Origin of the sequence: Neobittarella massiliensis (ex Bilen et al. 2018) (genome assembly GCF_900289145.1) — a bacterium.
Taxonomy (GTDB): Bacteria; Bacillota; Clostridia; order Oscillospirales; family Ruminococcaceae; genus Neobittarella; species Neobittarella massiliensis.
Genome location: NZ_OKQO01000004.1, coordinates 57672 through 115156, shown reverse-complemented (window position 1 = coordinate 115156; position 57485 = coordinate 57672). Strand labels below are relative to the sequence as shown.

Annotated in this window: 51 protein-coding genes and 1 tRNA gene (2 of these 52 cut by a window edge); 33 read left to right on the top strand and 19 right to left on the bottom strand. The window is 58.8% G+C overall.

Annotated elements, in window-relative coordinates; genetic code table 11:
- The 8 genes in view from C6Y32_RS06510 to C6Y32_RS06475 are tightly spaced (at most 15 nt apart) and all read left to right on the top strand, a layout consistent with a single transcriptional unit that may run on beyond the window.
- On the top strand, positions 1-545 hold the 3' portion of the coding sequence (locus tag C6Y32_RS06510; RefSeq protein ID WP_105204538.1) for a hypothetical protein. The gene continues 148 nt to the left of window position 1, outside the view; only the last 545 of its 693 coding nucleotides appear in the window; the start codon falls outside the window, past its left edge; its stop codon occupies positions 543-545.
- A complete protein-coding gene (locus C6Y32_RS06505; protein ID WP_105204537.1) occupies positions 539-2509 on the top strand; it encodes a phage tail spike protein in 1971 nt (656 codons plus the stop codon). Before C6Y32_RS06510 ends, C6Y32_RS06505 begins: the two co-directional genes overlap by 7 nt.
- Positions 2510-2520: 11 nt before the next feature.
- Positions 2521-5229 (top strand): DUF859 family phage minor structural protein, encoded by a 2709-nt coding sequence (locus C6Y32_RS06500; protein ID WP_105204536.1) that lies wholly within the window; start codon positions 2521-2523, stop codon positions 5227-5229.
- 11 nt (positions 5230-5240) lie between these two features.
- Positions 5241-5639 (top strand): hypothetical protein, encoded by a 399-nt coding sequence (locus C6Y32_RS06495; protein WP_105204535.1) that lies wholly within the window; start codon positions 5241-5243, stop codon positions 5637-5639.
- Complete coding sequence (locus C6Y32_RS06490) at positions 5636-6097, top strand: hypothetical protein (protein ID WP_105204534.1); 462 nt, start codon at positions 5636-5638, stop codon at positions 6095-6097. The genes C6Y32_RS06495 and C6Y32_RS06490 overlap by 4 nt, the downstream gene beginning before the upstream one ends.
- Complete coding sequence (locus C6Y32_RS06485; RefSeq protein WP_105204533.1) at positions 6097-6396, top strand: hypothetical protein; 300 nt, start codon at positions 6097-6099, stop codon at positions 6394-6396. The genes C6Y32_RS06490 and C6Y32_RS06485 overlap by 1 nt, the downstream gene beginning before the upstream one ends.
- 15 nt (positions 6397-6411) lie before the next feature.
- Positions 6412-6690, top strand: coding sequence for a phage holin (locus tag C6Y32_RS06480; RefSeq protein WP_105204532.1), 279 nt, complete (start codon positions 6412-6414; stop codon positions 6688-6690).
- Between the two features lie 2 nt (positions 6691-6692).
- A complete protein-coding gene (locus C6Y32_RS06475; RefSeq protein WP_105204531.1) occupies positions 6693-7664 on the top strand; it encodes an N-acetylmuramoyl-L-alanine amidase in 972 nt (323 codons plus the stop codon).
- A gap of 58 nt (positions 7665-7722) precedes the next feature.
- Here C6Y32_RS06475 and C6Y32_RS06470 read toward each other — a convergent pair whose 3' ends face one another.
- Together C6Y32_RS06470 and C6Y32_RS06465 are read right to left on the bottom strand one after the other, a co-directional pair.
- Positions 7723-8016 (bottom strand): hypothetical protein, encoded by a 294-nt coding sequence (locus C6Y32_RS06470; protein ID WP_105204530.1) that lies wholly within the window; start codon positions 8014-8016, stop codon positions 7723-7725.
- Positions 8017-8272: 256 nt separating this feature from the next.
- Positions 8273-8346, bottom strand: a tRNA-Gly gene (locus C6Y32_RS06465).
- Between the two features lie 208 nt (positions 8347-8554).
- On the opposite strand from C6Y32_RS06465, the gene C6Y32_RS06460 reads away from it, so the two are divergent.
- The 8 genes from C6Y32_RS06460 to C6Y32_RS06425 all read left to right on the top strand — a co-directional run bounded on the left by C6Y32_RS06460 (position 8555) and on the right by C6Y32_RS06425 (position 19713).
- On the top strand, positions 8555-9661 hold the full coding sequence (locus C6Y32_RS06460) for a glycosyltransferase family 2 protein (RefSeq protein WP_243562589.1): 1107 nt from the start codon (positions 8555-8557) through the stop codon (positions 9659-9661).
- Between the two features lie 374 nt (positions 9662-10035).
- On the top strand, positions 10036-11295 hold the full coding sequence (locus C6Y32_RS06455; protein WP_105204529.1) for a Zn-dependent hydrolase: 1260 nt from the start codon (positions 10036-10038) through the stop codon (positions 11293-11295).
- Positions 11292-12617, top strand: coding sequence for an amidohydrolase family protein (locus C6Y32_RS06450; RefSeq protein ID WP_105204528.1), 1326 nt, complete (start codon positions 11292-11294; stop codon positions 12615-12617). Before C6Y32_RS06455 ends, C6Y32_RS06450 begins: the two co-directional genes overlap by 4 nt.
- Positions 12618-12633: 16 nt before the next feature.
- Complete coding sequence (hutI, locus tag C6Y32_RS06445) at positions 12634-13890, top strand: imidazolonepropionase (protein WP_207204815.1); 1257 nt, start codon at positions 12634-12636, stop codon at positions 13888-13890.
- Positions 13887-14495 (top strand): HutD/Ves family protein, encoded by a 609-nt coding sequence (locus tag C6Y32_RS06440; RefSeq protein ID WP_164998166.1) that lies wholly within the window; start codon positions 13887-13889, stop codon positions 14493-14495. Before hutI ends, C6Y32_RS06440 begins: the two co-directional genes overlap by 4 nt.
- Positions 14488-16035: a histidine ammonia-lyase gene (gene hutH, locus C6Y32_RS06435; RefSeq protein WP_207204814.1), complete on the top strand. Its 1548-nt coding sequence runs from the start codon at positions 14488-14490 to the stop codon at positions 16033-16035. Before C6Y32_RS06440 ends, hutH begins: the two co-directional genes overlap by 8 nt.
- A gap of 74 nt (positions 16036-16109) precedes the next feature.
- Positions 16110-18128, top strand: a complete 2019-nt coding sequence (locus C6Y32_RS06430) for a urocanate hydratase (RefSeq protein ID WP_105204525.1) — start codon at positions 16110-16112, stop codon at positions 18126-18128.
- Positions 18129-18228: 100 nt separating this feature from the next.
- Positions 18229-19713: an HAL/PAL/TAL family ammonia-lyase gene (locus C6Y32_RS06425; RefSeq protein ID WP_243562587.1), complete on the top strand. Its 1485-nt coding sequence runs from the start codon at positions 18229-18231 to the stop codon at positions 19711-19713.
- 217 nt (positions 19714-19930) lie between these two features.
- Here the strand turns inward: C6Y32_RS06425 and C6Y32_RS06420 are convergent, their stop codons facing one another.
- The 3 genes from C6Y32_RS06420 to C6Y32_RS06410 all read right to left on the bottom strand — a co-directional run bounded on the left by C6Y32_RS06420 (position 19931) and on the right by C6Y32_RS06410 (position 22916).
- Positions 19931-20500: an SLOG cluster 4 domain-containing protein gene (locus C6Y32_RS06420; protein ID WP_105204523.1), complete on the bottom strand. Its 570-nt coding sequence runs from the start codon at positions 20498-20500 to the stop codon at positions 19931-19933.
- 22 nt (positions 20501-20522) lie between these two features.
- Positions 20523-21431 carry an EamA family transporter gene (locus C6Y32_RS06415; protein WP_105204522.1) on the bottom strand — a complete coding sequence of 303 codons (909 nt, stop codon included), beginning with the start codon at positions 21429-21431 and terminating at the stop codon, positions 20523-20525.
- Between the two features lie 318 nt (positions 21432-21749).
- Positions 21750-22916 (bottom strand): FprA family A-type flavoprotein, encoded by a 1167-nt coding sequence (locus C6Y32_RS06410; protein WP_105204521.1) that lies wholly within the window; start codon positions 22914-22916, stop codon positions 21750-21752.
- A gap of 347 nt (positions 22917-23263) precedes the next feature.
- On the opposite strand from C6Y32_RS06410, the gene C6Y32_RS06405 reads away from it, so the two are divergent.
- The 6 genes from C6Y32_RS06405 (at position 23264) to C6Y32_RS06380 (ending at position 32620) form a co-directional block, all read left to right on the top strand.
- Positions 23264-23974 carry a response regulator transcription factor gene (locus tag C6Y32_RS06405; protein WP_105204520.1) on the top strand — a complete coding sequence of 237 codons (711 nt, stop codon included), beginning with the start codon at positions 23264-23266 and terminating at the stop codon, positions 23972-23974.
- Positions 23952-25553: a sensor histidine kinase gene (locus tag C6Y32_RS06400; protein ID WP_105204519.1), complete on the top strand. Its 1602-nt coding sequence runs from the start codon at positions 23952-23954 to the stop codon at positions 25551-25553. Before C6Y32_RS06405 ends, C6Y32_RS06400 begins: the two co-directional genes overlap by 23 nt.
- 395 nt (positions 25554-25948) lie before the next feature.
- On the top strand, positions 25949-27559 hold the full coding sequence (locus C6Y32_RS06395) for an HlyD family efflux transporter periplasmic adaptor subunit (protein ID WP_105204518.1): 1611 nt from the start codon (positions 25949-25951) through the stop codon (positions 27557-27559).
- Between the two features lie 11 nt (positions 27560-27570).
- Positions 27571-28284 carry an ABC transporter ATP-binding protein gene (locus C6Y32_RS06390; RefSeq protein ID WP_105204689.1) on the top strand — a complete coding sequence of 238 codons (714 nt, stop codon included), beginning with the start codon at positions 27571-27573 and terminating at the stop codon, positions 28282-28284.
- Complete coding sequence (locus C6Y32_RS06385; protein WP_105204517.1) at positions 28271-29587, top strand: ABC transporter permease; 1317 nt, start codon at positions 28271-28273, stop codon at positions 29585-29587. The genes C6Y32_RS06390 and C6Y32_RS06385 overlap by 14 nt, the downstream gene beginning before the upstream one ends.
- A 948-nt stretch (positions 29588-30535) precedes the next feature.
- Positions 30536-32620 (top strand): PTS sugar transporter subunit IIC/EAL domain-containing protein, encoded by a 2085-nt coding sequence (locus C6Y32_RS06380; protein ID WP_164998165.1) that lies wholly within the window; start codon positions 30536-30538, stop codon positions 32618-32620.
- Between the two features lie 174 nt (positions 32621-32794).
- On the opposite strand, the gene C6Y32_RS06375 is transcribed toward C6Y32_RS06380, so the two are convergent.
- On the bottom strand, positions 32795-34078 hold the full coding sequence (locus C6Y32_RS06375) for an O-acetylhomoserine aminocarboxypropyltransferase/cysteine synthase family protein (protein WP_105204515.1): 1284 nt from the start codon (positions 34076-34078) through the stop codon (positions 32795-32797).
- A gap of 362 nt (positions 34079-34440) precedes the next feature.
- Between C6Y32_RS06375 and C6Y32_RS06370 the strand changes: the two genes are divergently transcribed.
- Together C6Y32_RS06370 and C6Y32_RS06365 are read left to right on the top strand one after the other, a co-directional pair.
- On the top strand, positions 34441-34878 hold the full coding sequence (locus C6Y32_RS06370; protein ID WP_105204514.1) for an RrF2 family transcriptional regulator: 438 nt from the start codon (positions 34441-34443) through the stop codon (positions 34876-34878).
- A gap of 187 nt (positions 34879-35065) precedes the next feature.
- A complete protein-coding gene (locus C6Y32_RS06365) occupies positions 35066-36448 on the top strand; it encodes an alanine/glycine:cation symporter family protein (protein WP_105204513.1) in 1383 nt (460 codons plus the stop codon).
- A 257-nt stretch (positions 36449-36705) separates the two neighbouring features.
- Here the strand turns inward: C6Y32_RS06365 and C6Y32_RS06360 are convergent, their stop codons facing one another.
- The 5 genes from C6Y32_RS06360 to C6Y32_RS06340 form a co-directional block, all read right to left on the bottom strand.
- A complete protein-coding gene (locus C6Y32_RS06360; protein ID WP_105204512.1) occupies positions 36706-38382 on the bottom strand; it encodes an AMP-binding protein in 1677 nt (558 codons plus the stop codon).
- A gap of 2 nt (positions 38383-38384) precedes the next feature.
- Positions 38385-38984, bottom strand: a complete 600-nt coding sequence (locus tag C6Y32_RS06355; protein ID WP_186488681.1) for a helix-turn-helix domain-containing protein — start codon at positions 38982-38984, stop codon at positions 38385-38387.
- A gap of 470 nt (positions 38985-39454) precedes the next feature.
- The gene (locus C6Y32_RS06350) at positions 39455-40342 is read right to left on the bottom strand and encodes an SIR2 family NAD-dependent protein deacylase (protein ID WP_105204511.1); all 888 of its coding nucleotides are present in this window, start codon (positions 40340-40342) and stop codon (positions 39455-39457) included.
- On the bottom strand, positions 40266-41066 hold the full coding sequence (locus C6Y32_RS06345; RefSeq protein WP_105204510.1) for a protein-ADP-ribose hydrolase: 801 nt from the start codon (positions 41064-41066) through the stop codon (positions 40266-40268). Before C6Y32_RS06345 ends, C6Y32_RS06350 begins: the two co-directional genes overlap by 77 nt.
- The gene (locus C6Y32_RS06340) at positions 41063-41689 is read right to left on the bottom strand and encodes a 4Fe-4S binding protein (RefSeq protein WP_164998164.1); all 627 of its coding nucleotides are present in this window, start codon (positions 41687-41689) and stop codon (positions 41063-41065) included. Before C6Y32_RS06340 ends, C6Y32_RS06345 begins: the two co-directional genes overlap by 4 nt.
- Before the next feature lie 590 nt (positions 41690-42279).
- On the opposite strand from C6Y32_RS06340, the gene C6Y32_RS06335 reads away from it, so the two are divergent.
- The 4 genes from C6Y32_RS06335 (at position 42280) to C6Y32_RS06320 (ending at position 45723) form a co-directional block, all read left to right on the top strand.
- Entirely contained in the window at positions 42280-42528 is a 249-nt protein-coding gene (locus C6Y32_RS06335; protein WP_164998163.1) for a YdbC family protein, read from the top strand.
- Between the two features lie 139 nt (positions 42529-42667).
- A complete protein-coding gene (locus tag C6Y32_RS06330; RefSeq protein WP_105204509.1) occupies positions 42668-43606 on the top strand; it encodes an AEC family transporter in 939 nt (312 codons plus the stop codon).
- 365 nt (positions 43607-43971) lie between these two features.
- A complete protein-coding gene (locus C6Y32_RS06325; protein WP_105204508.1) occupies positions 43972-44967 on the top strand; it encodes a nucleoside hydrolase in 996 nt (331 codons plus the stop codon).
- Positions 44968-45099: 132 nt separating this feature from the next.
- Positions 45100-45723 carry a DUF4358 domain-containing protein gene (locus C6Y32_RS06320; RefSeq protein ID WP_164998162.1) on the top strand — a complete coding sequence of 208 codons (624 nt, stop codon included), beginning with the start codon at positions 45100-45102 and terminating at the stop codon, positions 45721-45723.
- 72 nt (positions 45724-45795) lie between these two features.
- On the opposite strand, the gene C6Y32_RS06315 is transcribed toward C6Y32_RS06320, so the two are convergent.
- The 6 genes from C6Y32_RS06315 to C6Y32_RS06290 form a co-directional block, all read right to left on the bottom strand.
- Positions 45796-46941, bottom strand: a complete 1146-nt coding sequence (locus C6Y32_RS06315) for a DUF2974 domain-containing protein (protein ID WP_164998161.1) — start codon at positions 46939-46941, stop codon at positions 45796-45798.
- Position 46942: 1 nt separating this feature from the next.
- Entirely contained in the window at positions 46943-47554 is a 612-nt protein-coding gene (locus C6Y32_RS06310) for a hypothetical protein (RefSeq protein ID WP_105204505.1), read from the bottom strand.
- Positions 47547-48026: an RNA polymerase sigma factor gene (locus tag C6Y32_RS06305; RefSeq protein WP_105204504.1), complete on the bottom strand. Its 480-nt coding sequence runs from the start codon at positions 48024-48026 to the stop codon at positions 47547-47549. Before C6Y32_RS06305 ends, C6Y32_RS06310 begins: the two co-directional genes overlap by 8 nt.
- A gap of 42 nt (positions 48027-48068) precedes the next feature.
- The gene (locus tag C6Y32_RS06300) at positions 48069-48401 is read right to left on the bottom strand and encodes a hypothetical protein (RefSeq protein WP_105204503.1); all 333 of its coding nucleotides are present in this window, start codon (positions 48399-48401) and stop codon (positions 48069-48071) included.
- Between the two features lie 177 nt (positions 48402-48578).
- Positions 48579-49262, bottom strand: a complete 684-nt coding sequence (locus tag C6Y32_RS06295; RefSeq protein WP_105204502.1) for a LiaF transmembrane domain-containing protein — start codon at positions 49260-49262, stop codon at positions 48579-48581.
- Positions 49263-49300: 38 nt separating this feature from the next.
- Entirely contained in the window at positions 49301-49624 is a 324-nt protein-coding gene (locus C6Y32_RS06290; RefSeq protein WP_105204501.1) for an NIPSNAP family protein, read from the bottom strand.
- A gap of 183 nt (positions 49625-49807) precedes the next feature.
- Here C6Y32_RS06290 and rbr point away from each other — a divergent pair, with 183 nt between their 5' ends.
- From rbr to C6Y32_RS06270, 4 genes are all read left to right on the top strand, one after another.
- Positions 49808-50350, top strand: a complete 543-nt coding sequence (gene rbr / locus C6Y32_RS06285) for a rubrerythrin (protein WP_105204500.1) — start codon at positions 49808-49810, stop codon at positions 50348-50350.
- Between the two features lie 515 nt (positions 50351-50865).
- Positions 50866-52536, top strand: coding sequence for a cobalamin B12-binding domain-containing protein (locus tag C6Y32_RS06280; RefSeq protein WP_105204499.1), 1671 nt, complete (start codon positions 50866-50868; stop codon positions 52534-52536).
- A 15-nt stretch (positions 52537-52551) separates the two neighbouring features.
- The gene (locus C6Y32_RS06275) at positions 52552-53610 is read left to right on the top strand and encodes an NAD/NADP-dependent octopine/nopaline dehydrogenase family protein (RefSeq protein ID WP_105204498.1); all 1059 of its coding nucleotides are present in this window, start codon (positions 52552-52554) and stop codon (positions 53608-53610) included.
- Between the two features lie 425 nt (positions 53611-54035).
- Positions 54036-54287, top strand: coding sequence for a kinase to dihydroxyacetone kinase (locus tag C6Y32_RS06270; protein WP_105204497.1), 252 nt, complete (start codon positions 54036-54038; stop codon positions 54285-54287).
- Between the two features lie 92 nt (positions 54288-54379).
- On the opposite strand, the gene C6Y32_RS15310 is transcribed toward C6Y32_RS06270, so the two are convergent.
- Complete coding sequence (locus C6Y32_RS15310) at positions 54380-54532, bottom strand: hypothetical protein (RefSeq protein WP_164998160.1); 153 nt, start codon at positions 54530-54532, stop codon at positions 54380-54382.
- 347 nt (positions 54533-54879) lie between these two features.
- Here C6Y32_RS15310 and C6Y32_RS06265 point away from each other — a divergent pair, with 347 nt between their 5' ends.
- On the top strand, positions 54880-55305 hold the full coding sequence (locus C6Y32_RS06265; protein WP_105204496.1) for an RrF2 family transcriptional regulator: 426 nt from the start codon (positions 54880-54882) through the stop codon (positions 55303-55305).
- Positions 55306-55495: 190 nt separating this feature from the next.
- Here C6Y32_RS06265 and C6Y32_RS06260 read toward each other — a convergent pair whose 3' ends face one another.
- Positions 55496-57485: the 3' portion of an ABC transporter ATP-binding protein gene (locus C6Y32_RS06260; RefSeq protein ID WP_105204495.1), read on the bottom strand. 26 nt of this gene lie beyond the right edge of the window; only the last 1990 of its 2016 coding nucleotides appear in the window; the start codon falls outside the window, past its right edge — the gene reads right to left on this strand; it ends in the stop codon at positions 55496-55498.

Here is a 57485-nt window from a genome sequence, read left to right as displayed (position 1 = left end):
AAGAGGGCTTATATAGCTTATCTATCGATCTGCTGATAGAAACCCCCGATGTGCAGGCAGCACGATCTCTAGCATTAGAACTCAAACAGCGGCTGCTTAAGTGTAACGTGATATTCGAGGATGACCGCCAAAAAGAGTACGATTGCATACTGCACAGCTACACCCTAACCGATCTGTTGCCAGGCATGATACTGCTTAACTGCGTGTTCGACGCGGTGATATGGGGGCCAGAAGTTAGTGTTGTGCTCTCCGAAAGCCCGCAAAATATAGCAATCAGCGGCCCGCAAAAAACTTACCTTACAATATCGGTAGAGGCGCTGGAAAATCTAGCCGAATACGCAGTGTGCGGTATGACCATACACAATTTGCCGCAGGGCAAGACGCTGATTGTAGATGGCGCAAGACGCACAGTCGAGATAGACAGCGCAAACGCCTTTGACACGGTGTCTATCATAGATTTTCCGGCCGCGCAGGGCGAGTTTACAGCAGTCGCCGATGACTTATCTCGAGCCACGGTGACCATCAGTTATAGAGGGAGGTGGTAATACTGGGCATCAGATATACAGGCCCGGGTGGACTGGTAGATATAGATGTAGATCATCATATAGACTACCAATCAAACGGATTACAGAAATTAAGTTTTTCCGTGCCGCTTGAACATCCGTCGTATCCCCATATCAAAGAGGAACTGCCGGTAGAGTGCCAAGGGCAGAGATACATCGTCAAGTCTATAGACGAGCAGCTGGTACACACAGATTTTGTGGCCGAGCTTGATTTGGACGTTTTACAGCAGAGGGTGTTTGCACCCGCGTTTGTGTCCACAACACTAACCCTTAGTGACACGCTTATGCTTTTGTTGGCAGATACCGGCTGGTACGCGGTCGGCGCCGACCTAGTATCTATTAAACGCAGCATTGAACTGTCTGACAGCACCCCATATGATGTGGTAATGCACTGCCAGTCGGTATACGGCGTCACCTATCGTTTTGACACTGCCGCCAAGTCCATCACCGTGCTGAAACCAGAAAACGAGCAGCCTAAAAATCTGTACATTACCGACCAGCTCAATCTGCGTCGGGTGGATATGAAAGGCGATACCTACGAAATGGTGACCCGTTTATACCCCTACGGCAAGCCAGACGAGAAGACGGGAGAAGCACTGAACATCGCCTCGGTCAACGACGGCGTACCTTATATAGAAGACCACACATATAGTAACAAGGTCATATCTGCCGTTTGGAGGGATGAGCGATACACCAATCCACAATCGCTTAAAGACGACGCGATATTAAGGTTGGCCAAGTTGGCTGTGCCGAACCGCAGCTATGAGTTGGATGTCGCAGACTTGGCAAAAATAGACCCGTCATACAGTGGACTCGCTATAGGGCTGCACGACAAGGTCAAGCTGATAGACCGGCGGCGGGGTACGATAGAGACACATCAAGTGGTGGCTTATCGAGAGTATCCCAACGCACCAGAAAGCAACGTAATCACCCTATCGACCGTCCCGCTCACCATCGAGGGAGAGATACGCGGGAGTATATCCGCGCTGGATGAGGTCAGCATACAGACCGCCGGCAAAGTTAATGAGATCAAACGTGATTTGGACACTACTGTCTCGAGAGTGGAGCAAACTTATACCCGAGGCGAGACTGACGAGCTCATCGGCAGCAAAGTGACCCAGTCAGCCGACGTGCTGCGCAGCGAGATTGCCCATACCTATATCACCGGTACAGAATTAAAAGAAGTAAAAAGCGAGCTAGAACAGAGTATCGAGCATATCCAGTTGTCCATGCAAAGGACTGGCGGCGACAACTTGGTATTCGGCAGTTCGGCTCGTCTGGGACTAGAGGACTGGACAACCGATGGTGCAGTAGTGTGCGATACTTCCACTGCGGTGTATAACGCCACATCCGCCGGTGGGGCCTTTATATTGGCTGACGAGGCGATACACACAGGTAGACTTTCACAAACCATCAAGACGGTACCCGGCGGGCAATATGCCTGGTATTTTCGGTACAAGCTCCAAGCCGGACTGCAGACAGAAGCAGAAGTGCATATTGGAGGCAGCCAACTAGAGTTGCCCCCGAACGATCAATGGGTAGAACGTACTGGCAACTTTACCGCCCAGGACATCACTGCCAAAGTGGAGTTTTGGGTGCGGGACGGCATTCTCACAGTGGCCGATATCACCGTGAAAGAGGGGCTGGTGTGCACTGCTTGGCAACAGGCGCAAAATGAGATACAGGCTGGTGGGGTCACCGTTACTCAACGGGGACTTCAGGTAGATGCAAACGGGGACCCATTCGCAGTCAAAATAGACAACCAACAATTTTTAGTGCGTAACAAGGATACTGGACAGGACGTAGTATATTTGACCAAAGACCAAGCTCTGATATCGCGCCTTACTGCTCAGGACGAGTTGACAGTGCGAAGATACGGGCAGTCCTCTAAGGCGCTGCGTATTATACCGGTAGATACCGGGGCATTTTTCGTGGTCAATGACTAGGAGGTGAGATATTGGCACGTATTAACGGATCAGTATCCAACTATGCAGGCAACTATGCCTATTACCTGGACGTATACGAGATACAGACCGATGTAACCAACAACCGCTCCATCGTGCGGGTAGACGTGTGGCTAACCTCCGGCACCCGCAGCTGGGACAGTATCAGCGCTGTGGGCGGCACGGTCACCATCAACGGCGGACAGCATAATTTTAGCAAGGTCGTGAGTATCGGAGCGGGCGGCAAGGTGGTACTGGCCACCTGCGACGCCTGGGTATATCATGACGCCGCTGGCGGTGGCAGTATCGGCATATCGTCTACATTTAGTCCCACGAGCTCCTACTCCCCCGGTTACTGCCAGGCCAGCGGTACTTATACACTGTCTACCATTCCCCGAGCCAGCACCCCCTCCATGGGGGCATTTAAGGCGGGCGACAACGTGACGGTGTCCATATCCCGCGCCAGCTCGTCTTTTACCCACTCGCTGACCCTCAAAGTGGGCAACACCACCATCAAGACGGCATCCGGCGTGGGTACCAGCCAGACATGGAGTTTTTCAGAGGCTGATGTAAAATCTATCTACACTGCCATGGGCAGCGCCACCAGCGCCACCGCTACGGTGACCTGCGTCACCTACTCGGGCAGCACCAATATAGGCACCAAGTCGGCCACCGCTACCTGTAGTCAGGTTGGAGGCAGTACTCTGACCACGACCCCCAACACGACGGTTGGGGACAGCCTGGCGCTGTCCATCACCAGAGACCGGGCGACGGTGACCCACACGCTGCGGTTTTACGCCGGCAGCACCCTGGTGCGTACCGCCTCCGGCGTGGGTGCTGCTTACACCTTTACCCCGACCACCGCCGAGATCGGCACCATTTATGGAGCCATGGGTGGTGCCAATAGCGTGACATTTAAGGTGACCTGTGCGGCAGTCCACTACACCCGGTCGCTGGGCACCTCCGAAAAATCCGGTACTGCCTCGGCACCGGGAGTGAGCACCATTACCTCCTCGCCGGCCCACACCATCGGCAGCGGGTACACGGTGACCCTGACCCGCACCCGGTCGGCGGTGACCCACACCGTGGAGTTGTACGTGGGTAGCGCCAAGATACGCACCGGCACCAACGTGGGCACCAGTTACGCCTACACCCCCACTGCGGCCGAGATTGCCGCCGAGTATGCCGCGACACCCAATAGCAATACCGCCACTGCCAAGATCGTCTGCCGCTGCTATCACTATGACCATCTGTGCGGCACAGTCCAGGCCACTGGCAATGCCACGGTAGACGCGGCCGCAGCCGCCCCGGTCTTTACCGGCTTTGTTTTTGCGGATATCAACGCAGCCACCACCGCGCTGACCGGCAACGATCAACAGCTGATAAGCGGCTACAGCACCTTGCGGGCCACGGTGCCGGTGGACAGCAAGGCCACCAGCACCACCGGCGCCACCATCAAGCAGTATATCTTGTATTGCGGTGGCGCCTCGATATCCGGCACATACTCGGTCTCCGCTGACGTATCCATGCAGCTGGCGGGAGTGACCTCCGGCAGCATACGGGTGGCGGCGGTGGACAGCCGCGGAAACCAGACGGTAATAGAGCGGCTGACAGTGTTGGTGCCCTATACCCCGCCCCGCATTACCAAGGTGACCCTACGCCGGGACAGCGGTGTGGATGCCAAGACCCAGCTGGAGCTACAGGGGGTGTGGTGGACCGGATCGTTTGGCGCGGTCGATAACGCGGTAAACGCCTCTTATCAGTATCGTGGTACCGCAGACAAAGACCTGTCGGCCAGCATTACCATACCCATCACCACCGAGGGAGCGGAGTTTAAGTATATCGGCTATGTCGACGGCGACCTGGGCACCGGCGGTTTTACCTTTGACAGGTCCTTTTATCTGCTCTTTACCACCGCTGACCTATTGGCCAGTGCGACGGCAGAGGGCACCATAGACCGCGGTGTGCCCACCATGCACATGACCCAGACCGGTATCGGTATCGGCAAAATGCACGAGAGCGGGTCCATCGACACGGTGGGCAATATCGTGGAGGCGGGCACAGCACTACCGGACAAATACGCCGCCAAAGCGCACAGCCACACAGCGCTCACCAGCCTGGGCAGACAGACGCCAGAGATCGGGCGCACAGCCAACAGGGGCGGCGTCTATAGCTATAATGTGGCGGCCGACGTATCAGGTGCGCCGGCTGACTACTTGTCGGTGCTCGGGTTTGGCCTCGGCGCTGGTGGATCGGTAGAGATTGCGGGACATTGGACCGCGGGCCAAACCTTATATGCAAGGGCATTGCGGGACTGGCAAGACAACTGGTGGCCGTGGATTGAGATAATCACCAGCAAAAACCTGCTTAACAAGGTATATCCCGTCAACAGTATCTATATATCATACAGCAACACCTCCCCGGCCTCCTTGTTTGGCGGCACATGGACGCGCATTAATGGTTATTATCTTTACGCAGGTGCTGCTAGTAGTACCATGGGGACTACTTTCGGATCGTGGGACAATGCCATTGCCCAGTCTAATTTGCCGGCTAGGACAGCGGTGCGGCTGAATTTAACTGGTCAAGGTGGTTCGAACACATCATTCGGGGCGGTTAACGGTTGGGCTTTTACGTCCATGCAGGACAGCAACCAACCATACGGCCAAGCGCTGACAGTGCAACCCCCGGGTATTAGACTTGCGGTTTGGCGCAGGACTGCCTAAAGGAGGTCAAAATGCGGATTTTGGACGAGCAGGGCAACGAACTGGAAACCTACGACAACACAAAAGGCTATCTGGTCAATGACAAGGTGCTCATAGCGCACCACGAGGCCGTGGAGGCGGTAGAGGAGCAGGGACACTTTGAAACTATCGCTGAATACCCCAATGGTGGAAAAGATGTGGAGTGGATCGTGGACAAGCCAGGTGTAGAGGCAGCGGAGGCCTGGGACGAGTACGAGGACATATACCGCTATATCCTCTATACTGCCGCCGAACTGGAAGAAATAGAGGAGGCCCGCAAAAAAGCAGCGGAGGAGGCCGAGCTACAGGCCAAAATACGGGCGCTGTCCGATAAGGCAGTGACCTGGGACGAGCTTGCCGCCGCACTCAAACAGGGGGTAAATAGCATATGACCCAAAAAGATATTGTACTGGACGCCATGAGACGACAGGGCCAGGCCCTTGCCCTCGATCTACAGGACCGGGCCGCCGACATGACGGGCACCGAGCTATACGCGGAGGACGGCTATATCCCGGATTTTGCAGCGGCCAAGGCGACCCAAAACATGCTGACCCGTCCTGCTGGTTTTGTATGCCGCTCCACTGCCGGCCGCGTCGTGCGGCTGCTGCAGCCTTATGACAGTGATATCTATAGCGCCGAGCCAGAGGAGCTGCCGGCACAGTGGGGCTTTGTGTGGTCTACCGATCCGGCCAAGGCGCTGCCGTTTGTGGCGCTGGCCACCAGCCCCTACATGACGGGGGACTGCTGCACCGAGGATGGACAGGTATACCGGTCTAAGATAGACCATAACGTACACGCCCCCAGCGCATACCCGCAGGGGTGGGCGGAAGCGCACGTAAGTGGTGGGTGATGCAGATGGATTTTGAGCACGAGCGGCGTATCACGGAAGTGGAGGGGCGGTCAAAGTCTAATGCGCACCGGATTGATGATCTTGAAAAGCGACAAGACAATCTTGACGAATTAGTCGGCACAGTCAAAGTGTTAGCGGTGCGCGAAGAAGCCGTGGAAACCGATGTGAAAGAGATAAAAAACGATGTAAAAAGTCTAACCAGCAAGTCGGGCAAGCGCTGGGATAATCTTGTCGACAAGATTATCCTAGTTGCCGTCTCTGCGCTTGTTGGTTTTATTTTGGCCCAAATCGGACTTTAGAAAGGGGAAAGCAACATGAAGATCAACTGGAAAGTACGAACGAAAAACCCGGTTTTCTGGGCACAGTTGGCGACGGCCATCGTGCTGCCTATCCTGGCTTATCTAGGCCTACAGTGGAGCGATATGACCAGCTGGGCGGCCCTGGGAGAGATCCTGGTGCAGGCCGTTAAAAATCCGGTGATCTTGGTGTCGGTTGTGGTATCGGTGTGGGGCATCGTGAACGACCCCACCACCGCTGGACTGAGTGATAGCAAAAAGGCAATGGGCTACCAAAGCCCTAAAAAGGAGGACTAGCTATGAATGTCGTAAAAATCGATCTCCCACAGAATAAGTACAATACCAAATGTCCGTATGCAATGAACCCTACAAGGATCGTCGTACATAATACCGCCAACGATGCCAGCGCTCGCAATGAGGTCGCCTATATGCAGCGCAATGATAACGAGGTATCGTTCCATTTTGCCGTTGACGACAAAGAGATTATTCAGGGCTTGCCGCTCGATAGAAATAGCTGGAACGCAGGAGATGGCGCAACTGGTACCGGTAACCGGCAGGGCATATCTATTGAAATCTGCTACAGTCTGTCTGGCGGTCCCAAATTTGATGCTGCCGAAAAGCGTGCTGCTGAGTTCATCGCCCAGTTGCTCAAAGAGCGCGGCTGGGGCATCGATCGTGTGACCAAACACCAGGACTACAACGGCAAGTATTGCCCGCACCGTACCCTGGACCTGGGCTGGCAGCGCTTCCTAGACATGATCCAGGCATACATGGGCGGTGGCTCTACCACTGCACCTGCTCCGGGTAAAGATATAGATACCGTTGCGCGTGAGGTTATCGCCGGTAAGTGGAGCAATGGTGACGACCGCAAAAACCGTTTGAGAGCTGCCGGATATGACCCGAGCATCGTGCAGAATAGAGTGAACGAAATTCTGTACGGCGCAGACCCCGCCCCTGCGCCGGCCCCGCAAAAATCCATTGATGAAATCGCTCGAGAGGTTATAAACGGGGGCTGGGGCAACGGCGCTGATCGTAAAGCCAGGCTATCGGCTGCCGGATATGACCCCGACGCTGTCCAAAATAAGGTGAACGAGATCCTATACGGCGCAGACCCCGCCCCTGCGCCGGCACCCTCTAAATCTCTCGATGATATTGCCCGTGAGGTCTATGCAGGCAATTGGGGCAACGGTGCAGACCGCAAAGCTCGGCTGGCTGCTGCCGGTTACGATGCAGAGGCGGTACAAAATAGGGTAAACGAGCTCTATTACTAAAAGTACATAGCACTTAGTTTAAGCCCTCGGCCATCGAAAAAGACGGTCGAGGGCTTTTTTAGTTTTTATTGCTAAGAAGACGATGAGGCGCATGCCCCGTTGCTTCCCCCCAAAATCTCACCCCATTTTTAAAAGCGTTCCTAAAGTAAAACTTAGGAAGAAGCCAGTAGTCGTCGGCAATTAAATCTGGATTGTTCTCAGGGTCTATGCACTGGATACAATAATGCATTATTTCGCCTGTCCTAGGATTATATTCTGCAACTATTTTTTTCCCTGTTCTTATTACCTCTCGTTTACCCCATTCAACAACCCCATAACGTTTTCGCAACTCCAATAAATCTCCTCTGTTCATATCTTCCCTCCTTACTACACCTGTAATTATACTACAACGTATGTCCTATAAATGGGACAGAAGATCAAATACGTACTGTAGCAAAGCGTGTGATTTATGATCATGTCAATGCGGAACAGTAAAATAGCCCTAGCATCTCAAAAAAGGCAAGCAATCGGTATCTTATTTTGGGGAAAGTGTCGTACTAAAGTCGTACTCGCTTTTTTTACAGAAACAGGAAAAGCGCCTAAACCCGCATGGTTAGGCGCTTTTTTGATGGAGCAGGCGATGGGAATCGAACCCACAACCTCAGCTTGGGAAGCTGATGTTTTACCACTAAACTACGCCTGCATATTTGATTTTGGTTACCTATTTAGTATAGTGCTTTTCACCGTATAGGTCAAGGCCTTTTTACAAAATCTCACAGTGGCAAAAATGTGCGGGCATCCGGTACGGGAACATAGGCCGATGCTACACGCGGTGTCCAAAAGTGACCAAAGGCGCACCTCGGGGCACTGTTTTACATAGTCTGGGGGCAAAACATATCTGGAGGTGCCCCATGGCAGACAGCATCAGTTTGTGCATGATCGTGAAGGATGAAGAGGCAGTGCTGGCGAGGTGCTTAGACAGCGTGCGGGCGCTGGTGGACGAGGTGATCATCGTCGACACCGGCTCGACCGACCGCACCGCGCAGATCGCCGCCGCCTACACCGATAAAGTGTACAGCTTTGACTGGTGCGACGATTTTGCCGCCGCCCGCAATTTTTCGTTTGAAAAAGCCAGCGGCGATTATATCTTGTGGCTGGATGCCGACGATATCGTGCTGCCGGATGACCTGCGACAGCTGCTGCGGATAAAGAAAAAAGGTATTGGCGCCGACGTGTTGATGGTGCGCTATAATACTGGCTTTGACAAGCTGGGGCGGCCGACGCTCTCGTTTTACCGGGAGCGCATTTTGCGGCGCAGTATGGGCTTTCACTGGGTGGGGCGAGTGCATGAAGTGATACAGCCCCGGGGCAAGGTGCTGTATACGCAGGCGGCGATCACCCACCACAAGCTACACCGCAACGACCCTGGGCGCAACCTGCGCATTTTTGAGACCATGCGCCGGGAGGGACAGCCGTTTGACCCGCGACAGCAATTTTACTACGGGCGGGAGCTCTATTATGCCGGTGCGTACGACCGGGCAAAAAAGGAACTGCAGACCTTTTTACAGCGGCCCGAGGGGTGGGTGGAAAACCAGGTGGAGGCCTGCCGCACCTTGTCGCAGTGCTGCCGTGCACTGGATGACCCCAGCGGCGCGCTACAGGCGCTTTTCAGCTCGTTTTTATACGACCAGCCCCGGGCCGAGGTGTGCTGCGATATTGGGCATCTGTTTATAAATCGGCGCCAGTACCGCCAAGCAGCGTACTGGTACCAGCAGGCGGCAGCGCGGCCGAGGATAGAGGGGGGCGGGTTTTACAGCCCGGCATGCTATGATTTTATCCCCTATTTGCAGCTGTGCCTGTGCTGCGACCGGCTGGGCGACTACCAAAAGGCGTGGGATTACAATGAAAAGGCGGCGGCACTGCGGCCCGACGAGCCGGCCATCGCCCATAACCGACAGTATTTAGGGGAGCTGCTGGGGCGCAAGCAGACAAAAAAGCGGGCCAAAACAGCTCGTTAAAATGTAAAATATTTGTAAACACGGCCCTATAATTTGCAATTTTAGATCACTTTTCATGCAAAAACAGAAGCGCATTTATTTTTGTGCACACCGCCATACAGAGGCCTTAAAAGCCCTGTATGACGGCGCGCACTTTTTTATAGCAGTGTGTTAAACCGGCCGCGCGAACGACAGAAAAGCTGCCCTAAACAGCCGCCACGCTTTACTGTGATAGCAGCATAAAACCCCATTGACATGCCATTTTTGCCGTGATAGACTGACTTAAAACCTTGACAGACCGATAGGACTTTGAAAAGCGAGACGAAGGCGTTTGGGACAGTTTGCCCCAGCGCCTTTTTGTGCTTTTAAACGGGTAGTTTTGGGGGTATGCCGACTTGGCCATAGAAGATATCGACAGCAGCCGTTTAGAAAGAAATTTAGATGCGCTTTGCAAAATTGGTAAAAACCGGGACGGTGGTATAGATCGCCAGCTGGCCACCCCGGCCGACTTGCAGGCCAGAGAGTGGCTGCGCGCCTACTGGGAACAGATGGGCCTGACCGTGCACAGTGACGCCGTGGCCAACTTATATGCGGTGCTGCCGGGGAGAGAGCCGGGGCTGGCACCCATTGCCGTGGGCTCGCACCACGACACGGTGCCAAACGGCGGCAAGTACGACGGGGCCATGGGCGTGCTGCTGGCTACCGAGCTGGCCCAGAGCCTGCAGGACGCGGGGACGGCGCTGCGCCACCCGTTGTGCATCTGTTCGTTTACCGGCGAGGAGCCGAGTGACTACGGGGTATCGACCTTTGGCAGTAAGGTGCTGGCCGGCCGGCTGGGCAGCGCAGACCTGATGCGCCAGCGCCACGCCGTGACCGGCGAGACGCTGGCCGCGGCGGTGGCCCGGCTGGGCGGAGAGCCGGGTGCGGCCGATCAAAACCGGCTGCGGCCGGGCGACTGGGCCTGTTTTATAGAGTGCCACAACGAGCTGGGGCGGGTGCTGTTTGACGAGGGGCTGGCAGTGGGCGTGGTGGACTGCATTACCGGCATTTACCGCGAGACGGTAGAGGTGACCGGGACGCCCAACCACGCCGGCACCACCCAGATGCCCCACCGCCGGGACGCGCTGCTGGCGGCCAGCCTGTTTGCACTGGAATTTGAGGCGCTGCTGCGCGCATATGACGACCCCCAACTGGTGGGGACCATCGGCCACATCGAGGTGTGGCCCAACGCCTCGAACATTATACCGGGGCGGGTGGTGATGGCCCTTGAGATGCGCTGTTGTGACCCGGCGCTGCGGGCCGACGTGCTGCAGAAGATGGAGGCGATGACCCGCCGGGTGGCGGACCAGCGCGGGGTGCATATACACCGCCGGCTGGTGCTGGACCAGGCGGAGACACAGATGTCGCCGCTGGTGCAAAAAGCGCTGCTGGCAGCCAGCGCCCAGTGCGGACAGCCGGAGCGAGTGATGGCGAGCATGGCCGGGCACGACGCGGCCAACATAGCCCGCAGCACCCCGACGGGCATGCTGTTTACCCAGAGCGTGGACGGACTGGGACACTGCCCCCAGGAGTACACGCGTGCAGAGGACATTTACACCGCGGGCCGGGTACTATTGGCGGCGGTGCAGCACTTAGACGAGGAGTTGGACCGATGAAGTTATACGCCCCCCAATACCTGTACCAGGACGGCGCCTTTTTGACCGGGATGGCCGTGTGCACCGAAAAAGACACCGTAAAAGAGGTGGGCCGGCTGGAAGACCTGCAGCAAAAATACCCCCGGGCGGCGGTGTGCGACTGGAAGGACCTGATCTTGCTGCCGGGCACGGTAAATGTGCACAACCACTGCTTTCAGAGCCTGCTGCGGGGCATTTGTGCCGACCGCCCCTTTTTGGAGTGGCGCGACGGCTCGCTTTACAAGTACAGCCCGCGACTGCAAAAGGAGCACATCTACGGCGGGGCGCTGTTTGCCTTTGGCGAGATGATGAAGTGCGGTGTGACCACTGTCTGCGACTTTTTTTACCTGCACAACTTTGGCACCGAGAGCGACGAGATGATCGTGCAGGCGGCTAAAGACCTGGGTATTCGCCTGGTGCTGGCCCGGACCATGTACGACTGGAACGGGGCCCCCAGCGGCTATGTGGAGACCGTAGAGCAGGCGGTGGAGAACACCCGCCTGCTGGCCCGCAAATACAAAGATGACGACATGACCACGGTACTGCCGGCTCCCCACAGCCTGCACGCCGCCACCCCCGAGATGGTACAGGCCGGCCACGCTTTGGCCGCCGAGCTGGGTTGCCGCTACCACATCCACGTGGCGGAAGAGCCGTTTGAGGTGGAGCAGGTACAGGCGGAGTTTGGCGCCACGCCGGTAGAATTTTTGGACCGGCTGGGCGTAGTGGACGAGAGCATGGCCATTGTACACGGGGTGTGGCTAAAAGAGAGCGAGATCGACTTGTTGGGCAGCCGCGGCGCACAGCTGTGCTACTGCCCCTCGAGCAACATGTTTTTGGCCGACGGAGTGACCGACATCGCGCGCATGATGCGCGCCGGGGTCAACATCGGCCTGGGCAGCGACGGGGCTTGCAGCAACAACCGCATCAGCGTGTTTGAGGAGATGCGCATGGCCTCGATCCTGCAGAAGGCGCACACGCTGGACGCGCTCTCGGTCAATTACCAGCAGGCCTTTGACATGGGCACCAAAAACGGCGGGCAGCTATTACAGCTGCCGGTGGGCCAGATAGCGCCCGGGTACAAGGCCGACTTTGTGGGCATACGCAGCCGCGACATGTCGATGCAGCCCATCTCGGACAGCGGCGAGCAGATACTGCCCAACATCGTCTATTCGATGCAGCCCACCGCTATTGCGCGGGTGGTGGTCGACGGGCGGCTGACCGTGGCCGACGGGGTGCTGCAGACGGTGAGCGAAAATGAGATCGTAGACCGGGTGCAGACCATTATGCGCCAGATCGCCGACTAGGAACAGGAGGGGCATTGTGACAAGAGTACTGATCGAGCACGCCAGCCAGATCGCCACCCCGCGGGGCAGGAGCGCCCGCCGGGGCAGCGAGATGCGCCAGATACAGGAGATCGCGGACGGCGCTATCTATATAGAGGACGGCATTATAAAAGAGGTGGGCCCCACCGACCAGGTGACTGCCGCTGTGGGAGACCTGCAGGGCGTAGAGGTGGTGGACGCCGCCGGGCACAGCATCGTGCCGGGCTTTGTGGACTCGCACACCCACTACATATTCGGCGGATACCGGCCAGAGGAGTTTTTGGCCCGGCTGGAGGGGGCCGGCTACCTGGAGATCATGAAGATGGGCGGCGGCATACAGTCGACGGTAAACGCCACCAAGGCCTGCAGCGAGCAGGAGCTCTACCGGTTGGGGCTACAGCGGCTGGATGAGATGCTCGCTCAGGGCGTGACCACTATGGAGGGCAAGAGCGGGTACGGGTTGGACCTGGACTGTGAGCTAAAGCAGCTGCGCGCCATGCAGCAGACCGACCGCGACCACCCGGTGGAGGTAGTGCCCACCTACCTGGGCGGGCACGCGGTGCCGCCGGAATACCGCGGGGACCCCGACGGCTATGTGGACTTTATGATAAAAGAGGTGCTGCCGCAGGTAAAAGAGCTGGGGCTGGCCACTTTTTGCGACGTGTTCTGTGAGGACAGCGTGTTTTCGATCGAGCAGTCGCGCCGGCTGCTGCGCGCTGCGCAGGAGATGGGCTTTGGCTTAAAGATGCACGCCGATGAGATCGTGTCGCTGGGCGGGGCCGAGCTGGCCGCCGAACTGGGCGCGGTGTCGGCCGACCACCTGCTGATGGCATCGGACCCGGGCATTGCCAAGTTGGCCGCCGCGGGCACAGTGGCCACACTGCTGCCCTCTACCGCCTTTTGCCTGGCCCACCCCTATGCCCCCGGGCGCAAGATGATCGACGCCGGCTGTGCGGTGGCGCTGGCCAGCGACTACAACCCCGGCAGCTGCTTTACCAACTCGATACCGCTGATTTTGGCGCTGGCGGGCATCCATATGCACCTGAGCATTGAGGAGGTGCTGACCGGCGCGACCCTAAACGGCGCGGCGGCGGTGGGGCGGGCTGACCGTATCGGCAGCCTGGAACCGGGCAAGCAGGCCGACTTTTTGCTGCTGCGCTACCCGGATTACCGCTTTTTGGTGTACCACTCGGGCGTGAATATCGTGGAGCAGGTCTACAAAAAAGGCCGGCTGGTATACGGTGGCCGACCGTGATACAGCTATACCGCAAAGAGCACTTTACCGCCGCTCACTGGGCGGGCGGCACCACCACCCAGCTGCTGATACTGCCGCCCGACGGCAGCTATGCCGAGCGCACCTTTTGGGTGCGGCTGTCTACCGCCACGGTGGAGCAGGCGCGCAGTACCTTTACCCCGCTGCCCGGCATACAGCGGGAGCTGATGGTGTTGGCGGGCAGTGTGGTGCTGGAGCACCGCGGCCACCACACCGCCGCGCTGAGGCCCTACCAGTCGGACCGGTTTGACGGCGGCTGGGAGACGGTGAGCGAAGGCGTGGCTACCGACCTGAACCTGATGTGCCAAAACGGGGCGACCGGTTCGCTTACCCACCTGCCGCTGACAGCCGGCAGCGAGACCGAGCTGGGCGCCGGGGAACAGCTGGCGCTGTACTGTGCCGCCGGCAGCTGCACCGCGGTATGCCGCGGTGAGCTGATAGAGCTGCGGCCGGGCGATCTGCTGTACACCGACGAGGCATGTCTGCTGCGGGCGGCGGCTGACGCCGATCTGGTGGCGGCCCGTTTTGCACTGCCGGCAGATGCCGGCCAGAAAAGAGTACATAGAGGAGGGGATGCCCATGTGTAAGCACCCGGAAGAGATAAAAGAGATCGAGATAGACGGACACCACCTGAGCATAGAACAGCTGGTAGCGGTGGCCCGTTTTGGGGCCAAGGTGCGCGTGAGCGGCGAGGCGATCGCGCGCATGGAGCGCTCGCGGGAGATGGTGGAGCAGATCATCGACGAGGGGCGGGTGGCCTACGGTGTTTCGACCGGTTTTGGCGAGTTCTCGAAAGTGTCGGTAGACAAAGAGAGCATGGCTCTTTTGCAGAACAACCTGATCGTGTCGCACTGCACGGCGGTGGGTGACCCCTTCCCCGAAGAGGTGGTGCGGGGCATGATGCTGCTGCGGGCCAACGCGCTCTGCGTGGGCAACTCGGGCATCCGCCCGGCGCTGGTATGTACGCTGATCGACATGGTAAACGCCGGCGTGCACCCCATCGTGCCGCAAAAGGGCTCGCTGGGGGCCAGCGGCGATCTGGCCCCGCTGGCCCATATGGTGCTGGTGTTGCTGGGCAAAGGTGAGGCCGTTTACGGCGGCCAGCGCATGGGCGGCGCCGCGGCCATGCAGAGCGCGGGGCTGCCAACCTATACCCTGCTGGCCAAAGAGGGGCTGGCGCTGATAAACGGCACCCAGGCCATGACCGCTGTCGGCGCGCTGAGCTATTACGACACGCTGCGCGCCGCCCAGTTGGCCGACATCACCTGCGCCCTGAGCATGGAGGCGCTGACCGCCTTAAAAAATGCCTTTGACCCCCGCATCCATCAGCTGCGCCCCCACCCCGGCCAGATGCTGGTGGCTAAAAACATCCGCCTGTTGACCGAGGGCAGCGAGATACTGGAAAAGAGCCAGGATCTGCGGGTACAGGACGCCTACGCGATCCGCTGTGTGCCCCAGGTACACGGCGCCATCCGCGGGGCACTGGACCACGTGCGCCAGGTCATTGAGGTAGAGCTCAATGCGGTCACCGACAACCCCATCCTGTTTTTGGAGGACGGGGCGGTGATATCGGGGGGCAACTTCCACGGGGAGCCGCTGGCGCTGGCCATGGACTACCTGGGCATTGCCGCGGCGGAGATCGCCAACATCTCGGAGCGGCGGTTGGAGCGGCTGGTAAACCCCGCGCTGAGCGAGGGGCTGCCCGCCTTTCTCACCCCTCACGGGGGGCTCAACTCGGGCTATATGATCTGCCAATATGCGGCTGCCTCGATGGTCTCGGAAAACAAGGTCCTGGCCCACCCGGCCAGCGTGGACTCGATCCCCTCCTCGGCCAACCAGGAGGACCACGTGAGCATGGGCACCACCGCCGCCAGAAAGAGCGCCGATATCGTGCAGAACACGCTATCGGTGCTGGCCTTTGAGCTGATGGCCGCCGTGCAGGGCGTCGATTTTCGCGACGGCAAGCAGGCGCCGGTGACCGGTCAGATACATGATCTGGTGCGCCGGGAAGTTGCCTTTTTTGACACCGACCGGGAGATACGGCTGGACATTGAGAAGATGAACCAGCTGGTGCGCTCGGAGAAGATACAGAAGCTGGTGTTCAGCGCGCTGCCCGACTTTGCCTGAGACAGCGACACACCCATTTGCGTAACAGACGGGCCTGCGCCCGACACGCGATACAGCCAAAAGGAGGAAAACACATGGACAACAACACTGCCTGCCAGGCCATGACCATCTGTCTGGATGAGGAGCTGCCCGCCTACCCCCAATTTGTAGAGGGTATTCGCCGCGCGCCGCGGCGGGAGAGCGAGCTATCGGACGCCGATGTGGCGCTGGCCCTGAAAAACGCGCTGCGCTACATCCCCGAGGAGCACCACGAGCAGATGGCGGCCGAGTTTTTGCAGGAGCTCAAGGAGCACGGCCGCATTTACGGCTATCGCTTTAGACCCCAAGGGGCTATTCACGGCAAGCCCATCGACGAGTATAAGGGAAACTGCACCGAGGGCAAAGCCTTTCAGGTGATGATCGACAACAACCTGGATTTTGACGTGGCGCTGTACCCCTATGAGCTGGTGACCTACGGCGAGACCGGTCAGGTATGCCAGAACTGGATGCAGTACCGGCTGATCAAGAAGTACCTGGAGGTGCTCACCGACGAGCAGACGCTGGTGCTGGAATCGGGCCACCCGGTGGGGCTGTTTGCCTCGCACAAGTACTCGCCGCGGGTCATCATCACCAACGGGCTGATGGTGGGCCAGTTTGACAATATGGACGACTTTAGCCGCGCCGCGGCGCTGGGTGTAGCCAACTACGGCCAGATGACCGCCGGCGGCTGGATGTATATCGGGCCGCAGGGCATCGTGCACGGCACCTTCAACACCCTGCTCAACGCCGGGCGGCTGAAGCTGGGCATTCCCCAGGAGGGCAACCTGGCCGGGCGGCTGTTCGTGTCGTCGGGGCTGGGCGGCATGAGCGGCGCCCAGGGCAAGGCGGCCTACATCGCCGGGGCCGTGTCGATCATCGCCGAGGTGGACGCCTCGCGCATCCAGACCCGTTTTGAGCAGGGCTGGGTAAACGAGCGCACCGACAGCTTGGCCGAGGCGGTGGCTATTGCCGAGCGCCACCTGGCCGACAAGACCGCCTGCGCGATCGCCTATCATGGCAACATTGTGGACCTGCTCTCGTACCTGCTGGAAAACGGCATCCACGTGGACCTGCTCAGCGACCAGACCTCTTGCCACGCGGCCTACTCGGGCGGGTACTGCCCCCAGGGACTGACCTTTGACGAGCGCACCGAGATGCTCGACCGCGACCCGCACGGGTTTGCCAAGCTGGTGGATGAGAGCCTGACCAAGCACTACCACCTGATCAAGGCGCTGCACGAAAAAGGCACCTATTTCTTTGATTACGGCAACAGCTTTATGAAGGCGGTCTACGATGCCGGCAACAAAGATATCGCCAAAAACGGCGTGAACGAAAAAGACGGGTTCATCTTCCCTTCGTATGTAGAGGATATTTTGGGGCCCCAGCTGTTTGACTACGGCTATGGTCCGTTCCGCTGGGTGTGCCTGAGCGGCGACCCCGCCGACCTGGACAAGACCGACAGGGCGGCCATGGACTGCATCGACCCCGACCGCCGCTACCAAGACCGCGACAACTACATCTGGGTGCGCGACGCCAAGAAAAACAAGCTGGTGGTGGGTACCCAGGCCCGTATTCTGTACCAGGATGCGATTGGCCGCACCAAGATCGCCCTGAAATTTAACGAGATGGTGAGAAACGGCGAGATCGGCCCGGTGATGATGGGCCGCGACCACCACGATACCGGCGGCACCGACTCGCCTTTCCGCGAGACCTCGAACATCAAAGACGGCTCGAACATCATGGCCGACATGGCCACCCAGTGCTTTGCCGGCAACTGCGCCCGCGGCATGAGCCTGGTGGCGCTGCACAACGGCGGCGGTGTCGGTGTGGGTAAGGCGATCAACGGCGGGTTTGGCATGGTGCTCGACGGCAGCGAGCGGGTGGATGCCATTCTGAGCGTAGCTATGCCATGGGATACCATGGTCGGTGTGTCGCGCCGCGCCTGGGCCCGCAACGAGAACTCCATTGAGACCTGTGTGGAGTATAACCGCACCCACAGCGGCAAGGACCACATCACGCTGCCGTTCGTGGCCAGCGACGATCTGATCGCCAAAGTGATCGCGGACGCCCAGTAGCTTTTTTACAGAGACCTGATAGAGGGCAGGCCCGCCGGACGGTGGGCCTGCCCTCTTACCTGTTGGGACCTAAATGGGAGCCTAAAAAGGAGGAGCCATATTGATCTATTTAGACAGAGAGCTGGACCTTGACCAGCTGGTAGATATTGCCCGCCGGGGGCAGGCGGTGGCACTGAGCGACCAGTACCGGGCACGGGTACAGGCCGGACGGGCAGCGGTGCTAAAGATGGTGGAGCAGCGGCGGCCGGTGTACGGGGTGACCACCGGGTTTGGCGTGCTGTGCGACCGGGCGATACCGCCGGCGGACGCCGCTCAGCTGCAGCAAAACATCTTGCGCTCGCACGCCACGGCGGTGGGAGCGCCGCTGACGGCCGAGCAGACCCGGGCAGTGATGGTGCTGATGCTGCAGAACTGCGGCACCGGCCACAGCGGGGTCGGCCTGGAGGTGCTGGAGCAGCTGACGCGGTATTTAAACGAGGAGCTCGTCCCCTGGGCCCCGGCACAGGGGTCGGTGGGGTATTTGAGCGTGGAGGCACATATTGCCCTGACACTGATCGGCGAGGGACAGTTTTGGGGGGCGGACGGCAGGCCCACCGCGGCAGCCACCCAGCTGCAGGCGCGCGGTATAGAGCCGGTGGTGTTGGGGCCCAAGGAGGGGCTTTCGCTGATATCGGGCACCACCAGCCCCTGTGCGCTGGGGTGCCTGGCACTGCACGACATGCTGCTCTGCCTGCAGGCGGCCGACTGTATCGGCGCGCTGTCGCTGGAGGTGTTGGGGGGCACTGACCGGGCTTTTGACCGGCGGCTGATGGAGCTGCGCCGCCACCCCACCCAGTGGGAGAGCGCCCGCCGGGTGCGGGCGGTGCTGCAGGGTTCGGCCCGGGTGGAGGCCGCCCGCCGCACGACCCTGCAGGACGCCATGAGCCTGCGCTGTATTCCCCAGCTGCACGGGGCGGTGGCGGAGACGCTGCTGCACGCCCGGACCGTATTGGAGCGGGAGCTGTGCTCCTGCTGTGACAACCCGGCGGTATTTTGGGAGGAGGATACGGTCATATCGGGGTGCAACCCCGACTCCTCTTTTGTGGGGCTCTGCATGGACAGCGCCTGCACCGCGGCGGTGATGCTGGCCAAGATGTCGGAGCGGCGCACCGACCGGCTGCTCTCTGGTAAGGGGGGACTGCCGCCGTTTCTCACCGCTGCGGCCGGCCTGTGCTCGGGCTTTATGGGGCTGCAGTACACCCAGGCGGGGCTGTTGGGCGACATGCGCCAGCAGTGCCACCCGGCCAGCGTCGACTCGGTCCCCACCTGTGGCGGACAGGAGGACTATGTGGCTATGGGCTACAACAGCGCCAAGCGCAGCCTGGACATTGCCCAAAAGCTGGCCTGGGTGCTGGCCACCGAGCTGCTGTGTGTGCTCCAGGCCAACTATTTAAAGGGGGATGACCTGCCCAGCGCCCCCTACCTGACCAAGTTGCGGGAGGCCTTGAGCGGCGCAGTACCGGGTTTTGATGGTGACGAGCTGTTTGCCCCCTATGTACAGCTGCTGGCCGACTTTATTTTAGCGGGAAAGATGCCGGCGGTGTGACCGGCGGACATGCCGCTACCTGCAAGAGGGCCTCTGCACCGGCATACGGTGCAGAGGCCCTCTATTTTTTAAAATACTGTGTGACAACTGGCGGAGACGCCCAGGCCCGATCGGCTGCCGGCAACGGATGTGTAAAAACAGCCGTAGCGGCAGGGGTCGGGGGCACTGTGGGTGTGTTCGCTTTTTTGGCGTATTTGCCCGGCGGGCGGATAAGCGGCTACTGAATGGGGCGGTGACCGATGCCCAGATGGGGAGCCGCGTAGTGCTCCAGGTGCTCGGACAGCACGGCCAGCATCTCTTCGGCGCTCTGCACGCCGTACACCCGATCGTCGGGCAGCGGGCAGCGCACCCGGTCGTCGAGCCTGGTGTCGGCCAATCTGCTGCTCCATCCCTCGGCATTTTTGTAGGCGATGAGCAGGCGGCCAAAGCTCCAGGCGTAGGCCATCTCGCTGAGCGTGCCGGCGCCGCCGCCCACGGCGATGACCGCGTCGGCGTTGATGACCACCGCGTTGCGCATCACGTCGAGACCGGTGGGCACCACGATATCGGCGTAGGCGTTGGCGCTGGTGCGGTCGAAGGAGGGCAGGATGGCCAGCGTATCCCCCTCACGGTAATTTTTTGAGGCGTGGGCGCCGGCGAAGGCGGCCTCCATAACGCCGGTGAGCCCGCCCGACTGCACCCGGTAGCCGGCGTCGACCAGCGCCTTGCCGGCGGCAAAGGCCAGCTGGTAGTTCTGGTGCTCCGGCGGGAGACCGGCGTTGCCGATGATGGCGATACTTTTTCTCATGCTTTGTACCTTTCCTTTCTCGTTACAGATTGATGAGCACGACGCCCGCGAACGCCAGCAGCGAACACAGCGCCTGGCGCCGGGTGATCTTCTCTTTGAACACGAAACGGCCCACCAGCACCGTGAGGAACAGTACCCCCACCGAGATGCTGGAAAACACCACCGCTGCCGGCAGACGTTCCAGAGCGCGCATCTGCACGGTGGTGGTGAGCACATTGGGCAGACCTACAGCGACACCGGCCAGGATATCGCGCAGGCGGATGCCGCGGCGGATAGTCTTCTTTTTGAGCTGTAGGGCGACATATACGGTACAGTAGACGGCCGCCGAGCCGAATATGGTGAAGACCATCAGGTCTTTATAGCGCTCGATGCCGTACTGCACGAACAGTTTGCTGAACATCTCGATGGTGCTGTTGATAAGGGCCAGACCAAACAGCACCCCGACGCTCTGGATCTCTTTGGCGCCGCGGCGGCCGGACATGAGCAGCAGCCCCACCACGGCGATGGCAAAGCCCACGGCACCCAGGCCCTGTGGGAACTCGCGCCACAGGAGCAGCGTGAACACCGCGGTAAAGGCAAAGGAGAACTTGCCGAATATGGTGGTGATACTGAGCCCGTTTTTGGCGATGCTCACCCGGATGAGCAGCAGACTGGCCAGGTAGCATATGCCGGAGACGGCGCCCAGCACCGTGAGCAGCAGCAGCGTGTTGGGCACTGTTTTTTGGGTGAGCAGCGTCGAGGGCGTGCACTGGGCCATTTTTCCCCACTGCTGGGCCAACCCGCCCTGAAAGGCGCGCACCAGGGAAAAAGAGGCGGCAAAGAGGTAGTTGACCCAGGTGACGTAATCGCCTTCACAGTCTTTCTTCTCGATAAACTTGAATACCATCGAGACCATGCCAGACAAGAGAATGGCCCAGAGCAGATAGATCATGTATGTGTGACCCCCGTATGTAAAAGATCGGCCCGGTCCCAGACGCCGGGACGGCAGCCGCGCGGTAAAGGCGGCCACCTCTACGATTATAAGAAACTGCGCGCCAAAATAACAGAGAAAAACTCCACACCTTTTGTCGGCCGTACTTTGTCAGGTATACCAGTCGCTGCGTTTTTTCGGTCATTATATCTCTATCACCGGCAGCTATCCGATACCGGCGAGCGGAGGTATGGGGCCGGTCTCTCCTGCCCTGGTATGGCGGCAGCGCGCATAAACATGAAAAAGAGCCGCCGGGATGCCCGGACGGCTCTTTTCGCTTTATTTTTGCAGCAGTTCGTCGGCCAGCGCCTCCATAGCGGGGAGGTCGGTCTCTTTCATAGCCGAGCGGATGCTGACCATCTGCTCGCACAGATCGATGTTTTTCATCTCGTCCAGCAGCGCTTTCATACATTTACCGGCCGAGGGGGCCCAGGAGCCGTTCTCCATCAGAGCCACGGCGCGATTTTGATAGGTCTTGGCCTTGAGGTGGTGGAGGAAAGCCTCCATGCTGGGGAAGAGGCCGGCGTCGTAGGAGGCGGCGGCCAGCAACATCTTGCTGTAGCGGAAAGCGTCCTCCACCGCCTCGGACACGTCGGTGCGGTTGAGATCGCACAGCACCACCTCAGCGCCTTTTTGACGCAGGATCTCGGCCATCTTTTCAGCGGCTTTAGCGGTGTGACCGTGGATGGAGGCATGGGCCAGCAGGACGCCTTCATCTTCGGGCTGGTAGCGGCTCCAGGTGTCGTACAGGCCGATGTAGTAGCCCAGGTTTTCGCGCAGCACCGGGCCGTGCAGCGGGCAGATGATCTCTATATCCAGCGCGGCGGCTTTTTTGAGCAGCTGCTGGACGGGGCCGCCGTATTTGCCCACGATGTTAAAGTAGTAGCGGCGCGCCTCACAGGCCCAGTCCTCCTGGGTGTCGAGCGTGCCGAACTTGCCGAAACCATCGGCGGAGAACAGCACCTTTTCGGACTGTTCATAGGTGACCATCACCTCGGGCCAGTGGACCATGGGAGCCATGAAAAACTGCAGCGTGTGCGCGCCCAGAGAGAGCGTGTCCCCCTCCCCCACCAGCACCTTGCGGCTGTCGGGCAGATCGAGGGTGAAGAACTGGCCGATCATGGTGAAGGTCTTGGCGTTGCCCACCACCTGCAAGTTGGGGTACATCTCGCACAGGCGCTGGATGTTGCCGGCGTGGTCGGGCTCCATATGGGAGACGACCAGGTAATCGGGCTGGCGGCCGGCCAGTGTCTGCTCGAGGTTTTTGAGCCACTGCTCGGTGCCGCGGGGATCTACGGTATCGAGAATGGCGAGCTTTTGGTCGAGGATGGCGTAAGAGTTGTACGATACCCCGTTGGGGACCGGGTACTGGCTCTCGAACAGGTCGATCGTCTTGTCGTCTACGCCGATGTAGCGGATAGTGCTGGTGACGGTGGGTGCGGACATGGCAAAATCCCTCCTATATAAAAGCAAAAACGTGAAGCGGACCGGGGCGAGTGCCGGGGCCGCGCGGTGTGGCAGATGCGCTGGGGCTCCGGGCCCCGCGGGACAGAGCAGGCGCTGCCGCTGGCTTGTCCGCTCCTATTTTACCAGACCGGTGCGGCGGGCGCAAGACGGCTCGCTGCTGCCGGTGACAAAATCTGCGCCTTACCGGAACATAAAATGGGCCGATCCTTTAGAAATCTTCAGGTTCTTTTTAAGGAAAAATAAAGGTATGGCCGGTAAAATATCTGTATAATGGGTATTAGAGAGATCGCTTGTGCCGGGCGACCGGCAGGTGAGGGGGGATTTTTGTGCAGCGGACCATACTGGTGGCGGAGGACGACGCCGACATCGTAGAGCTGATAAAACTGTATTTGGAGAGTGAGGGCTACCGGGTACTGACTGCCGGCGGCGGCGACGAGGCGCTAAAGATCGTGGAGCGCCAGCACATCGACTTGGCGGTGCTGGATATTATGATGCCCGGACTGAACGGTTTTCAACTGACCCGGGCCATACGGCAGCGCTATGACCTGCCCATTATCATATTGTCGGCCAAAAATGCCGACAGCGACAAAATACTGGGGCTGGAGCTGGGCGCCGACGACTACCTGACCAAGCCGTTTAACCCGCTGGAGATCATTGCCCGGGTAAAGGCCAACCTGCGCCGCTCTTACCAACTGAACCAGCACCGCCGCGGGGAGGATGACCGGCGGCAAGTACAGGTGGGACAGCTGGTTTTAGACACCCACGCGCTGACGGTAAAAAAAGACGGGCGGGAAATTGCCCTTACGCCTACCGAATACAAGATACTGGCCCACCTGATGGGGGCGCCGGGCCGCATTTTTACCAAAGTGCAGCTGTACGAGGCGGTGTGCGGCAGCTACTTTGAGGGGGATGAGAACACCATGATGGTGCACATCTCAAAGTTGCGGGACAAGCTGGAGGACGACCCCAAGGAGCCCCGCTACATCAAGACCGTAAGGGGGTTGGGGTACAAAATTGAGAGACCACAAAAAGATTAGAGGCAGCTTTTTTTCGCTGCTGCTGCGCAATTATCTGGGCTTTACTTTGGCGATCGCGGTGGCGGCGGGGCTGATCTTCACCTTGGCCAACATGGACTTTAACCAGCGGATGCAGGGCCTTGACGGGACCGATATGCAAAAGTACCTGCCGGCCCTACAGGCCGGCAGGTACACCCGCTTTCCCACCCGGCGGCTGCTGGGGCGCAAGGGATATATACAGGTGGTGGACAGCGCAGGACGGACCGTTTACAAGACCACCGGCGCCCCGGACAACCCCTTTACCCCCCAGCAGATCGCCTGCGTGCCCGCCTACCAGAAAAACACCTACATCGCTGTGACCGAGCAGGAGGCGGTGGACGGACAGAGCTACATTATGGTGACCCGCAACTCGCTTTATGAGGCAAACTATGCGGCCCAGGAGGTAGCGCTTTTTGACGACTGGCACAACCTGGTCTACGGCCAGCTGCCCGGCGGTGCGGTGTGGCTGGACGAGACCTCGTTTGCGCTGTTTACCCAGACGGGCCCCAGCGAACACACGCTGTGGCGGTACCCCTTTACCGGCAGCGACGGGCGGCACTACGACCTGCTCATGTATGCAGCCTACTTCGACGAGGCCGAGTACGAATATTTGACGGCTATATGGTGGCGGGATATCAGCAGCTTTTTGGTGGTGTATGTGCTGGTGATCCTGGTGCTGGTATTTTGGCTGGACCGCAAGGTGAACAAGCCCCTGGGGATGTTGGGCCGGGCCATGGACCAGCTGGCGGCCGGGCACACCGGGGAGCCGCTGCAGTACCGGGGGCCGCGGGAGTTTGAACAGATCTGCCAGGACTTTAACAGCCTGCAGGCGCGGCTGCAGGAGAGCGAGCGACAGCGGGCACAGCTGGAGGGGGAAAAACAGAAGATGCTGGCCGACATCTCTCACGACCTGAAGACCCCTATTACGGTGATACAGGGGTATGCCAAGGCCATAAGCGACGGGCTCATCCCCGCCGAGAAGAGAGACCAGTACCTGCGGACCATCTACCAGAAATCAGATGCGCTGGCCGGGCTGATCGCCACTTTTTACGAGTACTCGAAACTGGACCACCCAGACTTTGCGCCCCAGCTGCGGCGGCAGGACCTGTGTGAGTTGGTGCGGGAGTACTTGGCGGGCAAGTACACCGAGATAGAGCTGGCGGGCTTTGCGCTGGAGGTAGAGCTGCCCGAGACGCCGCTGTACTGCATGCTGGACGCCGCGGCCATTGGGCGGGTGTTTGACAACATCGTGGGCAACGCGCTGCGCCACAACCCCGCCGGCACGGCCATTACCTTTTTGCTGCGGCAGGCAGGCACGGGCGCTGAGCTGATGATCGCCGACAACGGAGTGGGTATTCCGCCGGAGATCGCCGCCGACATCTTTGCGCCTTTTGTGGTGGGCGACGAGTCGCGCAACAGCCGTCAGGGATCAGGGCTGGGGCTGTCGATTGCCAAAAAGATCGCGGTGGCTCACGGTGGAGATATCGCCCTGATCTATCCGCCGCAGGCGGGCTTTTCGACCCAATTTGTAATGACTTTACCGCTGGCTAAACACTTGTAGACCCGGCGGGACCACACAAAAAGAGCGGAGACAGGAAAGTTTTCCTGTCTCCGCTCTTTTTTGTCTTACCATGCCGATCGCAGGGGCTGCCGGCCACACCACATATTGGCGGTATACCGCGCGGGCAGCGATTTGGGCAGTGATTTGAGCAGCAATCTAAAATCATAAAGCAAGGAGAATGCTGCAGACAGCAGCCCGATGGCGGGCCGCTTTTGAAAACTGGAAAGACGGGCATAAGGCGCTGCCCGTATAGAGACAACCATCGCGGGCGGCGGCTCTAAACTAGAGGCGGCTACCTTTTTCTTTACAAATCTTAATGTTTTGTAAAGGGTGGCTAAAGGTTGGGGCGGTATGGTAGGGACAGGTAAAAACTGTGCGTGAAAAGGAGCAGACAGATGGAAAAAGGAGCATTTTTGACCTTTGTGCGGCAGCACAAAAAAACGGTGGCTTTGAGCTTAGCGGGTGTGGCGGCCGTTGGTGGAACTTTGGGGATCTGGGCGGCACTGCACCGGGGCGGCGACGAGTCGGCAGGTACCGAATACGCCCGCAACGTAGTACTGAGTAAGGGAGAACTGAACCAGTCGGTGCTGGTGAGCGGCACTGTGGAGAGCGCCCAGGTATCTTCGGTGACGACGACTTTGCCCTATAAGGTGAAGAGCGTCAACGTAAAGGTGGGCGACATGGTAAAAAAGGGGGACATCATCTGCGTTTTAGACGACGGCGAGCTGCGCCGAGAGCTGGCGGACAAGCAAAAAGCCGCCGGCGGAGAGGTAAAGACGCTGCAGGAGAGCCGAGATAAGGCCTACCGGCAGCTGGCGGCGGCGAGGACGGCAAGAGGCACCGAGCAGGCGGCCCAGGATCAGTTGGTGGAGAATGCCCGCCAGGTGCTGGCCGGCGCCGAGACCGAAGTACAGCGCACGGCGCCTATCTACACGGCGGCCCAAAATGCCTATGACACGATGGCTGCTGCCGTGGCGCCGGCTCAGATAGCATACGACCAGGCCGCCGCCGAGCGACAGCGCGCTTACGGCGCCTGGGTGCAGTCTGGCGGCGGGACCGGCACTGCGCCGCACCAACACTACCAGCAGATGCTGCAGCAGGAGCAGCAGTGCGCCCAGGCGCTGGAGGACGCCAAAACTCTATACGATTACGAGCGCTATGCGCAGGCGCTACAGGCCGCCAAGGCCCCTTATGACCAGGCGGCGGCCAGCCGCCAGCAGGCGCAGGAGGCCTATGACCAGGCATTGGCCACGCGCACCCGCACCTTGGGCGAGCAGGATGCCGGTATCGCCGAGCTGGAGGCAGCAGCAGGCACCGCCACCAGCCAGCTCGAGTCATCAGCGGCCGGCAAAGAGCTGGAGGAGTTGCAAAAGAAGTTGGAGGAGACCACTCTGCGGGCCGAGACCGACGGCAAGGTGACCGTCTTGGCGGTGAACGTGGGCAGCGTGTGCAAAGGCGATGTGGCCACCATACAGTCGACCGACCAGCTGATCGTATCGGTAAAGATACCGGAGTACGACATCGCCAAGGTAACAGTAGGTATGCCGGTAAACATAACCAGCGACGCGGCCAAACAGCCGGTAAAAGGCACGCTTTCGCGCATATCGCCGACGGCGGGCACGGCCGGTGGCAACAGCGGTGAGGGAACAAACAGCGGCAGCGGTGGTGACAGCGGCTTTTCGGCCGATATTACTGTGCATGACCCCAAGGGGCTATTTATTGGCAGCAAAGCCAAGGCAGAGATCGTCGTATCGCAGAAAAAAGATGTATTTACCGTGCCACTGGACGCGCTGAAGACCGGCAAAGACGGCGGCGACTGCGTACTGCTGCTGCAGCCGGACGGCAAGTATAAAGAGGTACCGGTAACGGTGGGGGCACAAAACGACTTTGACGCCGAGGTATCGGGGCCGGACATCACCGAAGGGGCCCATGTGCTGGCCAATGCCAGCTGGGAGGAGCTGGCCGGGCAGGCGGCCGGAGACCTGGAAAAAGAGGAGATGCTGTGATGGCGCCCGGTATGAGCGGGCCGCTGATCCAGCTGCGGGACGTGGTGAAGACCTATAACCGGGGGCGGGAAAACGAGCTGGAGATCTTACACGGCATCGATTTGCAGGTGTGGCCGGGTGAATTTGTAGCGGTGGTGGGCGAGTCGGGTTCGGGCAAGACGACGCTGATGAACATTATTGGCGTGCTGGATACCCCCACCAGTGGCAATTACCTGTTGGAGGGTACCGATGTACAGGCCACCAGCCGCGACGAAATGAGTGCGGTGCGCAACCAGAAGATCGGGTTCGTGTTTCAAAACTTTAACCTCATTGGCCGCACGACTGCCCAAAAAAATGTGGAGCTGCCCATGGTATATGCGGGAATAGACAAAAAGCAGCGCGCCGCCCGCGCCCGCGCGCTGCTGCAGATGGTGGGCATGGACGACCGGCGCGACCACGAGCCCAATGCGCTATCGGGCGGGCAAAAACAGCGGGTGGCGATCGCCCGCAGCTTGGCCAACGACCCGGCCATTTTGCTGTGCGATGAGCCCACCGGTGCGCTGGACAGCAAGACCAGCCGCAGCGTGATGGATATTTTTCACGCGCTGCACCGGGAGCAGCACAAGACGATCCTGCTCATCACCCACAGCCGCACGCTGGCCAGCGAGTGCCCGCGGGTGGTGACGGTAAAGGATGGGCAGATCGTATCGGACAAGAGAGGGGGGCACGGCTATGCCTTTGGGTGAGAACATACAGCTGGCACTGGCCAGCCTGCGCGCGGGCAAGATGCGGGCCCTGCTGACGATGCTGGGCATCATCATCGGTATTGGGGCGGTGATCACCATTGTCACCATCGGCGATTCGATGGCGGCGTCGATCCGCGCTGAGATGGCCAGCTTTGGCGCCCGCAATGTGACGGTGGAGGTGCGCCAGAAAGACGAACCCGGCTATTTTGACAGCGCTGACGCCGAAGTTTTGGGCGGCGATGGCGGTGACGGAGAGACATTTGAATACCGAGAGCCCGCCGAGAGCGACCTGATCACCCCCCAGATGCTGGCCGAATACCGCCGGGTGTTTGCCGGCCAACTGGCCGCGGCGGCCGCGCGCGATGAACTGGGCAGTGTGAGCGTGCAAAACGGGCGCCACAAGGCCGGCGCCACGCTGGTGGGGTGCAACGCCGACCAGGCCAAGGTGGCCGGGCTAGCGCTGCAGGCAGGGCGCTTTATAACCGATGGTGACGGCGAGGACGGCCGGGCGGTGGCGGCGGTGAGCGACCTGTTTATACAGCAGTACTTCGGCGGGCGGCTGACTGCCGACGAGACGCTGGGAGAGAGCTTTAGCGCCGAGGTGGAGGGGCGCACCCTGCACCTGTACATTGTGGGGGTGTACCGCTACCAGCCGCCGGATGGGGCCGCACCACAGCCCCACGACGGCACCACAAATACCGAAGTATACCTGCCCATCCACACCGGCAAAAAGCTGTTACAGCGGCCGGTAGGCTACCGCAGCTTAACGCTGCAATCGCAAAACCAGGCTGACAGCCGGCTGTTTTTACAGCGCACCCAGACCTTTTTTATGAGCTACTATACCCGCAACCCATACTTTACCGCCAAAGCCAGCAGCATGGAGAGCATGATGAACTCGATGGACAAGATGACCCAAAATGTAAAACTGGGCATTAGTGCTATTGCCGCCATCTCACTTTTGGTAGGGGGCATTGGAGTGATGAATATCATGATGGTATCGGTGACCGAGCGCACCCGCGAGATCGGCGTGCGCATGGCGCTGGGTGCCCGCGGCCGGACCATTTTGTGGCAGTTTATCGTAGAGGCGGTGATCATCTGTCTGATCGGGGGAATGATCGGCGCGGCGGTGGGCATTGGCCTGGGCAGTGCCGGGGCCACCATGATGGGCTACCCGGCCCGGCCGTCGCTGGCAGCTATGGCGGTGGCGGTGGTATTTTCGATGGCGATCGGCATCTTTTTTGGCTACTATCCAGCCAAAAAGGCCGCCCGCATGGACCCTATCGACGCGTTGCGCTACGAGTAGAACTGCCCGCTTGTAGGGGTGATCAGCACTCTGCACGACATAAAAAAGAGCACTGCCAAAAGGCAGTGCTCTTTTTATACCGACAGGGGCGGTGCGCGGGCAGGATAACGGCCGGACAGCAGCGGTGAATGCAGCCGGACAAGCGGCCGTTTTATGCCGCCAAATAGACATTTGCCGGTGATCATAACGGGCAGCGATGGGCAGGCAGCTGCCTGTCGGCCACTGATAAGCCCCTTTTTTAGTGATGGCGGCGATTTTTTACCGCGACCGCCTTTTGGCAACTGGTGACAGTGCGGCGCCTGGGTAAGCATGGAGGAGCACCGGGGATATGGGGATATCTGCACGGTGAGAGACGGCGCACTTGACGATAGCTGCCGCAGAGATACCTTGACGGCGGTGGAAAAGATACCACTATCGCCTTTAAAACAGCGCGGTACCGAAGTTTTAGAAAAATGTGTAGGGGGCCGGGAAAAGCAGGCGGTTACAGGTAAAAAGGCGGCTGTACCCACTGCGGCGGAGCGCTGGACGAGCCACGGACGGAGGGTAAAAAAGAGCGACCGATGCGGCCGGTATTTTGGGCGGCAGTTTGCTCTCTGGGCGGGCCGCGCAGGTATTCGTACCGGGAGCGCTGCGGTCTAAAGCACAGCTGCCTGGATAGGAGTCCGCGGGCACATAGAGGAACCCACCAAAGGAGAAACACCTGCGGGAGCGGCCGTCACTGCCGGCGGTGATAAAGGCCGAGACGGCTGTGATCTGACCCATGTTGTCGCATCACGGCCTGCCGCCCACCGGCATATTTTTTGGAGATGAGGGCCAAAAAAACACTGTTTTGGCATTAAAAAGCAGCAACTTTCCGATATTTGGTAAAAACATGGTTCGACTTTTACCGGTCACATCTGGTATACTGTAGGATAGGTATCTATTTTATTGAGGATGGGAGGGCTGGTCATGTACGAAAAGTTGCTGCTTTTCATATATAAAATGGAGCGCAACCCGGTGTTCTCGTCCATCAAAAAGGGATTTTTGCTCATTACCCCGGCGGTGCTGGCTGGATCGGTGGCGCTGCTCATCAACAGCTTTCCCATCCCCGCCCTGCAGAGTTGGCTGCACAGCTTTGCCGGTGGGGTGTTGTCGCAGCTGCTGGACCTCATCTTTGACGCCACCATCGGTTTTTTATCGGTGTATCTGGTGCTGGCCATCAGCTATTACTACTGCGCCGAGGTGGCGCCGTCGCCCAGCGGCATCCAGGTGCCGGCCATGGTGACGGCGCTGGCCTGTTTTGTGGCCACCTTTGGCGATACGCTGGACATCGACTGCTTTGGCACCATCGGCGTTTTCACCGCTATGTTATGCGCGGTGCTGGCCACCCGGCTATTTTTGTTTTTGACCGGCGTACGGCGGGGCAAGCCGATGCCGGCGGGGCGGTCTACTGCGGCGTACTTTACCAGCGTGCGGGCCATACTGCCCACCTTTGTGTGCGTGCTGGTGTTTGGCTGTGGGCATTTGCTGCTGTACTGGCTGGGCGGCGTGGGCAACTTGAACCAGCTGATCTCACAGGCGCTGGTATCACTGTTTGGCGGCACCCACACCAACCTGGGGGCGGGACTGTCGTTTACGGCGGTGCAAAATGGCCTGTGGGTGCTGGGCGTGCACGGCGGCAATGCGCTGGACCAGGTGGCCAAAACGCTGCTGGTGCAGGGCGATGGGGCGATCATCACCAAATCGTTTTTAGACACCTTTGCCAGCATCGGCGGCAGCGGCTCGGCACTGTGCCTGGTGTTGGCGCTGCTGCTGGGATCGCGCCAGCAGCGGCACCGGGACCTGGTGCGCTCCTCGCTGGGGCTGTCGCTGTTTAACATCAACGAGATCCTGGTGTTTGGTCTGCCGGTGGTGCTCAACCCCATATTGGCGCTGCCGTTCGTTTTGACTCCGCTGGTATCGACACTGATGGCCTACGGGGCGGTGGCGCTGGGACTGGTGCCGATGGCAGTGAGCGAGGTGGGCTGGACCACACCGGTATTTTTTAGCGGATACCTGGCGACCGGCTCGTGGACCGGCGCTGTACTACAGCTGGCTATTTTGGTGGTGGGCACGCTGCTGTACCTGCCGTTTGTGCACCTGGCGGTGCAGCTGCAGCGCCACCGGGCGGGCTTTATGGCCAAAGACCTGACCGAGCGCTTTCGCCGCGACGAACAGCGCCACCTGCGACCGGATTATTTGGAGCGCGCCGACGAGACTGGGGCGGCGGCCAAAGCTATGGCCGCCCAGCTGCAGCTGGACGTGCAAAACGGGCAGGTACCGGTGTTTTACCAGCCCCAGCTCGATGCAAAAGAGCGGGTGGTGGGAGCCGAGGCGCTGCTGCGCTGGCAGTATGCCGGGCAGCTCATCTACCCGCCACTGGCTATTGCGCTGGCCCAGCAGGTGGGCTGTTTTGACGCGCTGACGCGGTTGATCTTACACCGGGTATGCCGGGATATTGGCGAGCTGCGGGCGCAGATGGGGCCGGCGTTTACGATCTCGGTAAACATTACCGCTGCCCAGCTGGACGACACCAGCTTTACCGAGCAGATCATCTCGGGGGCGGCCAGCTACGGGGTGAACCACCAGCTGGTGTTGGAGGTGACCGAGGAGAGCGCGCTGGGGGACTTTGTCCAGATCGCCCCCAACATTGAACTGTTGCGGCAAAACGGCATTCGCATGGCCATTGACGATTTTGGCATGGGACAGACCTCGCTGGAGTATCTGCGGGAAAACCTGTTCGCCTATGTAAAACTCGACGGCAGTTTGGTGCAGCAGGTACTGCACAATCCCCGCTGCCGGGATATCGTGGGATCGATCGTGGAGCTGGGGCGGGCGCTGGATTTTGGCGTGACTGCCGAGATGGTAGAGACTGAGGAGACCCGCCAGGTGCTTTTGGAACTGGGCTGCCAGTACTATCAGGGGTACCTGTACAGCCCGGCGCTGCCCTACAGCGACTTTGTGGATTACTGCCGTGAACAGGCGGAGCGGGTTGCCGTTTCTCCCCGGCAGTAGCGTGCGCTTACCGGTATCCAGTATATAGAAGAAAGAAGAGGACCGACTGCTTATTAAAGCAGCCGGTCCTCTTTTTATTGGGCAACTGGCCGGTCCGCGGCCGGGATACTGTTTGCTGTATGGTGGCGCTGTGTGCTGGTGCTGGTGCTAGAGTTGGAGCTGACGCCGTGGCGGCTACAGCTCGGCCAGGGACTGGCTGATATCGGCCAGCAGATCGTCGATGTGCTCGGTGCCCACCGACAGCCGCACTGTGCCGGGCGTTATGCCGCACCCAAGCAGCTCCTCCCCGGTCATCTGGGCGTGGGTGGTGGAGGCGGGATGGATAATGAGCGACTTGACATCGGCCACGTTGGCCAGCAGTGAAAACAGCTGCAGATGGTCGATGAAGCGCTTGGCGGCTGTTTCACCGCCGGCCAGCTCGACGGTAAAGATGGAACCGGTGCCGCGGGGAAAGTCGCGCTGGGCCAGCGGGAAATAGGGGCTGCTGGGCAGAGAGGGATAATTTACCCGGGCGATCTCGGGGCGGCGCTGCAAGAATTGCGCCACCCGGGTAGCATTTTGCACATGCCGCTCTACCCGCAGCGAGAGCGTCTCGAGCCCCTGCAGAAATAAAAAGGCATGGAAGGGAGAGAGCGTGGCGCCGGTATCGCGCAGCAGCACCGCCCGCAACCGGGCAATATAGGCAGCCGGGCCGGCGGCTTTGGCAAAGCAGACCCCGTGATAGCTGGGATCGGGCTGGGTGAGCGCGGGAAAGCGACCGGATGCGCTCCAGTCGAACTTGCCGCTGTCGACGATGACTCCGCCGATGGCGGTGCCGTGGCCGCCGATAAATTTGGTGGCCGAGTGGACGACAATATCGGCCCCGTGCTCGATAGGGCGAAACAGGTACGGGGTGGCAAAGGTGTTGTCGACCACCAGCGGGATACCGTGGCGATGGGCGATGGCCGCCACTGCGCGGATATCGATGAGGCTGCAGTTGGGGTTGCCCAAGCTCTCGAGAAATACCGCTTTGGTGCGGGGGGTAATGGCCCGCTCGAAATTTTCGGGCAGGTGGGGGTCGACGAAAGTGGTGGTGATGCCGTAGGCCGGCAGCGTGTGGGCCAACAGGTTGTAACTGCCGCCGTAGAGGGTGTTGGCGGCCACGATATGGTCGCCGCAGGCCGCCAGGCCCTGCAGTGCGTAGGTGACCGCTGCCGCGCCGGAGGACAGCGCCAGCGCCCCTGCTCCCTGCTCGAGTGCAGCCATACGGCGCTCAAAGACCTCTTGGGTGGGGCCGGTAAGACGGCCGTAGATGTTGCCCGGCTCGGACAGGTCAAAGCGGGCGGCCGCCTGCCGACAATTTTCGAACACGAAGGAGGCGCTCTGATAGATGGGCACAGCGCGGGCGCCGGTGGCCGGGTCGGGATGTTCCTGACCGGCATGTAGCTGTATCGTCTCGAAGTGATAGGTGTCGTTCACGGTGTATTCCTCATTTCTGCAGTTGGCCGGACGGGGATGACCGGCAATGTATGGGGCGAATAAGTCGCTGCCGGAGCCAGCGTATAAAGCGCGATCAGCGCCCACACATGCGCCCCGCCGCAAAAAAGCGGGGCAGCAACCATATTTTGTGGTACACGGCGACACCTCCGGATCTTATTCCTATAATTCCTATTATTTTAATATGATTTATATCATACCTGTCTCCCCTATCAAAGTCAAGCCCTTTTTGACGGGACGCGATTTGACTTCCCCCCACCCCTGCGGTATACTTATTCCATAGAATTTTTGTATGATATGGGCCTGCCCAGCACACGGCGGGCCATCTGGATGGGGGACTTACCATGAAGATCTCGACCAAAGGGCGGTACGCTCTGCGGCTGATGCTCGATTTGGCCATACACACGGCTGAGGGGGGCCGGGTGTCGATACGGGCGGTGGCCCAGCGGCAGCAGATATCGGAAAAATATTTGGAACAGATCATTACCCAGCTGAGCCGGGCCGGCTTTGTGCGCAGTGCCCGTGGCCCACAGGGCGGCTACAGCCTGACCCGGTCGCCGGAGGCGTATACCGTGGGCGAGATCTTGCGGCAGATGGAGGGCGAACTGGCGCCGGTGACCTGCTTGGAAACTGGAGAAAACCAGTGCGGCCGCTTTGGTCAGTGCGCCACGGTAGAGGTATACCAGCGCATTTACGATGCGGTAAACGGCGTAGTGGACGGGATCACCCTGCAGGACCTGGTGCAGATCCAGCAGGAAAAATGCGCTGCCTGTGCACCGTAACCGTAAGTTGGATCGATGGCGTGCAAAAACGTTAAAAAAGAGAGCCGCGGCTCTCTTTTTTTGTGTCTTTGTCCAATATATGCACACAAGTGTGTGTACATCATAGACAACCGTGCGCCCGGTTGCTATAATAAAAGCTGTCGCGCCCGGTACGCACCGGGCAGAAAAGATAGAGGGGTGTACGAAAATGGAATGGGTAGAGGCGATCGTCAAGTTCGTCAACGACTTTATGTGGGACTTCTTTTTGCTGGTGCTTTTGTGCGGTACCGGCATCTACTTTACGGTGCGGCTGCGGTTGGTGCAGGTGACCAAGTTTGCCGCCAGCTTTAAAGCAGTATTTTCAAAGATCAAACTGCGCGGTGGGGCGGCTGGTAAGGGCGGTATGAGCTCGTTTCAGTCGCTGGCCACAGCGGTGGCCGCCCAGATCGGCACCGGAAACCTGGCCGGGGCTGCTACGGCCATTGTGATGGGCGGACCGGGGGCCATTTTCTGGATGTGGATCTCGGCATTTTTGGGGATGGCCACCATTTTTGCCGAGGCCACCTTGGCCCAGAAGTACCGCCATGTCTCAGAGGACGGCACCGTGACCGGCGGGCCGGTGTACTACATCCGGGCCAAATTTACCGGTCGTTTTGGCAAGGTACTGGCCGCCTGCTTTTCGGTATTTTTGATCTTGGCTCTGGGTTTTATGGGCAATATGGTGCAGTCAAACTCGATCTCGAGCGCCTTTGCCACTGCGTTCGGCGCCAACAAATGGGTGGTGGGCGCGCTGCTGGCGCTGGTCTGCGGCTTTGTGTTCATCGGCGGGGTGCGGCGCATCGCCTCGCTGACTGAAAAGATCGTACCTTTTATGGCGCTGGTGTACATTGCCGGCTGCGTGGTGGTGCTGGCCATCAACGCGCGGGCGCTGCCCGGCGCCTTTGGCCAGATCTTTGTAGGGGCCTTTGCACCGGGGGCCATCGCCGGCGGCGCCGTAGGAGTAGCGGTGCAAAAGGCCATCCGCTACGGGGTGGCGCGGGGTCTGTTCTCTAACGAGGCGGGCATGGGTTCTACTCCGCACGCCCACGCGCTGGCTAAGGTGGAGCACCCCTGTGACCAGGGCCTGATGGCCATGATGGGAGTCTTCATCGACACCTTTGTGGTGCTGACCCTGACGGCGCTGGTGATCATCTCCTCCGGGCTGGCCGGTGGCGGCCTGGACGGCATCAACCTGACCCAGGCGGCATTTTCGTCGGTGCTGGGGGGCGCCGGTGAGATCTTTATCGCCGTATGCCTGCTGTTTTTTGCTTTTTCTACCATCGTCGGCTGGTACTTTTTTGGCGAGCAGAACATCCGCTACCTGTTTGGACAAAAAGGTGTGAAGGTGTATGCGGCACTGGTACTGGTATTCGTATTTTTGGGCTCGCTGCTAAAGGTGCAGCTGGTTTGGTCCATGGCTGACATGTTTAACGGACTGATGGTCATCCCCAACTGTATCGGCCTGCTGGCTATGAGCGGTATGGTGGCCAAGCTGTACCGTGACTACCGGCAAAACCCGCTGGCTGCCAGAGCCGGTGCCGCGCAGCACTGACCGCGCGTATCTCTATAGCTTTATGGCTGTGGGCTGGGCGGTATGGCTGCGGATGGGCCGCCAAGCGGACGCGGCCTGATAGAGAAACGACTTTATAAAAGGCGCTTATCTCCCCTTTTGGGGTCTTGCGGTATAGCCAGTCTATACGGAAAACGACAGACAGAAAAAAGAGAGAGCCAGACCGGTGACCGGTCTGGCTCTCTCTTTTGGTTTGTCACCGTGCGCGGGGCGCGGTGTTTTGGGGTGCGGCTTGCTGTTTACTCAACAGGCGGTGTCTGCTGTTTTTCACCGCGGATCTCGACCCGGCGGATCTTGCCGGAGATGGTCTTGGGCAGCTCGGTGACGAACTCGACGATACGGGGATATTTGTAGGGAGCAGTATTTTGCTTGACGTAGGTCTGTATCTCTTTTTTGAGGTCGTCGCCGGCGGTGTAGCCGCGGGTGAGAACAATGGTGGCCTTGACCACCTGGCCGCGCACCGGGTCGGGGGCGGCGGTAACGGCACACTCGAGCACGGCCGGGTGCTCCATGATGACGCTCTCGATCTCGAAGGGGCTGATGCGGTAGCCGGAAGACTTGATGAGATCGTCGGTGCGGCCCACGAACCAGTAGTAGCCGTCCTCGTCGCGCCAAGCCATATCGCCGGTGTGATAGACGTCATCGTGCCAGGCGGCGCGGGTCTTCTCCTCGTCGAGATAGTAGCCGATAAACATGCCGTGGGGGTGGCCTTTATCGGTGCGCACCACCACTTCGCCCATCTCGCCGGGGACGGCACTGTGGCCGTCGGCGGCGACGATATCGATATCATACTGGGGGTTGGGCTTACCCATGGCGCCGGGTCTGGGCTCCATGCCGATGAGATTGCCGATGGTGAGGGTCGTCTCGGTCTGGCCAAAACCCTCCATCAGCTTTAAGCCGGTGGCGTTATACCACTGCTTATATACCTCGGGGTTCAGGGCCTCGCCGGCGGTGTTGGAGTACTGCAGCGACGACAGATCGTACTGGGTGAGGTCTTCTTTGATAAAGAAGCGGTACATGGTGGGCGGCGCGCAGAAGGTGGTGATGTTGTATTTGGCAAACAGCGGCAGGATCTGGTGGGCGTCGAAACGGTCGAAATCGAAAGTGAAGACACAGCCTTCACACAGCCACTGGCCGTACAGTTTTCCCCACACTGCTTTGCCCCAGCCGGTGTCGGAGATGGTGAAATGCACCCCGTCGGGGTCGACGTTGTGCCACCAGCGGGCAGTTACCACGTGGCCCAGCGGGTAGGTGAAGCTGTGGGCGGCGATCTTGGGGTAAGAGGTGGTGCCGGAGGTAAAGTACATGAGCATGGGGTCGTCGTTATCAGTGGCGGCACTCCCCTGTGGGCGGGGGAAGGTATCGGCAAACCGGGTGAGCTGGCCGTCGAAATCGCCCCAGCCGTCGCGGGTGCCGTTTACCGCCACCTTCACCTGTACGGTGGGGCTTTGGGGCAGCGCATCCTCGATATGCTGCAGCACATCGCCCCGGGCGGTGGCCACCACCGCTTTGACCTTGGCGGCATTAAAGCGGTAGACGTAATCTTTTTTCATCAGCTGGTCGGTGGCGGGGACCGCTACAGCCCCCAGCTTGTGCAGCGCCAGGATGGTGAACCAGAACTGGTAGTGGCGGCGCAGCACTAGCAGCACCACATCGCCTTTACCTATGCCCAGCGAGGCAAAATAATTGGCGGCCATAGAGGAGTAGCGGCTCATATCGGCAAAGGTGAACACCCGCTCCTCCATATTTTCGGAGAGCCAGATCATGGCCTTTTTGTCGGGTTGGGACGCGGCTAGGCGGTCGACGACATCGAAGGCAAAATTGAAGTGCTGCGGCTCGCAAAAGGAGATGGACTCCAGCGTGCCGTCAGGCCGCACCTTCTCGTTTACAAAATCGTGATAGATGAGTTTTCGCATCTCTAGGCCCGCTCCTCTCTGTCCTTTTTGTGTTTTTCCTCCAGCACCAGGGCCAAAAACTCGCAGTCTTCACCGCCGGTGGCGATCATGCCGTGGCCGTGGCCGGAATCGTAATAGATGGCGTCGCCGGCCTCCAGCACGGCGGTGTGCTCTTCCATGCGCACCTTCAGCTTGCCCCGCAACACGTAATCAAATTCCTGCCCCTTGTGGCGCGACAGCGCGATGGGGGCGTCCTGCTCTTCTTGGCGGTATTTGGCGCGGACCAAAAACGGCTCACAGCTGCGGTTTTTAAACAGGTAGGCCAGGTGCTGATAGGCAAAGCCCTGACGGCGCTCGATCGGCATGCCGGACCCCTTTTTGACGATGGTGTAAAAGGAGAGCTTGGGCACATCGCCGGTGATGAGCTCGGTCATGTCGACGCCGAAGCGCTTGGCGCAGTTGTACAGGAACGTAAATGAAAAATCGTCTTCCCCCTGCTCGCAGGCGGTGTAGGCGGCCTCGGTCATGCCGGTGACTTCGGCCATCTCGGCGGTGGAAATCTCCAGCATCTCCCGCAGGCCGCGAATGCGCTCGGCTATTTGTAGGATCTCGTTTTGCAGCATGTTCTTCCCTCCATCTCTGGTCGTGCCCCGGCGCGGCAACAGCTGCGCCGGGGTACAAAAAAAGCGCCCCGTCTCTTCTAACTCGAAGAGACGAAACGCATAGGTTCCGCGGTACCACTCTTGTTGCCCCCACTAAAAGGGGCCCCTCTGACGTGTCAGACAACACGCTTTCAGATAACGGTGAAAAGCCGGAGATACCTACCGGGGCCGCGGCCCTTTGGGTACACTGTTCCAGGGTGATCTGATCGCCGCCAGCACGAGACCTCACACCACCCGGCCCCTCTCTGTAGCGCTGCTCCGCCGCGATCCTGTCCCTATCGTCACATTTGGGATATTGAGGATTTGTATCCAAAATAGCACACTGCCCGGCGGTTGTCAAATACTTTTTTGCGCGCTGTGACCTGACGGCGGTGGCAGCCCATACCGGCCGGCAGCTGCAGCGGAGCGGCTATCGGAAGGCGCCAAACGGGCTACTCGCCCGCTTTCAGGCAGTTTTTGACCTGTTTGAGGATCGGGGCGATATCGCCCTGGATACACAGTGCTCGATCTTGCAGTTGGTGGGGGATCTTTTGTTTTTCGGTGTTGACCGAGACATAGGTGGATCGGGGCTGCCGGGCGGTAAACTGCCAAAACGGGTACTTGATGATGCCGGGCGTATTGCCGCCCACCCCCAGCTCAAGATACAGTACCGCCCCGTTTTGGTGCCGGTGCAAAAAGTCGCGGTAGCGGCCGGCAGCGGCGTGCCATCCGACATCTTCGACAAAGCAGCCGTCCACCCGCAGGTTCATGGTCATAAGTCCGCCACAGACCGGGCAGCGGGGAATCAGTTCGGTGGGGACGCACATATCGCGCTGCCGGGCAACCATCTGCCTTACCGTCTGCCCGTTGTCGTATGTCTTGTAATGGCAGGGTTTTTGGCACTGCCACAGGCCGTAGTCGCCCTGGGTGTAAAACAGGCGCTGTTTGTCAAAACCCGCTTTTTGAAAACAGTGGTCCACATTGGTGGTGAGCACAAAATAATCTTTGCCGCGCACCAGTGCCAACAGATCGCTGTAGACTCTGCCCGGCGGCTGGCCATAGCGGTTGATGAGGATATAGCGGCTCCAGTAGGCCCAGTACTCCTCCGGTGTGGCGTAGGGATAAAAACCACCTGCATACATATCGGTAAAGCCGTACTTCTGGTGAAAATCGGAAAAGTGGCGGTAAAAACGGGGGCCGCTATAGGTAAAACCGGCGGCGGTCGACAGGCCGGCACCGGCACCGACGATCAGGGCATCGGCCTTACGGATGCCAGCTGCCAGCTGCTCTATTTGCAAGCAGCTGGCTGTAGAGCCGGTAGTCACTCGGGGTAAAGACATCAAAGATCACCTCCAATTTGTTAGCGCTCTGCTTTTGAAACTGGCGGACGGTATCTACGGCGATCTGGGCAGCGACCGGGGCGGGAAAGCAAAATTCACCGGTGGAGATGCAGCAGAAAGCCAGGCTGGTGAGCCCCTTTTGCACCGCCAGCTGCAGGCAGGCCCGGTAACAGCTGACCAGCTGCCGGCGATCTTGAGCGGTGAGCCGGCCACAGACGATGGGCCCCACGGTATGCAGCACATACCGGCAGGGCAGATTAAAAGCCGGGGTGATCTTGGCCTGCCCGGTGGGCTCCTGATGGCCTTGGCGGCGCATGATATCGGCACAGGCCTGGCGCAGCTGCACCCCGGCGGCGCTGTGGATGGCGTTGTCGATGCAGCCGTGACAAGGCGCAAAACAGCCCAGCAGTGCACTGTTGGCGGCGTTGACGATGCCGTCTACCGCCAGGCGGGTGATATCGCCCCGCCAAAGGTAGAGGCCCGGCTCGGCTTCCGGTATATCGGCCAGTGAGACGGTACCCCTCAAGGCCAGCTCGGCCTGGAGATAGTCGTTTTGGAGCTGTAAAAACTCGGGCGATACCGGTTGGGGCGGGCGCAGATTGCGCAGCGCCCGAAACAGCTGTTTTTGACCGTGTAAGTCCTGGGGGACTGCCAATGTACTGCCGTCGGGACGCTCGGCCAGCAGGTACTGGATGAGGTCTTGCAGGCGCTGCTGCTGGGTCATGACCGGCTCCTCTCAATAGCATTTTGGGGGCACACCTGTTGGCAGCGGCCACAGTGCAGGCAGGCAGATGGGATGATCTGCACCGGGACGCGCGAACAGTCGATACAGTTTTGTGGGCAGGACTGTTGACAGCGGCCGCAGCCGGTGCAGCGTTTCGTTACATAATATCCCACTTTTTGTAACACCCCGTCACCGATGGAGAACCGCTGGCGAAAGATGGGCTGACAGCTGAGGTCAAAGTACTCACCGCTGCCGGTATAGAGACAGAATACAGTCAGTGCAGCGCGGCTATCGACGCTGGGATAGATCTTTTGCATATAGGGGTTTTGGGCAAAGATCTCGGGCAGACGGGCCGAGCCTATCTCGCGCACCCGCCCCTGCAGCGAGATAGACCGGCTGGACAGCGTATCGCCCCCTGAGACACCGGTCAGGGCCACCCGGGAATCCTGCTGCAGGCGGTGATAGAGGGACTTGCCGCGGGCCGTGAGAAAGTAGAGACCGCCGGTATCGGCAAGCATGATATCGATGGCACAGGTATAGGGGCTGCCATCGCTGCCGACGGTGGCGAACACGACAGTATGCATTTGATCTCTGAGCATGTACAGGTAATCCTGAGCGGTCACGATATGGCACCTCCGGGCAGTATATTTCCTACTTACTACTTACAACATATCCCGCCAGCACCTGGCTGTAAAGTAAGCACTTTTTCGTAACATGGTATCTTTTAGATACTATTTATGTATAGCCGCTGTTTGCAGTATACCGGAGCGGCCACAGCAGCAGCGAACTGACGCCCAGTACGCATGGACAGAAAAGCACAGCAGACCGCCCAGCAGTGGCAGATGGGAGATAGATGGCGTCACCATCGGCCACCGCTATCGCACCTGACGCCTAAATATCCACCACCCGGTGTTTTGTCTGCCGCCGCTGGGCACACGGCAGTACATGCCCCACTACCGGCAGACCGAAACTACCTAACAGGCAGCGCTGTTTTGATGGTCGTCTAAACCGTACAGAGGACCAAGATGGTATGACTGAGCGGCGGGGCGGTAAGACTATACTGCGAGCTGGTGGGAATGCCGATATATTTTTATAGCGGCTACTTTGCAAAAAACAGTTTCTTTTTGCCGCCAAACATGATAAGATTTTAAAAGTGAAGCCGTCGGGGCAGTGGTGCCGCGGCGACAATACGGCGAAAGGACGATACACCATTATGGCAGAATTTAAATACGAGATCACGGACAAGATCGGCGTGCTCAGCGAGAACGCCAAGGGCTGGACCAAGGAATTAAACCTCATCAGCTGGAATGGCCGGGAGCCCAAATACGACATTCGCGAGTGGTCCCCCGACGGCAGCAAAATGGGGAAAGGCGTCACCATCACCAAAGAGGAACTGTACTCTTTAAAAGAGCTGCTGATGGAGATGGAGCTGGAGGCCCCCGACGACGAGCCCGCTCTGTAAAGGGCAACTGTGTGACTTGTAGCCAAAGGCGGCCGGCGCGCTGTCTTTGGCTATCCTTTTATGCCCGCTCTGCGGCGGCGGGCGCGTTTTCACCGGCGGGGCACCGCCACGGTTTTGTGAGAGGATAGTGGAGGACAATATGGAAACAGCACTGGCAGTATCGCAGCAGGTCATTGTGATGGTGCTCATCGCCGCCTGCGGCGTGGTCTTAAAAAAGGCCGGCAAGATCACCGACGACCTGAAAGCACCGCTGAGCAACATTCTGCTCTACCTGGTGTCGCCTATTTTGATCATCAACTCGTTTATTCGGCCCTTTAAGAAGAGCGAGTTTTCGCTGTGGCTGCTGTCTATCGCCATGAGCCTGATCATTCAGGTGTTGCTCATCATCATCTCGAAGCTGACCTGTCGCCGGGCCGATGGCGACCGGCGGGGCATCGACCGCTTTGCGGTGTGCTACTCCAACGCCGCCTTTATCGGCATTCCGCTTATACAGGCCAGCCTGGGGCCGGACGGGGTATTTTTTCTGATCGGATTCATCTGTGCCTCGGGTCTGTTTATGTGGACGTACGGCGCACGGGAAGTATCGGGTGGGCGGTACAAGTTAAACGCCAAAAAGATCCTGCTCAACCCCTCGAATATCGGCGCCGTCATCGGTTTTATCATCTATATCCTGCAGATAGATGTGGGCTCGATCCTCACCAGTACCCTGCAGAGCATCTCGAACATCAACACCGCTGCCTCGATGATCATTATTGGCATTTTGGTTTCGAACGTGCGGCCCAAAGAGATCCTGAGCGAGGTGCGGGTGTTTAAAGTGGCCCTGTTGCGGCTGGTGCTCTGCCCGCTGCTGGTGCTGGGGCTGGGCGCACTGATCATGCGCACCGGTATTGCCGGGGCCAAGATGGCAGTGATGGTGAACCTGATCGCCTCCTCTACCCCGGCAGCCAGCGCCACCGCCATGATGGCCACGATTTTTGGCTCGGACGACGTGTACGCCGGCAAGGTGGTGGCGGTGACTACGGTGTGCTCGGTGATCACCATACCGGCCATTATGTTTTTGGCCGGGGCGGTGCTGTAGGCGCAGCGGTAACATTTTTGACACGGTTTTAACAGCAGTAAAAAGGCTCGGCCAATTATGTGGCCGGGCCTTTTTTGATCGGGCGCGGAAGCGGGCAGAGAGCGCTGCGATCTAAGTTGCCCGGCTGTGCCGGGACAGGAAAGGAGGACAGATATCCAGCCTTTCTATCGCCGCGCTTTGATCATAAGCATTTTCTTATTTACATAAGTGTTTTAAAATATATATTGAGCATTTGTATATATTTTGGCGTTTTTTAAATCTCTATTTGTACATTTCGCAAAATTATTTGTTGACGGACACACCGTTCACCCCTATACTAGAGAGTAGTGACCCAACCAATAAGAGATAAAAAGGAGAATGAGATCATGGCAGATAGAGTGAGAAAGATCATATTGGATGTAGATACCGGCTCGGACGACGCAGTGGCGATCATGCTGGCGGCGCTGGCCCCGGAAGTAGAGGTATTGGGCGTATGCGCTGTAAATGGCAACCAGGCGCTGGAGTACACGTTGGAGAATACGCTGCGAGTCGTGGAGCTGCTGGGTGCACAGGACCGTATCCCGGTCATTAAAGGCGCCGCCACCCCGCTGGTGCGCACCCTGAACCCCGGCCGGTTGTGCCAGCCCCAGACCCCATCGACCCAGTATGACGAAAACGGCAACGAGATCGCCTACCACCCCAAAGAGATCGGCAACGGTAAGGCGACCATTAAACCGCTGGACATAAACTTTGTTACCTGGTACATAGATACCATTAAAAACAGCCCCGAAAAGGTGACGCTGGTGCCGGTCGGCCCGCTGACCGATATCGCCATGGTATTGAGAGCCGACCCGTCGGTGGTGGACAACATCGAGGAGATCGTGATCATGGGTGGCGGCAAAGACCAGACCAACACCACCTCGGCGGCGGAGTTCAACATTTGGCTGGACCCCGAGGCGGCACAGATCGTGTTGACCTGCGGCGCCAAGATCACGCTGGTACCGCTGGACGCCACCCACAAGGCCTCTACCCGCTATAGCGAGAAAGCCGATTTCCTGGCCCTGCACAACCCCGTGGGCGACATGATCGCCGACATGATCGAGATCCGCACCACCGCCTACAACAAGTTCCAGCCGCTGCACGAGCCCGACCTGGCCCCCATGCACGACGCGCTGTGCGTGGCCTATCTGATCGACCCCAACGTGCTCAAAGACGTGCGCTTTACCCGGGTGGATGTAGATATCTCGGGTGGTTTTGCCGATGGGCAGACCATCATCGATACCCGCCACTTCCACAACCAGCCTGACAACTGCTATGTGGCGCTGGACGCCGACCGCGACCTGTTTGCCAAGATCTTGCTGGACCGCTGCAAAAATTTTTAAACAGCTGAACATTTTTAAAGGGCCGCCCAGATGGGCGGCCCTTTTTTGCGCACAGCGCATATCGGCGCGGCGTTTTGGCACAATAGTGGTGACCGCACATACCAAATAAACACAGATGTAGGGGGAAACACCATGAAAAAAGTTCTTTCTCTGCTGGCGGTGCTCTGCCTGAGTGCCGGCCTGTTCGTGGGATGTGGCAGCGACTCCAACTCCAACACCAGCGATGTGAGCTTGCGCCAGATCCACGAGGATATCAAAAAAGAGTACGGCGACGACTACCTGCCTTCGGTAGCCATCGACAACAACATGCTCAGGGATTCGTACGGTATCGATGAGAGCTGGGTGGATGAGGTCATTGCCGAGGGGCCGATGATGACCAAGCATGTGGATACCTTTATCGCCATCAAGGCCAAAGACGGCAGAGCTGACGATGTGGAGAAGGCGCTGAAAGCACATCAGCAAAAGCTGGCCGCCGACGCCGATAACCACCCTGAGAACGCCGCCAAATTAAAGAGCGCCCAGGTGCGCCGCCACGGCGACTATGTGTTCTTTGTGATGCTGGGCAAAGACAAAGATCTGTCTGACAACAGCAGCTCGGCTGGGTCGTCATCGGCCGGGTCGGAGAGCGGCAGTGTCGGCAGCACAGTCGGTGATGTAGCCGGCGATATCGAAGACGGCGCCGACCACCTGCTGGAGTTTGCCACCGGCCAGGTAAAACGCGGTATCGATATCATCGACAAGGCTTTCAGCAAGTAGTCTGCCACCAAAAAATGATCTGATGCACAAAAAAGCAGTGCGGCGGTATATCGGTATACCGCCGCACCGCTTTTATTTTTCCTTTTTAACGGGAAACGCTGTCGCGGCAGGGCGGGCCAGCGCCAACTGCTGGGACAACAGCGCCGACCACACCCGGAACAGGCTCGCCACCATCTCGCCCAGCATCTTGCGGGTCTGCCGGTCAATACCGCCCAGCGAGCGCAGCATTGGCGCCAAGGTGGAGAGACCCATTTTAGACATCTCGTCGAAGGTGGCGGCACCGGTGGAGTCGAGGACGGTAAACAGCGTATCGACAAAGCGGCCCCGCTGCTCAGGGGTGAGCGCCGCCAGCCAGCCGCTGAGCGTCTGGTCGAGAAATTCGCTGCTGCGGGTGCGCTGCTGCACATACACAAACGCGCCGCCCAGCACCTGCCAGCTCATGGCGTCGTGTTGCATCATGCCCACAGCATCGCTGGCGACGATGGTATACTGGCTGCTGTGCTCCAAAAGCACCCCCACCACCGATGACTGCGGAATAATGGTGTGGATGCGGCTCTGCAGCCGGCGGTAGGCCTCGCTCTCGAACATGGCCTGCAAAAAGCCGGGCCCGTCGTTGTTGTATACCGCCCGGATGCGCTGCTGCACGGCCGGGTCGGCGTTCACCGACGCGTAAACTGCCAGGTTGCCCCCCTTGGAGTGGCCGCCCACCCACAGCCCGCCAGAGCAGGCGGCGGCGACGCGCTCCAGGTAGCGCCGGGCCTCTTTTTGTGAGGGGACTACCGGCATAAAGCCCATATTAAAGTCCTCTCGCCAGCCCAGCAGCGTGTTATCGGTACCGCGAAACGCCACATAGCAGCCACCGTCACAGCTACAGCACACGGCGGCGAACTGCTCTACCTGGTCGCGGTCGCGGCGGCACACATACCCCCACAGCTGCACATCGGCGTAGCGGCGGCTTTGGGCCATGCGGTGCAAAAGCAGGATAGAGGTGCGGGTGATACAGCCCGAATCCTCCATCTCGGCCGGGTCGTGGGTGGCGGCATAACGGCGCCCAGCCTCGGCCAGAGGGATGGACTGGGCGGGGCCATCACCCGATAAGACACCGCCGAAATCCATATAGGCAAGCCAGGAGAAAATGAGGTTATCCACCTCGCAAAACGGGGCTTCGGCAAAGCGCAGATCGCCTCGCCAGTCGATATAATCCAGTATATTGGGCATATTATTCCTCCTGCCAGGCATGGCCTTGGCGGCGTTCGATCTGGGTTTTTTGTCCGCAGCCGCCCGAGCTGATACAGCTCTGCTCCCGACCCTTTTGGGCGCTGCTCTGACTGCCCTGCGGCTGGGCAGCAGCCGAGCCCTGACTGGCTGAAGCCTTACCTTGGCCGCAGCGCCGCTGCAGCTGCTGCCTGCGCTGGGAGTCGTTGCAGTGCACCGTTACCTGGGGCTGCTGGCCGCGCTCGGCCAGCGCCGCATACAGCAGCGAACAGGCTTCGCCCACCTCTTTGCCCTTGAGATCGAGGTCGGTGAGCAGCTCGCTGGAGCCATCGGCCTGCACCGCGATGACTCGGTCGGCCCGGTTTACCGCCAGCTCTACCGGCACATCGGCCTGCACCACCACCCGTGCCGATGGGTCCAGATATCGGTACCAGCCGCCGCCAGCCAGCACCACCAGTGCCAAGACCAGGCAGCCTAACGCCAGCCGCAGCTTGTGGCGGCGGTGTTTGGCTGGGGCGGCGGCACGCACGGCGCGAACTGCCTGCTGCCGCATGGGCTCTTCTGCCCCAATGGGGGCAAAAGCCCGGCGCAGCTGCTCGTCTAGATTTTCACGCATCGGTCGTCCCCCCCTCCAGTGTTTGGCGCAGCAGCGCCCGGCCCCGGTGCAGCCAGCTGTAGACCGTGTTGGGCCGCCGGTGGACCATGGCTGCTATCTCGTCGGCGGCGTAACCCTCGACACAGTGCAGGTAGATGGCCAGCCGGTAGTTGGGCGGCAGGCCGAGCACCGCCTCCAGCACCGGGCCGCTCTCCTCCTTTTGGGGGATGGGGTGATCGTACTCCTCCAGCGACAGTGCGGGGTGGCGCTTTTTGCGGCGCAGCAGATCGGTACATAGATTTCGGGCCACCCGTATGAGCCAAGCTTTTTGGTGCTCCTGATCGGCAAACAGCTTTTTGCGGGTGAGCAGGCGCAGAAAAGTTTCCTGAAATACATCCTCCACATCGGCATAGCAGGACAGGTATAAAAAACAGACCCGCCGCACCGTGTCGCCGTGCCGGGCTATGCTCTCCTCTACCTGCCGCTGCTGCATCTTCTACACCCTCTTTACGCTGTAACGCTGTTTAAAAGCCCCCTACTGGCGGCAACTGCCGTCACGGCGCTGCTGGCCGTGCCCGCCGCTGTGATGGCCACTCCCCCGCCCGCCGTTACCGGCGCCGTTTGGGCACTGCCCGCGCTGCTGCGCACAGCCGCCCGAACACGTACCGGGGGCATAGGGGCAATCTGCGCGGGGACAGTCTTCACGGGGGCAGACTGGTGCGGTCTCAACAGGCCGCTGATAGGCGGCTGCCGCCGCAGGGGCAGTGGCTTCGGCCGGCTGTTGCACCTGCGTGGCAGCAGTGCGCACGGGGGCGGCCAACAGCATGCCGGCCAAACTGATAGCCAGCGATATCTTGGCAAAGTACATAAATATTTCCTCCTGTATACAGTGGTGTCAGCGCCGCGGTGAGCGGCCCTGCACAGAGAACACGTATGGGACCGCTCTAATCTTGCACCAAAAAATATTTTTTATTGCCCCGTTTGGCAAAAGAGGAGCCGACGCGGTGGTCGGCTCCTCTTTTTTTACACGGTACCTATCGGCCGCTCACAGCACCTCGACCTGGCCAAATACCGAGGTGGCCTCGATATGCAGGACCGGGCCCTGACCCTGGGCGATGACGCTACAGCGGTTTGAGCCCAAGATGGGCACGCTGTGCATCTGCACCTGGCAATCTACCGGGGCAAAGATCCGCACCCGGCCGAAGACCGAGGTGGCCTCGAATTTACAGTCGCCGATCAGTGCGCATTCGCGCAGATCGACTTCCAAATTGCCAAAAACGGCGGTGGCGCTGCCACCGGCAAACTGTTTGGCCGCATTTTTGGGATAATCGGATGAAAAGATAGCCAGGTACTCGGGATGCTGGGTAAAGTCGGCGCCTCCAGGGCCAGCCTTATACTGGACACTGCGGTGCCGGGAAAAGGAACTGAATACCAGGTAGAGGCCCAGTATGACCAGCGCCGCCGGCAGCGCGATGCGCCGGATGAACCCGTGCCGCAGGACTCCCTGCTGGTGCAGCAGCAGACATATGCCAAAAGCCAGCCCCAGGAGGTTGCCCAGGTGAGGGCCGCTCTCGATGATGGCAACCAGGCAGGGAACGATGATAAACAGCGTCCACCAGCCCTCGAAAAACAGGTCGAAATGCCACCAGGAGAACTGGTTGCCCAAATACCCGATGCCCACTGCCGCTATGCAGAGCCCCAACACCGTGCGCGAGATGCGCTTACCCATATTGTCCTCACTTTCTAGTAAGCTGAGAGAGCCTGCCTTTACGCCCAGTTCTGGGGCGCGCCGGCCAGCCGCTCCATCAGGTGATTTTCGATGGTGTGTACGGTCTCGCCGTCTTTTTCAGAATCGGCGTAGGCGGCTTTCCACTCGGCGTCGTCCACGAACAGGCCCCACTTTTCGTCCATCTCGGCCTTATCGGCCCACTTGACGATGTAGTAGAGCGTGTCGTTGCCGCTGCAGTCGACCCAAAAATCGACTACCTGGATACCCAGGCGCTCGAAAATATGGAAGGTGTGCTGCTCAAAGCGCTGCACCACTAAGTCTAGCTTGCCGGGGTTTATGTGATAGATGCGCAGTTCGTACATAACTCATACCGCCTTTATATATGTTTGCCAGAGCGCGGCCCTGACAGTCTTATTGTAGCACAGCCAGGCATATTTGCGCAATCGACGGTATACAGTATAAAGAAAGCCCCGGCTTTCCCGCGCGCCTACCGGCGGCCACGGCGCAGCGGCACAATACCATCCGCCGGAGAAACGGAGCTACCCATGAAGTCGTTAAAAGGGACCCAAACCGAAAAAAACCTCAAGACCGCTCTGGCCGGCGAGGCTCTGGCCCACACCAAGTACCGCTTTTACGCCGACGCTGCCCAGTCGGAGGGCTATGTGCCCATCAGCCAGATCTTTGCCGAGACCGCACAAAATGAGCGGGAGCACGCCAAAGTGTGGTTCAAGATCCTGTACAGCGGTATACCAGACACCATGGAAAACCTGCTGGACGCCGCCTCGGGCGAGCACTACGAGTGGACCGAGATGTACGAACAGTTTGCCAAGCAGGCCGAAGACGAGGGCTTTACCGAGCTGCAAAAACTGTTCGTCGAGATCGGCGAAGTGGAAAAGGCCCACGAGGAGCGATACCGCAGCCTGATCGAGAATATGACCCAGGACAGCGTATACAAAAAGACTGCTCCGGCAAAATGGCAGTGTCAAAACTGCGGTTACGAATACGAAGGGACCGAGCCGCCGGCGTTTTGCCCCGCATGTCATCACCCCAAAGGATTTTTTGCGATCAAATGCGAGAGCTACAAATAACTTTCGTCACATCCGTCCCGACAGCCGATGCTGCCGGGACTTTTTGTGCGTATCTCCCCTTTTATATGCGTGCCGCCTGTCGGGCCATACCGCAGTTAATGGCCGCTGCAGGCTAAAATTTTTGGCCGACAGAGATCACCGCCGACCGACAAAAAGGTATGCTTTTTCTGCAAACTGCGACAAAATGCTGTAATCAATTTTTACGCTTTTCATACAAAATCGCCATTTAAACCTCCACCTGTTCACGCTTAATTCATAAAATTCACAATATCTTCATTGTGATTTGCCCGTTTTTTTGGTATACTAGAGAAAACAGAGGGGCGCCAGACCCGCCCCGATCTATGGAGGTATTTCCTTTAGCAGACTGTGATAGTAGTTTTTTGAGATAAGGCCTTTTTATTTTTCTTTAAAAATCCAATAGGTTTCTGTATCCTCCACTCTACACAAATGTTTGCTAGGACTTTGTATAGAGTTTTTTTGTTTGTGAGTCCGCTTTTTAAGAGGAGGTTTTTACTATGGATAAGATCTTACTGGGCGCTTCGCTGGGCAACTGCGTACACGTGGGCGGCGTGGTGCACTTTTTGCAGCTGGCCGAACGCGAGGGCTACCACACCGTGTTTTTGGGGCCGGCCATCCCCGTCGACCGCATCGTTGAGGAGGTGTTGCGGCATAAGCCGGCCATGGTGGCGGTGGGTTATCGCCTGACGCCGGAAAATGTGCGGCCTCTGCTGGCAGAGCTGATCGACAAGGTGCACCAAAACGGCATTGAGACCACCTGGGTATTCGGCGGAACCGGGCCGGTAGCCAAAGTGGCCGAGGAGACCGGCTTTTTCAGCTATATCTCTAACGGGACCGACGACATCGACGACTCGCTTTACTTTTTGCGCAATGGGCGCCGCCCACAGGAACAGGAGAAGTACAGTGACAGCTTGGTGGAGCGGATAAACGACAAGTACCCCTACCCGCTGCTGCGGCACCACTACGGCGAGCCCTCGGTAGAAAAGACGGTGGCCGGCATTGAGAAGATCGCCGACAGCCGGGTGCTGGACATCGTGTCGGTAGGGCCTGACCAGAACACTCAGCAGTTTTTCTTCCACCCCGAGAAGCGCAACCCCGACTTTGAGGGGGCCGGCGGGGTACCACTGCGCACCCGCGAGGACTTTGTGGCGCTGAAAGAGGCCACCCAGCGCGGCAACCACCCGCTGATCCGCTGCTACAGCGGCACCGCCGACGTATTCGATATGGCCCAGCTGTTAAAGGACACCTTAAATAACGCCTGGTGCGCAGTGCCGCTGTGCTGGTACAACAAATTAGACGGCCGCGGCGACCGGGATATCGATACCTCGGTGCGCGAGGCGGTAGAGCTGATGCGGTGGCACGCCGAGCGCGGTATACCGGTAGAGGCCAACGAGCCCCACCACTGGGGCCTGCGCGACGCCCACGACACCATGTCGGTGGCCATGAGCTATATAGCTGCACTCAATGCCAAAAATGCCGGGGTGCGCCACTATATCTCGCAGTACATGTTTAACGTCCCCAATACGCTGAGTTTCCCCATGGACCTGGCGCGGGTGCTGGCGATGGTGGAACTGGTGGAGAGCCTGCACGACGACACCTTTACCACCTACCGGCAGACCAGGGCCGGCCTGCCGTTTTTGAGTGCCGACCTGGATGTGGCCAAAGGTCAGCTGGCGGCCACCACTTTTTTACAGATGACCATCCAGCCCCACATCATCCACGTGGTGGGCTTCTGTGAGGCCGAGCACATCGCCTCGCCCGAAGACGTCATCGAGAGCTGCAAGATCGTGCGCGGTGTGATCAAGACCACGCTGGAGGACCGGGTAGACTTGGCCAAAGACCCCCGCGTCATCGAGCGCAAAAACCAGCTCATTCGCGAGGTGCGCTACCTGTTGAGCTTTATCTGCGCTTTCTACGGCCGTGACGACGCGCTCACCCGCCCTGAAGTCATCGCCGACTGCATCAAGCGCGGCTTTATCGATGCGCCCCACATCGTTAAGGGCGGCGAATTCGTGGGCAACCTGTACACCACTGTTATCGGCGGCCGCTGTGTGGCCTATGACCGCCAGGCGGGCCGCGAGCTGACTGAAAGAGAGCGTCTGCAGGGGCTGTGCACTCCCCAGGAATGGGCTGCCGTCACCGCGCCAGCGGTGCAGGCACAGGACTAGAGGGGAGGAAAAACTGTGAAAATATCTGTAATTGGCGGCGGCAACGGCGGCACGGCTTTTACCGGATACCTGATCCACCACGGGCACCAGGTATCAATGTACACCCGCAACCCGGAAAAGGTGGCCTTTTTTAACCGTGAGCCGGATATTTACCTCTCAGGGGTGGTAAACGCCTCGGTGAAAGCCGGGCTGGTGACCCATGATCTGGGCCAGGCACTGGCCGGCAGCGAGCTGATCATGATCGCCTCTTCGGCCGATGCCCACCGCCACCTGGCGCGGCAGATGGCCCCCTACTTAAAAGATGGACAAGTCGTGGTGCTCAACCCCGGCCGCACGTTTGGCTCGTACGAGTTTGCCAATATTTTGGCCGAGAGCGGCTGTACGGCCGACGTGACCATCGGCGAGACGGACACGCTGATCTTTACCTGCCGCAACCACGAGATCAACCATCCCATCATCTACTCCATCAAAAAAGACGTAAAGTTCGCCTGCCTAAAGCCCGAGCGCACCCAGCGCACGGTAGAGCTGCTGCAGCAGCTGTTTCCCACGGTGCAGGCGGTGCCCTCGATCCTCTATACCGGTCTCACCAACATCGGGATGATCTTTCACCCCACCCCGATCTTATTTAACTTTACCCGCATTGAGTCGGGGCAGACGTTTTTGTTTTACAAAGAGGCCATCACGCCGATGGTCGCCTCGTTTATCTCGCATATCGACGAGGAGCGGGTAGCGGTGGCCCGGCGCATGGGCGTAGAGGTAGAGACGGCCATGCAGTGGCTGTTGCGGGTATACGGCGCCAGCGGCGACACCCTGTATGACGCCATTCAAAATAACCCCGCTTACAATGACGTGTATGCGCCCAAGAGCACCGATACTCGCTATGTGTGGGAAGATGTGCCCACCGGGCTGGTGCCTATCGCCAGCGTGGGCGATCTGATCGATGTGGATACACCTTATATCGATACTGCCATCAACCTGGCCTGTATGCTCTACAATGTGGATTTTAAGGGCACTGGCCGGCAGATCACCAGCCTTGACGGCATTCACGGCGAACCGGTGCTGCTGCGGCAGTAAGGCCCAGCGCACTGGTGGGGATCGGCCGAAATTGATGGACGTGCTCCGGCCTGATGGCCGGGGCATTTTTTCAGGCGGTACTGCTGTGTCTTTGGCTGCGGGACATTGAGATGCCATTGGCAAAATGCGAGCTCGACCTGACAGATAGAGAGCCGGTCAAATTATACTTGCCAAAAGTCACCTAAAGCGCCTGTTCTTTTGGTACTTACACGTCGCTTACCGGCCGTTTAGCGTGTAGCCCTCGGGGAAAACTACCGCTAAGGAGCACACTGATCAGGTGGATAGACAAGATAAATAGTCGCTGCGAGACGATGTCCCCCAGAAAAGCCTTATCACCAGATGATCTGGTGCGATGTGCGTTGACGGCGACTTTATCCCGTGGTAAGCTGGCAGTATAAAGTGAGCTATTAGAGGAGGCACAGCATATGTTGACGTATAGATATGACACCCAATTGCTGATCGAAGGCGAGGGACTGGACGAGGACGCCATCCACGACTATTTTGTGGACCACTTTGCGGGAGACTGTCTGTTGGCGACCGGCGATGAGGATCTGATCAAGATCCACTACCACACCAACGAGCCCTGGCTGGTGTTGGCCTATTGTGCCACGCTGGGCGAGATCTTTGATATCGTGATCGAGGACATGGACCGGCAGTCGCGCGGGTTAAAGGGATAGCCGGTCATCTACTTAACCCATGGGCTTATATATTGTTTAAAAAGCGGCCGGGGACTGATCAGTCCCCGGCCGCTTTTTGCCCAGTTAAATATTTACTTCTTGTCGAACTTCTGCAGCATGCAGGTCACGGGGGCGTTGACACCTTCGGACCGGTGCAGCGCGATGCAGGCGCAGCAGTGACCGTGGTTCTCGCACTTTTCAGTGCAGGGACAGGTGTCTTTGTTTTTGCTGGTCTCACAGGCCATGTTCGGCACTTCCTTTCTGGTCATGTTAGGGGCAGTATAACATATTTATCCAGCCAGCTCAAGAACATACGTTTAGAAACTCCATTTTTTTGCATTTTAATGCCATCTTTATATTATACTTATTGTATTTATTTTTCGATATTATACGTATTATGGATTTGAGTTTCTTTATCCTGTGTGACTTCTGTGTAAATAATTCCTGTTTTGGGTTCGTAGACACAGCTATAGTTGTACACAGTGACCTGTCACCTGTACAAATACAAGTGTCTCCTGTAAAAATTGACCTGTACTCTGTTTTTTGATATGATAAAAATAACCAAGGAGAAAAGGATGAGGGCTTAGCGACTATGTTTATTACCAGAGAGATCGATTACGCTTTTCGGGCGGTACGCGCGTTGGCGGGTGGCGGAAAGCTCAACATCAAGCAGATATGCGAGCAGGAGAGCATCCCCACCGAGTTTGGCTACAAGATACTCAAGAAGTTGAGCCGGGCAGGGTTGGTGACGGTGATCCGCGGTCAGGGCGGTGGTTACCGACTGTCGTGCGACCCCGACCACACTACACTGCTGGACATCGCCTCGGCTATTTCAGACAGCTTGTTTTTAAATGAGTGCGTGGAAAATGGTTACGACTGTATCAACAATACCGGAGACCGCAAATGTATGGTCAACCGCGAGCTGTGCCGCATCCAGAAGGTGCTTGACGCCGAACTGCGGGCCCACAGCCTGGCCGAGATCTTGCAGGCCGACGACCAGCAAACGCCTGCCGAGTGATAGACCGTTTACCAGTATGGATGCATACTAAAAAAGCCCACCCGCAGCTCAGTTTGCTGCAGGTGGGCTTTAGAAATAAAGAGACCGGGGCGCCCCTATCGTGGGGCCCCGGTCTCTTTTTAAGTGTGGCGCACAAAGGTTTAAACGATTTGCCGGTCATATGGGCAGCCGCGGTGCATTCTATTTGCGGTCAGTCGGCGGCCACGCTGTCATCATCCGACTCGAACTGGCTGTTGTACATGGTCTTGTAGAAACCACCTTGGGCGATGAGCTCGTCGTGGTTGCCCTGTTCGATGATGTTGCCGTCTTTCATCACCAGGATGAGATCGGCATCCTTGATGGTGGAGAGGCGGTGGGCGATGATAAAGCTGGTGCGTCCCTTCATCAGGTTGTGCATGGCGCGCTGGATGCGCACCTCGGTGCGGGTATCGACCGAGGAAGTGGCCTCGTCTAAAATGAGGATCTTGGGATCAGAGACCATAGCGCGGGCGATCGTGAGCAGCTGCTTTTGACCCTGTGAGATGTTGCTGGCTTCCTCGTTGAGTTCCATATCGTACCCGCCGGGCAGTGTTTTCACAAAGTGCTCCACATGGGCAGCTTTGCCTGCGGCATATACCTCTTCGTCGGTGGCGTCCAGCTTACCGTAACGGATATTCTCTTTGATAGACCCGCCATACAGCCAGGTATCCTGCAACACCATGCCGAACATATCGCGCAGATCGTGGCGCTTCATATCTTTGATGTTGACCCCATCGACCAGGATAGAGCCCGCACTCACATCGTAAAAGCGCATGAGCAGTTTGACGATGGTAGTCTTACCGGCACCGGTGGGGCCGACGATGGCGATGCGCTGGCCGGGTTTCACATCGCAGGAGAAGTTTTTGATGATCAGGTCGTCGGGGCGGTAGCCAAACGAGACATCTTGGAAAGTGACCGAACCCTGCACCTGTGCGGGGGCCGACAGTTTGTCGCCGTCGGGCTCCTCCTCACTCTCGGCCAGGAACTCGAACACCCGCTCGGCTGCGGCCGCGGTGGACTGCAGCACGTTGGCGATGGAGGCCATTTGGGCGATGGGCTGGTTGAACTGGCGCAAATACTGGATGAACGACTGGATATTACCGATGCTGATCTGCCCGTTGACAGCCATCCAGCCGCCCAGCACGCAGATGCCCACATAGCCCAGGTTGCCCACAAAGTTCATGATGGGCATCATCAGGCCAGAGAGGAACTGGCTCTTCCAGGCGGAACCGTGCAGCTTTTTGTTGATGGTCTTAAACTGATCGACGGCGATCTGCTCGCGATTATAGGCCTTGATGACATTGTGGCCGGAGTACATCTCCTCGATATGGCCGTTGACCTCACCCAAAAAGCGCTGCTGATTTTGGAAGTGCTTTTGCGATACCCGCACCACCAGCATGATAAGGCCGATGGAGATGGGCAGAATGACCAGCGCCACCAGTGTCATCCACACCGAGATCGAGAGCATCATATACAGTACACCCAGCACAGTGGCCACCGAGGTGATCATTTGGGTTAGGGACTGGTTGAGTGTTTGCGACACCGTATCTACATCGTTGGTCACCCGGCTGAGCACCTCGCCGTGAGAGACCCGGTCGAAATAGGCCAGCGGTAAGCGGTTGATCTTTTGCGAGATATCGCGGCGCAGGTTGTAGCTGACCCGCTGCGAGACGCCAGTCATGATAAAGCCCTGGATATAGGAGAAGCCGGCGCTGACTGCGTACAGGGCGACCAACCACAAGAGGATCTGGGTGAGACCGTCAAAATCCATAGTGGGTTTTTGCGAGAGGTCGAGGTCCTTTACCTTTTTCAGGTTATTTTTGGGGATCTTCTCCTCGATCTGAGCGCGGGCCTCGGCGGGCATCTGCTCCATCAGGTCCCCCACCGTCATACCGGCCGGAGCTTTGAACCCGTCGGGCATATTGTCCATAAACTGGTTATAGGCGGTGCGCTGTACATAGCCGTCGACGATCTTGTCGGTAGCGCGGCCCAATATTTTAGGGCCGGTGACCACGAACACCGTGCTGGCGATGGCAAAGACGAACACCAGAATAATCTTGGCATAGTAGGGCCGCATGTAGCCGATGAGCTGGCTCATGGTGCCCTTAAAGTTTTTGGCCTTTTCTCCGGCCGGTTTTATGCCGCCGCCCCCCATGGGCCCA

Excerpts from the sequence above, each read along its gene's own strand:
- C6Y32_RS06470 (WP_105204530.1), bottom strand. The coding sequence starts at position 8,016 with ATGAACAGAGGAGATTTATTGGAGTTGCGAAAACGTTATGGGGTTGTT.
- C6Y32_RS06320 (WP_164998162.1), top strand. The coding sequence starts at position 45,100 with ATGAAAAAAGTTCTTTCTCTGCTGGCGGTGCTCTGCCTGAGTGCCGGC.
- C6Y32_RS06325 (WP_105204508.1), top strand. The coding sequence starts at position 43,972 with ATGGCAGATAGAGTGAGAAAGATCATATTGGATGTAGATACCGGCTCG.
- C6Y32_RS06335 (WP_164998163.1), top strand. The coding sequence starts at position 42,280 with ATGGCAGAATTTAAATACGAGATCACGGACAAGATCGGCGTGCTCAGC.
- rbr (WP_105204500.1), top strand. The coding sequence starts at position 49,808 with ATGAAGTCGTTAAAAGGGACCCAAACCGAAAAAAACCTCAAGACCGCT.
- C6Y32_RS06300 (WP_105204503.1), bottom strand. The coding sequence starts at position 48,401 with ATGTACTTTGCCAAGATATCGCTGGCTATCAGTTTGGCCGGCATGCTG.
- C6Y32_RS06360 (WP_105204512.1), bottom strand. The coding sequence starts at position 38,382 with ATGCGAAAACTCATCTATCACGATTTTGTAAACGAGAAGGTGCGGCCT.
- C6Y32_RS06450 (WP_105204528.1), top strand. The coding sequence starts at position 11,292 with ATGAAGTTATACGCCCCCCAATACCTGTACCAGGACGGCGCCTTTTTG.
- C6Y32_RS06385 (WP_105204517.1), top strand. The coding sequence starts at position 28,271 with ATGCCTTTGGGTGAGAACATACAGCTGGCACTGGCCAGCCTGCGCGCG.
- C6Y32_RS15310 (WP_164998160.1), bottom strand. The coding sequence starts at position 54,532 with ATGGCCTGTGAGACCAGCAAAAACAAAGACACCTGTCCCTGCACTGAA.
- C6Y32_RS06480 (WP_105204532.1), top strand. The coding sequence starts at position 6,412 with ATGAAGATCAACTGGAAAGTACGAACGAAAAACCCGGTTTTCTGGGCA.
- C6Y32_RS06490 (WP_105204534.1), top strand. The coding sequence starts at position 5,636 with ATGACCCAAAAAGATATTGTACTGGACGCCATGAGACGACAGGGCCAG.
- C6Y32_RS06460 (WP_243562589.1), top strand. The coding sequence starts at position 8,555 with ATGGCAGACAGCATCAGTTTGTGCATGATCGTGAAGGATGAAGAGGCA.
- C6Y32_RS06350 (WP_105204511.1), bottom strand. The coding sequence starts at position 40,342 with ATGTCTTTACCCCGAGTGACTACCGGCTCTACAGCCAGCTGCTTGCAA.
- C6Y32_RS06355 (WP_186488681.1), bottom strand. The coding sequence starts at position 38,984 with ATGCTGCAAAACGAGATCCTACAAATAGCCGAGCGCATTCGCGGCCTG.
- C6Y32_RS06280 (WP_105204499.1), top strand. The coding sequence starts at position 50,866 with ATGGATAAGATCTTACTGGGCGCTTCGCTGGGCAACTGCGTACACGTG.
- C6Y32_RS06365 (WP_105204513.1), top strand. The coding sequence starts at position 35,066 with ATGGAATGGGTAGAGGCGATCGTCAAGTTCGTCAACGACTTTATGTGG.
- C6Y32_RS06395 (WP_105204518.1), top strand. The coding sequence starts at position 25,949 with ATGGAAAAAGGAGCATTTTTGACCTTTGTGCGGCAGCACAAAAAAACG.
- hutH (WP_207204814.1), top strand. The coding sequence starts at position 14,488 with ATGTGTAAGCACCCGGAAGAGATAAAAGAGATCGAGATAGACGGACAC.
- C6Y32_RS06415 (WP_105204522.1), bottom strand. The coding sequence starts at position 21,431 with ATGATCTATCTGCTCTGGGCCATTCTCTTGTCTGGCATGGTCTCGATG.
- C6Y32_RS06420 (WP_105204523.1), bottom strand. The coding sequence starts at position 20,500 with ATGAGAAAAAGTATCGCCATCATCGGCAACGCCGGTCTCCCGCCGGAG.
- C6Y32_RS06315 (WP_164998161.1), bottom strand. The coding sequence starts at position 46,941 with ATGCCCAATATACTGGATTATATCGACTGGCGAGGCGATCTGCGCTTT.
- C6Y32_RS06475 (WP_105204531.1), top strand. The coding sequence starts at position 6,693 with ATGAATGTCGTAAAAATCGATCTCCCACAGAATAAGTACAATACCAAA.
- C6Y32_RS06390 (WP_105204689.1), top strand. The coding sequence starts at position 27,571 with ATGAGCGGGCCGCTGATCCAGCTGCGGGACGTGGTGAAGACCTATAAC.
- C6Y32_RS06380 (WP_164998165.1), top strand. The coding sequence starts at position 30,536 with ATGTACGAAAAGTTGCTGCTTTTCATATATAAAATGGAGCGCAACCCG.
- C6Y32_RS06495 (WP_105204535.1), top strand. The coding sequence starts at position 5,241 with ATGCGGATTTTGGACGAGCAGGGCAACGAACTGGAAACCTACGACAAC.
- C6Y32_RS06485 (WP_105204533.1), top strand. The coding sequence starts at position 6,097 with ATGCAGATGGATTTTGAGCACGAGCGGCGTATCACGGAAGTGGAGGGG.
- C6Y32_RS06330 (WP_105204509.1), top strand. The coding sequence starts at position 42,668 with ATGGAAACAGCACTGGCAGTATCGCAGCAGGTCATTGTGATGGTGCTC.
- C6Y32_RS06345 (WP_105204510.1), bottom strand. The coding sequence starts at position 41,066 with ATGACCCAGCAGCAGCGCCTGCAAGACCTCATCCAGTACCTGCTGGCC.
- C6Y32_RS06290 (WP_105204501.1), bottom strand. The coding sequence starts at position 49,624 with ATGTACGAACTGCGCATCTATCACATAAACCCCGGCAAGCTAGACTTA.
- C6Y32_RS06370 (WP_105204514.1), top strand. The coding sequence starts at position 34,441 with ATGAAGATCTCGACCAAAGGGCGGTACGCTCTGCGGCTGATGCTCGAT.
- C6Y32_RS06410 (WP_105204521.1), bottom strand. The coding sequence starts at position 22,916 with ATGTCCGCACCCACCGTCACCAGCACTATCCGCTACATCGGCGTAGAC.
- C6Y32_RS06265 (WP_105204496.1), top strand. The coding sequence starts at position 54,880 with ATGTTTATTACCAGAGAGATCGATTACGCTTTTCGGGCGGTACGCGCG.
- C6Y32_RS06295 (WP_105204502.1), bottom strand. The coding sequence starts at position 49,262 with ATGGGTAAGCGCATCTCGCGCACGGTGTTGGGGCTCTGCATAGCGGCA.
- C6Y32_RS06430 (WP_105204525.1), top strand. The coding sequence starts at position 16,110 with ATGGACAACAACACTGCCTGCCAGGCCATGACCATCTGTCTGGATGAG.
- C6Y32_RS06270 (WP_105204497.1), top strand. The coding sequence starts at position 54,036 with ATGTTGACGTATAGATATGACACCCAATTGCTGATCGAAGGCGAGGGA.
- C6Y32_RS06310 (WP_105204505.1), bottom strand. The coding sequence starts at position 47,554 with ATGCGTGAAAATCTAGACGAGCAGCTGCGCCGGGCTTTTGCCCCCATT.
- C6Y32_RS06305 (WP_105204504.1), bottom strand. The coding sequence starts at position 48,026 with ATGCAGCAGCGGCAGGTAGAGGAGAGCATAGCCCGGCACGGCGACACG.